This is a genomic window from Photorhabdus akhurstii (assembly GCF_018448925.1).
GTDB classification, from domain to species: Bacteria; Pseudomonadota; Gammaproteobacteria; order Enterobacterales; family Enterobacteriaceae; genus Photorhabdus; species Photorhabdus akhurstii.
Window position 1 is genome coordinate 1 of the sequence record NZ_RCWE01000020.1, and the last position, 57,671, is coordinate 57,671.

The 57,671-nt window shown below is 43.5% G+C and carries 49 protein-coding genes, 4 tRNA genes and 2 pseudogenes (1 of these 55 running past the window's edge); 23 read left to right on the forward strand and 32 right to left on the reverse strand.

Annotated elements, in window-relative coordinates; translation table 11 throughout:
• The 3 genes and pseudogenes from EAE93_RS17630 to EAE93_RS17640 form a co-directional block, all read left to right on the forward strand.
• Positions 1–548, forward strand: a pseudogene (locus tag EAE93_RS17630) (hypothetical protein); the annotation flags it as partial.
• Positions 520–1,488 (forward strand): hypothetical protein, encoded by a 969-nt coding sequence (locus EAE93_RS17635; RefSeq protein WP_214040230.1) that lies wholly within the window; start codon positions 520–522, stop codon positions 1,486–1,488. The pseudogene EAE93_RS17630 and the gene EAE93_RS17635, both read left to right, overlap by 29 nt.
• Complete coding sequence (locus tag EAE93_RS17640; protein WP_214040231.1) at positions 1,485–2,450, forward strand: hypothetical protein; 966 nt, start codon at positions 1,485–1,487, stop codon at positions 2,448–2,450. Before EAE93_RS17635 ends, EAE93_RS17640 begins: the two co-directional genes overlap by 4 nt.
• Before the next feature lie 44 nt (positions 2,451–2,494).
• On the opposite strand, the gene yigL is transcribed toward EAE93_RS17640, so the two are convergent.
• From yigL to recQ, 3 genes are read right to left on the reverse strand one after another with little or no spacing between them, the layout of a single operon-like run.
• Complete coding sequence (gene yigL / locus EAE93_RS17645) at positions 2,495–3,295, reverse strand: sugar/pyridoxal phosphate phosphatase YigL (RefSeq protein ID WP_036809986.1); 801 nt, start codon at positions 3,293–3,295, stop codon at positions 2,495–2,497.
• A 22-nt stretch (positions 3,296–3,317) separates the two neighbouring features.
• A complete protein-coding gene (gene pldB, locus EAE93_RS17650; RefSeq protein ID WP_036809984.1) occupies positions 3,318–4,316 on the reverse strand; it encodes a lysophospholipase L2 in 999 nt (332 codons plus the stop codon).
• Positions 4,317–4,330: 14 nt separating this feature from the next.
• Positions 4,331–6,157, reverse strand: a complete 1,827-nt coding sequence (gene recQ / locus EAE93_RS17655; RefSeq protein WP_036809981.1) for an ATP-dependent DNA helicase RecQ — start codon at positions 6,155–6,157, stop codon at positions 4,331–4,333.
• 449 nt (positions 6,158–6,606) lie between these two features.
• Between recQ and EAE93_RS17660 the strand changes: the two genes are divergently transcribed.
• The 10 genes from EAE93_RS17660 to EAE93_RS17705 all read left to right on the forward strand — a co-directional run bounded on the left by EAE93_RS17660 (position 6,607) and on the right by EAE93_RS17705 (position 21,079).
• On the forward strand, positions 6,607–8,430 hold the full coding sequence (locus EAE93_RS17660; RefSeq protein WP_036809978.1) for an IucA/IucC family protein: 1,824 nt from the start codon (positions 6,607–6,609) through the stop codon (positions 8,428–8,430).
• A gap of 50 nt (positions 8,431–8,480) precedes the next feature.
• Entirely contained in the window at positions 8,481–10,718 is a 2,238-nt protein-coding gene (locus tag EAE93_RS17665) for a TonB-dependent siderophore receptor (RefSeq protein ID WP_110086240.1), read from the forward strand.
• A 68-nt stretch (positions 10,719–10,786) separates the two neighbouring features.
• A complete protein-coding gene (locus EAE93_RS17670; RefSeq protein WP_036809976.1) occupies positions 10,787–11,803 on the forward strand; it encodes an iron-siderophore ABC transporter substrate-binding protein in 1,017 nt (338 codons plus the stop codon).
• Positions 11,800–12,813, forward strand: a complete 1,014-nt coding sequence (locus tag EAE93_RS17675) for a FecCD family ABC transporter permease (RefSeq protein WP_036809973.1) — start codon at positions 11,800–11,802, stop codon at positions 12,811–12,813. The genes EAE93_RS17670 and EAE93_RS17675 overlap by 4 nt, the downstream gene beginning before the upstream one ends.
• Entirely contained in the window at positions 12,800–13,843 is a 1,044-nt protein-coding gene (locus EAE93_RS17680; protein ID WP_214040232.1) for a FecCD family ABC transporter permease, read from the forward strand. The genes EAE93_RS17675 and EAE93_RS17680 overlap by 14 nt, the downstream gene beginning before the upstream one ends.
• Positions 13,843–14,655, forward strand: a complete 813-nt coding sequence (locus tag EAE93_RS17685) for an ABC transporter ATP-binding protein (RefSeq protein ID WP_214040233.1) — start codon at positions 13,843–13,845, stop codon at positions 14,653–14,655. The genes EAE93_RS17680 and EAE93_RS17685 overlap by 1 nt, the downstream gene beginning before the upstream one ends.
• A gap of 176 nt (positions 14,656–14,831) precedes the next feature.
• On the forward strand, positions 14,832–15,608 hold the full coding sequence (gene fhuF, locus EAE93_RS17690; RefSeq protein WP_040150946.1) for a siderophore-iron reductase FhuF: 777 nt from the start codon (positions 14,832–14,834) through the stop codon (positions 15,606–15,608).
• 175 nt (positions 15,609–15,783) lie between these two features.
• Complete coding sequence (locus EAE93_RS17695; RefSeq protein WP_036809961.1) at positions 15,784–17,328, forward strand: pyridoxal phosphate-dependent decarboxylase family protein; 1,545 nt, start codon at positions 15,784–15,786, stop codon at positions 17,326–17,328.
• Between the two features lie 32 nt (positions 17,329–17,360).
• Positions 17,361–18,662, forward strand: coding sequence for a lysine N(6)-hydroxylase/L-ornithine N(5)-oxygenase family protein (locus EAE93_RS17700; protein ID WP_036809958.1), 1,302 nt, complete (start codon positions 17,361–17,363; stop codon positions 18,660–18,662).
• Positions 18,662–21,079: a GNAT family N-acetyltransferase gene (locus tag EAE93_RS17705; RefSeq protein WP_036809956.1), complete on the forward strand. Its 2,418-nt coding sequence runs from the start codon at positions 18,662–18,664 to the stop codon at positions 21,077–21,079. The genes EAE93_RS17700 and EAE93_RS17705 overlap by 1 nt, the downstream gene beginning before the upstream one ends.
• Positions 21,080–21,272: 193 nt before the next feature.
• Here EAE93_RS17705 and EAE93_RS17710 read toward each other — a convergent pair.
• A pseudogene (locus EAE93_RS17710) lies at positions 21,273–21,455 on the reverse strand (transposase); the annotation flags it as partial.
• A 43-nt stretch (positions 21,456–21,498) separates the two neighbouring features.
• Positions 21,499–21,633: a hypothetical protein gene (locus tag EAE93_RS25140; protein WP_258151998.1), complete on the reverse strand. Its 135-nt coding sequence runs from the start codon at positions 21,631–21,633 to the stop codon at positions 21,499–21,501.
• A 154-nt stretch (positions 21,634–21,787) separates the two neighbouring features.
• On the opposite strand from EAE93_RS25140, the gene EAE93_RS17715 reads away from it, so the two are divergent.
• From EAE93_RS17715 to EAE93_RS17735, 5 genes are all read left to right on the forward strand, one after another.
• Positions 21,788–22,183 (forward strand): DUF6088 family protein, encoded by a 396-nt coding sequence (locus EAE93_RS17715; RefSeq protein ID WP_036809950.1) that lies wholly within the window; start codon positions 21,788–21,790, stop codon positions 22,181–22,183.
• Positions 22,176–23,126, forward strand: a complete 951-nt coding sequence (locus EAE93_RS17720; protein ID WP_036809949.1) for a nucleotidyl transferase AbiEii/AbiGii toxin family protein — start codon at positions 22,176–22,178, stop codon at positions 23,124–23,126. Before EAE93_RS17715 ends, EAE93_RS17720 begins: the two co-directional genes overlap by 8 nt.
• Positions 23,127–23,383: 257 nt before the next feature.
• Positions 23,384–23,854, forward strand: coding sequence for a thioesterase family protein (locus EAE93_RS17725; RefSeq protein WP_036782681.1), 471 nt, complete (start codon positions 23,384–23,386; stop codon positions 23,852–23,854).
• 111 nt (positions 23,855–23,965) lie between these two features.
• Positions 23,966–24,856: an EamA family transporter RarD gene (rarD, locus tag EAE93_RS17730; protein WP_110086236.1), complete on the forward strand. Its 891-nt coding sequence runs from the start codon at positions 23,966–23,968 to the stop codon at positions 24,854–24,856.
• Between the two features lie 7 nt (positions 24,857–24,863).
• The gene (locus tag EAE93_RS17735; protein ID WP_214040234.1) at positions 24,864–25,316 is read left to right on the forward strand and encodes a GNAT family N-acetyltransferase; all 453 of its coding nucleotides are present in this window, start codon (positions 24,864–24,866) and stop codon (positions 25,314–25,316) included.
• Between the two features lie 578 nt (positions 25,317–25,894).
• On the opposite strand, the gene corA is transcribed toward EAE93_RS17735, so the two are convergent.
• The 7 genes from corA to lptM all read right to left on the reverse strand — a co-directional run bounded on the left by corA (position 25,895) and on the right by lptM (position 32,583).
• Complete coding sequence (gene corA, locus EAE93_RS17740) at positions 25,895–26,845, reverse strand: magnesium/cobalt transporter CorA (protein WP_036783019.1); 951 nt, start codon at positions 26,843–26,845, stop codon at positions 25,895–25,897.
• Positions 26,846–26,940: 95 nt separating this feature from the next.
• Positions 26,941–29,103: a DNA helicase II gene (gene uvrD, locus EAE93_RS17745; protein WP_455430688.1), complete on the reverse strand. Its 2,163-nt coding sequence runs from the start codon at positions 29,101–29,103 to the stop codon at positions 26,941–26,943.
• 66 nt (positions 29,104–29,169) lie between these two features.
• Positions 29,170–29,886, reverse strand: a complete 717-nt coding sequence (gene yigB / locus EAE93_RS17750) for a 5-amino-6-(5-phospho-D-ribitylamino)uracil phosphatase YigB (protein ID WP_214040235.1) — start codon at positions 29,884–29,886, stop codon at positions 29,170–29,172.
• Complete coding sequence (gene xerC, locus EAE93_RS17755; protein ID WP_046395913.1) at positions 29,886–30,797, reverse strand: tyrosine recombinase XerC; 912 nt, start codon at positions 30,795–30,797, stop codon at positions 29,886–29,888. The genes yigB and xerC overlap by 1 nt, the downstream gene beginning before the upstream one ends.
• Entirely contained in the window at positions 30,794–31,498 is a 705-nt protein-coding gene (locus EAE93_RS17760; RefSeq protein WP_046395912.1) for a DUF484 domain-containing protein, read from the reverse strand. The genes xerC and EAE93_RS17760 overlap by 4 nt, the downstream gene beginning before the upstream one ends.
• A gap of 27 nt (positions 31,499–31,525) precedes the next feature.
• Complete coding sequence (gene dapF, locus EAE93_RS17765; RefSeq protein WP_110086232.1) at positions 31,526–32,350, reverse strand: diaminopimelate epimerase; 825 nt, start codon at positions 32,348–32,350, stop codon at positions 31,526–31,528.
• A gap of 47 nt (positions 32,351–32,397) precedes the next feature.
• Positions 32,398–32,583 carry an LPS translocon maturation chaperone LptM gene (gene lptM, locus EAE93_RS17770; protein ID WP_110086231.1) on the reverse strand — a complete coding sequence of 62 codons (186 nt, stop codon included), beginning with the start codon at positions 32,581–32,583 and terminating at the stop codon, positions 32,398–32,400.
• Between the two features lie 78 nt (positions 32,584–32,661).
• On the opposite strand from lptM, the gene cyaY reads away from it, so the two are divergent.
• Positions 32,662–32,979, forward strand: coding sequence for an iron donor protein CyaY (gene cyaY, locus EAE93_RS17775; RefSeq protein WP_110086230.1), 318 nt, complete (start codon positions 32,662–32,664; stop codon positions 32,977–32,979).
• Positions 32,980–33,010: 31 nt separating this feature from the next.
• On the opposite strand, the gene EAE93_RS17780 is transcribed toward cyaY, so the two are convergent.
• Positions 33,011–35,587 (reverse strand): class I adenylate cyclase, encoded by a 2,577-nt coding sequence (locus EAE93_RS17780; RefSeq protein ID WP_214040236.1) that lies wholly within the window; start codon positions 35,585–35,587, stop codon positions 33,011–33,013.
• Positions 35,588–36,185: 598 nt separating this feature from the next.
• On the opposite strand from EAE93_RS17780, the gene hemC reads away from it, so the two are divergent.
• From hemC to hemY, 4 genes are read left to right on the forward strand one after another with little or no spacing between them, the layout of a single operon-like run.
• Positions 36,186–37,127: a hydroxymethylbilane synthase gene (hemC, locus tag EAE93_RS17785; RefSeq protein ID WP_036809918.1), complete on the forward strand. Its 942-nt coding sequence runs from the start codon at positions 36,186–36,188 to the stop codon at positions 37,125–37,127.
• Positions 37,124–37,864 (forward strand): uroporphyrinogen-III synthase, encoded by a 741-nt coding sequence (hemD, locus tag EAE93_RS17790; RefSeq protein ID WP_110091082.1) that lies wholly within the window; start codon positions 37,124–37,126, stop codon positions 37,862–37,864. The genes hemC and hemD overlap by 4 nt, the downstream gene beginning before the upstream one ends.
• 20 nt (positions 37,865–37,884) lie before the next feature.
• Positions 37,885–39,009: a uroporphyrinogen-III C-methyltransferase gene (gene hemX, locus EAE93_RS17795; RefSeq protein ID WP_214040237.1), complete on the forward strand. Its 1,125-nt coding sequence runs from the start codon at positions 37,885–37,887 to the stop codon at positions 39,007–39,009.
• 3 nt (positions 39,010–39,012) lie between these two features.
• The gene (hemY, locus tag EAE93_RS17800) at positions 39,013–40,245 is read left to right on the forward strand and encodes a protoheme IX biogenesis protein HemY (RefSeq protein ID WP_214040238.1); all 1,233 of its coding nucleotides are present in this window, start codon (positions 39,013–39,015) and stop codon (positions 40,243–40,245) included.
• Positions 40,246–40,335: 90 nt separating this feature from the next.
• On the opposite strand, the gene EAE93_RS17805 is transcribed toward hemY, so the two are convergent.
• The 19 genes from EAE93_RS17805 to rho form a co-directional block, all read right to left on the reverse strand.
• Positions 40,336–40,638: an NINE protein gene (locus EAE93_RS17805; protein ID WP_036809912.1), complete on the reverse strand. Its 303-nt coding sequence runs from the start codon at positions 40,636–40,638 to the stop codon at positions 40,336–40,338.
• Between the two features lie 769 nt (positions 40,639–41,407).
• Positions 41,408–41,484: transfer RNA gene (locus EAE93_RS17810), tRNA-Pro, on the reverse strand.
• 31 nt (positions 41,485–41,515) lie between these two features.
• Positions 41,516–41,602 (reverse strand) — tRNA-Leu (locus tag EAE93_RS17815).
• A 15-nt stretch (positions 41,603–41,617) separates the two neighbouring features.
• Positions 41,618–41,693 (reverse strand) — tRNA-His (locus tag EAE93_RS17820).
• Positions 41,694–41,768: 75 nt separating this feature from the next.
• Positions 41,769–41,845, reverse strand: a tRNA-Arg gene (locus EAE93_RS17825).
• 157 nt (positions 41,846–42,002) lie between these two features.
• The gene (gene thrP, locus EAE93_RS17830; protein WP_214040239.1) at positions 42,003–43,379 is read right to left on the reverse strand and encodes a bifunctional threonine/serine APC transporter ThrP; all 1,377 of its coding nucleotides are present in this window, start codon (positions 43,377–43,379) and stop codon (positions 42,003–42,005) included.
• A 256-nt stretch (positions 43,380–43,635) separates the two neighbouring features.
• Positions 43,636–44,373 (reverse strand): lipopolysaccharide N-acetylmannosaminouronosyltransferase, encoded by a 738-nt coding sequence (gene wecG / locus EAE93_RS17835; protein ID WP_214040240.1) that lies wholly within the window; start codon positions 44,371–44,373, stop codon positions 43,636–43,638.
• Complete coding sequence (gene wzyE, locus EAE93_RS17840; RefSeq protein WP_036809904.1) at positions 44,364–45,743, reverse strand: ECA oligosaccharide polymerase; 1,380 nt, start codon at positions 45,741–45,743, stop codon at positions 44,364–44,366. Before wzyE ends, wecG begins: the two co-directional genes overlap by 10 nt.
• Complete coding sequence (locus EAE93_RS17845; RefSeq protein ID WP_214040241.1) at positions 45,740–46,825, reverse strand: TDP-N-acetylfucosamine:lipid II N-acetylfucosaminyltransferase; 1,086 nt, start codon at positions 46,823–46,825, stop codon at positions 45,740–45,742. The genes wzyE and EAE93_RS17845 overlap by 4 nt, the downstream gene beginning before the upstream one ends.
• Positions 46,822–48,072 carry a lipid III flippase WzxE gene (gene wzxE, locus EAE93_RS17850; RefSeq protein WP_214040242.1) on the reverse strand — a complete coding sequence of 417 codons (1,251 nt, stop codon included), beginning with the start codon at positions 48,070–48,072 and terminating at the stop codon, positions 46,822–46,824. Before wzxE ends, EAE93_RS17845 begins: the two co-directional genes overlap by 4 nt.
• A gap of 1 nt (position 48,073) precedes the next feature.
• Positions 48,074–49,204 carry a dTDP-4-amino-4,6-dideoxygalactose transaminase gene (rffA, locus tag EAE93_RS17855; protein ID WP_040150210.1) on the reverse strand — a complete coding sequence of 377 codons (1,131 nt, stop codon included), beginning with the start codon at positions 49,202–49,204 and terminating at the stop codon, positions 48,074–48,076.
• 1 nt (position 49,205) lies between these two features.
• Positions 49,206–49,916 (reverse strand): dTDP-4-amino-4,6-dideoxy-D-galactose acyltransferase, encoded by a 711-nt coding sequence (rffC, locus tag EAE93_RS17860; RefSeq protein WP_036809895.1) that lies wholly within the window; start codon positions 49,914–49,916, stop codon positions 49,206–49,208.
• Positions 49,894–50,775, reverse strand: coding sequence for a glucose-1-phosphate thymidylyltransferase RfbA (gene rfbA, locus EAE93_RS17865; RefSeq protein WP_036810343.1), 882 nt, complete (start codon positions 50,773–50,775; stop codon positions 49,894–49,896). The genes rffC and rfbA overlap by 23 nt, the downstream gene beginning before the upstream one ends.
• 21 nt (positions 50,776–50,796) lie before the next feature.
• Positions 50,797–51,867, reverse strand: coding sequence for a dTDP-glucose 4,6-dehydratase (gene rffG / locus EAE93_RS17870; RefSeq protein WP_214040243.1), 1,071 nt, complete (start codon positions 51,865–51,867; stop codon positions 50,797–50,799).
• The gene (wecC, locus tag EAE93_RS17875) at positions 51,864–53,126 is read right to left on the reverse strand and encodes a UDP-N-acetyl-D-mannosamine dehydrogenase (protein WP_214040244.1); all 1,263 of its coding nucleotides are present in this window, start codon (positions 53,124–53,126) and stop codon (positions 51,864–51,866) included. Before wecC ends, rffG begins: the two co-directional genes overlap by 4 nt.
• Positions 53,127–53,130: 4 nt before the next feature.
• Positions 53,131–54,252, reverse strand: a complete 1,122-nt coding sequence (gene wecB, locus EAE93_RS17880) for a non-hydrolyzing UDP-N-acetylglucosamine 2-epimerase (RefSeq protein WP_036779676.1) — start codon at positions 54,250–54,252, stop codon at positions 53,131–53,133.
• 127 nt (positions 54,253–54,379) lie between these two features.
• Positions 54,380–55,432: an ECA polysaccharide chain length modulation protein gene (wzzE, locus tag EAE93_RS17885; protein ID WP_214040245.1), complete on the reverse strand. Its 1,053-nt coding sequence runs from the start codon at positions 55,430–55,432 to the stop codon at positions 54,380–54,382.
• 29 nt (positions 55,433–55,461) lie between these two features.
• Positions 55,462–56,547 (reverse strand): UDP-N-acetylglucosamine--undecaprenyl-phosphate N-acetylglucosaminephosphotransferase, encoded by a 1,086-nt coding sequence (gene wecA, locus EAE93_RS17890; RefSeq protein WP_040150219.1) that lies wholly within the window; start codon positions 56,545–56,547, stop codon positions 55,462–55,464.
• 298 nt (positions 56,548–56,845) lie between these two features.
• Positions 56,846–57,671, reverse strand: partial view of a transcription termination factor Rho gene (gene rho / locus EAE93_RS17895; RefSeq protein WP_011148733.1) — the 3' portion only. It continues 434 nt past the right edge of the window; the window shows 826 of its 1,260 coding nt (coding positions 435–1,260); its start codon lies beyond the right edge, outside the window; its stop codon occupies positions 56,846–56,848.

Here is a 57,671-nt window from a genome sequence, read left to right on the forward strand (position 1 = left end):
ATTATTATGAATATAGTGACTATTATTTTAAAATTGATATAGGTTTCCTGCTACTCTACCTACTGATTATTCCACCTTTTGTATGGGCTATGTTTTTTTTACGTCGACAAGCCCCATTAATTATCGATCGTGAACGGCAAATTTTTTACACTTGGTATAAAGGTAAAGTCTATGCCGCTCGTTATCCACAAGTAGGCATGGCAGAAAAAACTAACATTCTTTTCCTCAAAGTCTACGGCCTGGATGAGAACAATCAACTTATCGGGCGTGGCTTTATCCCTAACGTCAGCAGTTATTCTTTTGCCTTCTTAAGTAGTGGCAATGATAAAGCGCTGGCAGTCGCCTTTATGGTGAAATTCTTATTAAACGGCAAAGAGGCGGTCAGTAAGGTGGACTATAAACGCCGTGAGCCGCTTATCTGGTGGAGTAAAGATAAAAGACCCGCTGATTTAGAGGCACAAATTCCGTTGATTCTGGCAGAATTGGATCGCCTGGGCCCCCCTGATGAGATCTTTCCGAATGAAGCAACGATTAAAAAACTTACTTAAAAAATGGTTTCCCACTATTCATCCACTGCCGTCTAAACGGCTGGCACATTGGGAAAAAGAAATTCTGGCAGTCCCTCCAGATATTAAGGATAAGGAAACTATTAAGAATATGGAAATACTGGATTACCTGAATGATAAAGAATGCCATATCCGTAATCCTCAACGCCGTTTTAGGAGTATTAATCTAATCCCTGTAACATTAGGGATTATCAGTAGTCTTATTCTAAATATTAGCGGGTTTATCGAAGACCGTAAAAATGATGAAAAAGCTATCCATCGATGGGTTAATTTAGTAAAAGAGGAATATGGTGATGAGTTTTATCTACGCAATGATTTACCGGATTATATGGAGAATGCCCGTTATATTGGTAATGATAAAGAAATCTCTCTGAAAAAATATTTACACTATCGCTATGCCTATTACCCTAGTAGTAACTATATCTTTAAAGTCGATATAGGTTTCCTGTTACTTTATCTGCTGATTATTCCATCCTTTGTCTATTGTGTATTTTTCTGGCAGAGACAAGCGCCGTTAATTATTGATCGTGAGCGGCAAATTTTTTACACTTGGTACAAAGGTAAAGCCTATGCCGCCCGTTACCCACAATTAGGTATGATGGAAAAAACCAATATTCTGTATCTCAAAGTCTACGGACTGGATGAAAATAACAACCTTATCGAACGTGTCTTTATCCCTAATGTCAGCAGCTATACTTTTGCTTTCTTAAGTAGTGGCAATGATAAAGCGCTGGCAGTCGCCTTTATGGTGAAATTCTTATTAAACGGCAAAGAAGCGGTCAGTAAGGTGGATTATAAACGCCGTGAGCCGCTTATCTGGTGGAGTAAAGATAAAAGACCCGCCGATTTAGACGCTCAAATTCCGTTGATTTTGGCTGAATTGGATCGCTTAGGTCCCCCTGATGGAGATCTTTCCGAATGAAAGCAGCATTAAAAAGTTTACTTAAAAAGTGGTTTCCCACTATCCATCCACTGCCATCCCAACGGCTAGCTCGCTGGGAAAAAGAACTTCTGGCAGCACCACCAGATATTAAGGATGAGGAAACAATTAAACATGTAGAAATATTGGACTACCTTGATGATAAGGAGTGTCATATCCGCAATCCTCAACGCCGTTTTAGGAGTATTAACTTGATCCCAGTAACCCTAGGGATTATTAGTAGTCTGGTGTTAAACGTTAACGATTTTATAGAATCAAGAGAAAAAAATGAGCAAGCTATTCATCGATGGGTTGGTTACGCAAAAAAAGATTATGGTGAAGAGTTTTATTTACGTAATGATTTACCTGCGGATATGGAAGATATACGTTATATTGGCAATGATAAAGAGATCTCTTTGAGGAAATATCTATATTACCGTTATAACTACTTTGAAAACAGTGGCTATTTGTTTAAGGTTGATATTGCATTTCTGCTACTCTATTTATTGATTACCCCTGTATTTATCTGGGGAGTATTCTTTTCCCAGAGACAAGCACCATTAATTATCGATCGCGAACGGCAGATCTTTTATACTTGGTATAAAGGCAAAGCTTATGCCGCTCGTTATCCCCAAGTCGGTATGGCAGAAAAAACTAATATTCTGTTCCTCAAAGTTTATGGCCTGGATGAGAACAATCAACTTATCGGACGTGGTTTTATCCCTAACGTCAGCAGTTATTCTTTTGCTTTTTTAAGCAGTGGCAATGATAAAGGTTTGGCGCTGGCTTTTATGGTGAAATTTTTATTAAACGGCAAAGAGGCAGTCAGTAAGGTGGATTATAAACGTCGTGAGCCGCTTATCTGGTGGAGTAAAGATAAAAGACCCGCCGATTTAGAAGCTCAAATTCCGTTGATTCTGGCAGAATTGGATCGCTTAGGTCCCCCTGATGAGGAAGAAAATTAATAAAAAACAGCGCCAACAGCGCTGTGATTACAGTGGATAATAAATTAAACCTGATACATTTTGCACAAATAATGGGAAACCGCATCATCAGCGTTTGAGCCAATCACTTCCATATCTGGCAAGATATCTTTCAAACGCTGGTGAGCATCCTGCATAATGCAGCCCTTACCTGCTACCGTCAGCATTTCAAAGTCATTCATGCCATCACCAAAAGCAATACAATCACTCAATTTATAGCCCATAGATTGGGCTACCCGCTCAAGTGCATGACCTTTCGACACCCCACCCGCCATCACTTCCAGGCAATTGCGCAACGAGAAACTCACATTGACTCTATCGCCCCAACGCGCTTTGATTTTCTCTTCCAACGTCACTAATAGATCATGATCGCCGCAGGTGAAATAAACTTTGCATACATCATCGGTTTTGAAGTTGTCACGCTCAAAAAGTTGATAATGAAACACGGATTCCTGAAAAAACTCTTTCTGCTCAGGGCATTCACGATTCATATACCAGTGATCATGGCAGTAATAATTCGTCAGAATATCAGCGTTATCAAATTCCATTAGACACAATTCATGCACAATCTCAGGATCAACATTGTGACTGAAAACCAGTTCACCCACAGCGTTGTGTACCCGAGCGCCATTGGAAGTGATCATATAAGCATCAATACCAAGAACATCTCGGATTTGCGCAACGTCCACATGATGACGACCAGTGGCAAAAATAAAATGAATGCCTTTATTGGTCAGTAAATTAAGGGTTTCCTTGGTGTAAGAAGTTAATTTGTGATCAGGGGATAGCAAAGTGCCATCTAAATCTGAAGCAACAATATGATACATAGTTATAGTTCCTATAATTGAATCAATTCCGGTCAAAAAAATCACAAATGGCATTAAGTGCCTGGCTACGTAATTTATCTTTTTCAAACAGGATCTCATGACGCGACCCTCGAATAATCAAAGGTGATTGTCCTTCGATGAAATCCTTCACTTTGTTACGTGATTCACAAAAAGCCCGTAATTTCCAATTGTTAACGACCTTATCTTCACTGGCTTTTAAAATTATCAATGGTGTCTCAATTTCTCCGGCTTTTTCTATCAGCATGTCGCCAATCCAAATACTTTCCCGTATCCAGTGATATGTCGGACCACCTATACGTAATTCCGGATAATCCGCGTAATAACGGAGGTAACGGCTATAACGTTCGTAACTGTGTGTCAGAAGGTTTATCGAATAAGGCAACGGACGCCATTTCCCAGTTAGCACCGCATAATGGTTACGCATATCCGGCCGCTTTTCAGCCCGGTTAACCAGGAAAGTCGCCAACCAACGTGGCATGGGAAAGTTAATACCAAACATAGGAGCACAAAGGGCTGCTGCATCAAATATCTGGCTGTGACGTAATAAAAATCCCCCTAATATTGCCGCCCCCATTGAATGGGCTAACGCATAACAGTGAGAATAATGACGAGGAAGAATTTCTTTTTCGATAAATATTTCAACGTCATTAATATAGTCATCAAATTTTTCTACATGCCCTTTTTGTGGATCTGCAAGCATCCTGCTGGATCGCCCCTGCCCACGATGATCAATAATAAATACGTCATAGCCAAGGTGATAAAAATCAAATGCCACTTCCGAGTATTTGATATAACTTTCACTACGACCTGGAAAGATAACAACCGATCTATAATTTTTTATTGTTGCACAAAAACGGACATAACGTATCAGTATATTATCTATACCGATAAACTCACACTCTTCCCTGACCTGCCAAAAGTCTAATAACGGCCCGTTGGCAAAAGCAGAGAACTGTGCCTCACGATTGAGCCAGCTTTCTTTTAACATTTCTGGCGTCATCAATTATCCTCAGACTATTCAAGCTCCTCTAGATGTTCACAAATTAAGGCCATAAAGACGTTACCAAAACGCTCCAGTTTACGTTGCCCCACGCCGTTGATTAATAACATTTCATCAGCCGTAACCGGGCATTGTTCTGCCATTTCAATCAACGTGACATCATTAAACACAACAAAAGGCGGGATATTTTCTTCGTCAGCAATAGATTTCCGTAATCTACGTAACTTGGCAAATAGTTTGCGATCATAATTACCACTATATGATTTACTTTGCTGATTACGCCCTTTCAGATTCTGTATTCGTGGAACAGCCAGTTTTAGTGAAACTTCACCACGCAATATCGGACGCGCAGCTTCCGTTAATTGTAATGCAGAATAGTTGGCGATGTTTTGACTGATAAAGCCTAAATGAATAAGCTGCCGCAATACACTAATCCAGTGTTCCTGACTCTGCTCTTTACCGATACCATAAACCGGTAAATTATCATGTCGCATATCACGGATACGCTGATTATTCGCGCCTCTAAGTACTTCAACAATATAGACGATACCAAAGCGCTGTCCAACCCGGTAAATACAAGAAAGCGCTTTTTGGGCATCCACTAAACCATCATAATTTTTCGGCGGATCAAGGCAGATGTCACAGTTACCACAAGGGGTTTGCTTACTTTCACCAAAGTAGTTCAATAACACTAGACGGCGGCAAGTTTGTGCTTCGGCAAAAGCCCCCATCGCATTGAGCTTATGCCGCTCAATATCCTGCTGTGTACCCGCCTCTTTCTCTTCCAGACAACGGCGAAGCCATACCATATCCGCGGGATCATAAAACAGCACCGCTTCCGCCGGCAGACCATCACGTCCAGCACGTCCCGTTTCCTGATAATAGGATTCGATATTACGTGGAATATTGAAATGCACCACAAACCGAACATTAGGTTTATTAATTCCCATACCAAATGCCACGGTTGCCACCACTACCTGCAAATCATCACGTTGAAATGCATCCTGCACCCGCGCACGCTGGCTGTTGTCCAACCCGGCATGGTATGGCGCAACACTCAAGCCACGTTTTTGTAAACGCTCTGATATCTCTTCAACTTTGTTACGGCTGTTGCAGTAAACAATGCCGCTTTTACCTTTTTGACCGCGAATAAATAGCCACAGTTGATCTAATGGTTTGTATTTTTCTATCAAGGTATAACGGATATTGGGACGGTCAAAACTGCTGATATGGATAAGTGGATTATTAAGATTCAGTAGTCGGACAATATCATTGCGGGTAGTTTCATCTGCGGTCGCCGTCAACGCAATGACAGGTAATGTCGGAAAGCGTTGCCTTAGCTGTCCCAACGCCCGATATTCCGGCCGGAAATCATGGCCCCACTGTGAAATACAATGAGCTTCATCCACAGCCAGCATTGCGGGTTGCCATTCCAGAAGTTGCTCAAGGAAGTTATCCATCATCAAGCGCTCAGGGGCGATATACAGCAATTTAACCATTCCCTGACGGCAACGCCGGATTACATCAATTTGCTGTTCACGGGCCTGAGTTGAATTCAAGCAATCCGCCGCAACGCCATTTGCCCGCAGTTGATCCACCTGATCTTTCATTAAAGAGATCAACGGCGAAACAACCAAAGTTACCCCTTCCTGTACCAGCGCCGGAATTTGGTAACACAATGATTTACCGCCACCAGTCGGCATAATGACCAAACAGTCACGCCCTTCAAGAATGGTATTGATAACTTGTTGCTGGCCAGGCCGGAATTGCAAATAACCAAAGGTTTTCCGCAATACCTGCTCTGTCAGTGATATCGTATTAATGACCTCTGCGGTAGACACGCTTTTCCTCAACCATATTAAAAAATCACAGACGCTTTTCAAAACGTCTGGGCATTATGCTATCTCACTCTCGAAATAATTACAGCATGTCATTGAACATCATCTCGGTATAAAAGCAGGTTTAATTAAAGGTTACAGCCGATCAAAAATTCTCCCCCAATTCATCTTACTCATCCCAACGCAGCGCCATAACGCCGCATTTTTGACTGCTATTTAGGCAAAAATAGAGTAAATCCTTACACTTACACAGTTGTTAATGATAATAATTTGTATTAATGTTATCAAAATTGAATACCCCAAAAGTCACCTGTCTAAGAGAATCGGAATGAATACCAGGAAAAAGAATGCTTATATTCGAAAGTTTCAGAATTAAGCGTACCGATTTGTTTCCAGTGTATAGCGACTATGTTGGATAGGATTTTTGATTATGAATAGGGATTGTTATCACCATGAGTTCACTACATATTAACTCTGATAATCACACTCTGCACCTCAACGCAGAGAACTGGCTCCATGCCAATCGCCACCTGGTGACAAAAATATTACGTGAGCTGTATCACGAAAAATTGATTAATCCTACCTATCATGGACAGCAACAGTATTCTCTGGCAATAGGTGACTACCAATACCATTTTCAAGCGGAGGCTTATCAGCTCGATCATATTGATATTGATGCCGCATCCGTAACCAAATTCAAGGAGAAGCAATCTCAGCCGCTTGATGCCATTCAACTGATTATTGAGTTGTATTCGCTACTGGAAATCCCGGAAAAAATGCTGCCGATTTATCTCGATGAGATATCTAGCACCCTCTACGGTCACGCTTTTAAATATCAGTACAACCGACTGACAGCCCAAGATTTAGCTCATGCTGATTATCAAGTTGTTGAAACGGCAATGAGTGAAGGCCATCCGGTCTTTATTGCGAATAATGGCCGCATTGGTTTCGATGCCGATGATTATCAGCGCTATGCGCCTGAAAGCGCCAGCCCGGTGACTTTAATCTGGATTGCGGTACACAGGAATAAAGCTATTTTCTCCGCGCTATCCGATCTCTCATACCAACAATTAATAGAAGAAGAGCTAGGGAAATACCTGCCGGCGCAATTTGAACGTCATCTTAATACGCTGGGATTATGTCCATCAGATTATTATCTGATGCCTCTCCATCCCTGGCAGTGGCAGCACCGTATTGCCATCAGCTTTGCGGCAGATATTGCCAATAATAATATTGTTTATCTTGGCGAAGGTCATGATCGCTACCTCGCACAGCAATCTATCCGTACTTTCTTCAATATTACTCAACCGAAGAAGAACTACGTTAAGACCGCCCTCTCGGTATTGAACATGGGCTTCATGCGCGGGCTCGACCCACACAGCATGGTCACAACCCCATCAGTCAACGAATGGCTCAGTAACTTAGTCCATAATGACAGTTTCTTCCAACAGAAAGGTTTTACCGTACTACGGGAACGTGCTGCTCTCGGTTATTTCAATAACTACTTTGAATCAGCTATTAAAAAAGACAGTCCACATAAGAAAATGTTGTCAGCGCTGTGGCGCGAAAGCCCAATGACGCTGTTGAAAGATAACCAACGCTTGATGACAATGGCTTCGTTGCTGCATGTTGATCATCAAGGTAATTCCGTCATTGCCGCTTTAGTAAAGGATTCAGGTTTAAAATCAGAAGAGTGGGTGTCACGTTATCTCGATGCTTACCTTTCTCCATTATTGCGCTCTTTCTTCACCTATGATCTGGTGTTTATGCCACATGGCGAAAACCTAATGTTGGTATTGGATAATAACAGCCCGACAAAAATGTTGATGAAAGATATTGGTGAAGAAATTGCTATTTTGAATGGCGATCTTCAACTGCCTAAAGAGATTAATTTCCTACATGTCACTATCGAAGACGACATGAAGATTAACTATATCTTCCTTGATATTTTCGATTGTTTCTTCCGCTATCTGATTCCACTGTTGCAAAAAGATCTCAATCTACCAGAAGAGCATTTCTGGTCACTGGTTGCACGCTGTGTCCATAATTATCAATCACAACATCTACATCAGATTGAGAAATTCCGTAAGTTCGATCTGTTTAAGCGGGAATTTGTTCGTACCTGTCTGAATCGTCTGCAAATGGCGAATAATCAACAGATGATCGATCTCGACGATCGTGAAAAGAATCTCAAATTTGCCGGAACTTTAGTTAACCCGCTATACGCTTTGCGCCATGAATACTCGGTTACTCTTCATCAGGCCGAACAGCAATAAATAAAAATATCAACATAGATAAATACCAAAAGACTTAATTTGGGGATGGAATGAATAGTAAGAAAGTGATGTATCCGTTTTTGCAAAAGGGTTATATGATTAAAAAAACAACTCTTGCAATGACTATACAGTTAGTACTGATGGGCAATAGTTATGCAATTACGGAAAGTGCGCAAAATACAAGCGATAAAACCGCTGCCCAAAATGACAAGATACTCGTTACCGCTTCACGAGCAGAACATGAAGGCGTGACCGAAGACACCGGGATGTACAATACCACGTCGATGGTCACCGCCACCGGACTGAATCTTTCAGCGCGTGAAACACCACAGACCGTCAGTGTCGTGACTAAACAACGTATGCTTGACGAAAATCTGGACAGTGTTAATCGCGTCATCGATAGCACAACCGGTATGAGCGTACGCCAGTTTGATAGCGATCGTTTCGGGTTTACTTCTCGTGGCATGAGCATCAATAACATCCTGCGTGATGGGGTTGCGACCTACTACGATACCCGCTTTAACTACGGTGACAATCTTTTGGATGCTGACCTGTTTGATCGTATCGAAGTGGTACGTGGAGCGGCCGGTTTGATGGTCGGCCCCGGCAATCCTTCGGCAGCCGTTAACCTAATTCGTAAACGTCCGACCCGCGATTTCCGTGGCGAATTCTCTGCCGGAGCCGGTTCTTGGGATAAATGGCGCACTGGCCTTGATCTCTCTGGTCCGTTAAATGACAGTGGCAACCTACGCGGACGTTTTATCACAGCTTATCAAGCAGCCAACTCCTTTATAGATCGCAATAACCACGAAAGATACCCGTTCTATGGCGTTCTTGAAGCGGATTTGACAGAAAATACCTTGCTGACTATAGGCGTTGATTATCAACGTAATCACACCCGTGGCGGTATGTTTGGTGGTTTGCCGATCTACTTTGCAGACGGCAGCAAAACAGACTATAAACGCAGAGACAGCTACGCACCAGATTGGGCTTTCTCAAAGATTCGGTCTTTCTCTACCTTTACCAGCCTGCAACATAACTTTGACAATGGCTGGAGTATAAAGGGCACCTTTACTTACGATAATAATACACTCGACGAGAAGGTTCTGTGGGCAAATCAAACTGATTTTCCTAACCGCATCACCAATATGGGTATGAAACCAGGTAGTATGACACTTATTGATGGTAATCGACGTCAGAAGAACTACGATCTACAAGTGAACGGTGACTATCGATTATTTAGCCGTACTCATCATGTCAGCTTCGGTTTAAATCATCAGCAACAGGATTTCCAAAACGATTACTTCAGCGCAACCTGTATGCTCAAGGGCAGTTGCACCGGACTGGGTGACTTCACCTCTCCTGGCTGGCAATATCCTGAACCAGAGTGGAGTAATACGCGAACTTCTGGTTCAAAAGGGCGTAATGAACAGACCGCAGGTTATGCCGTCACTCAAATTTCTCTGGCAGATCCGCTGACCTTGATCCTCGGCGGCCGGGTAACCAGTTGGCAAACACGCGGTAATAACTTTGGTACAGCACAGAATGCCAGCTACAGTGACGAATTTGTTCCTTATGGCGGGCTAATCTACAACATCACTCAAGATTTATCGGTTTACACCAGTTATACCGAAATATTCAACCCAGAAAACCGCCGCGACCGCAATAATAAGTTACTTGCCCCAGTATCAGGACAAAACTATGAAGCGGGTCTAAAAGGTGTCGCTTTCGATAATAGTCTCGATTACTCGCTAGCACTGTTTGAAATCCGTCAGGATAATCTGCCAGAGGCAGATACCGTGAAGTTGCCGGATAATTCCATCGCTTACTATGCGATAGACGGCACCAAAACCCGCGGGTTCGAAGCAGAAATCAGTGGTCAACTGACAGATAACTGGCGTCTTTATACTGGTTATACGCAATTCCGGGCAACAGATCCTAATGGTGTGCGAATCAATACCAATACGCCAAACAGGCTGTTTAAACTGTTTACCACCTACACCCTGCCAGGTGCGATGAGCAATCTGACCATTGGTGGTGGTGTTACTTGGCAGGATGAAACCTGGTCAACAGTAAAAGGGCCTGAAAAGACCTCAATGCAAGCGAAACAAGACAGTTTCGCGGTGGTTAACCTCATGAGCCGTTATCAATTCACGCCGGATCTCTCTTTGACGGTTAACCTGAATAACGTCTTTGATAAGACCTACTATACTCAGTTCGGCCAATATTCTCAGTATTACTATGGCGCACCTCGCAACATTGAAGCGATCTTGCGTTATAAGTTCTGAGTTTAAAGTCATAATGACACTGCGGACGGCGAACCTTATGTTTCTATTTATTTGAAGGAAGGCAAACAATGAAATTGAAGCGTTGCAAAGGGTTTGCCGTACCGCTGATGCTATTGATCAGTCTATTGGCTGGCTGTGATAAGTCAGCCAGCACAAACAACGCATCGTCAGATAAGCCCGGCTATCCCAAACAAATTACTACCGCATTGGGTACGGCGGTGATTACACATCAACCTCAGCGGGTTGTCGCCCTCGGTGCGGGAGCGGAAGATATCGTACTGGATCTCGGTATCGTGCCGATCGGTATTGAATCCCATCGTTGGGGTGGAGATGAACAAGGCTATCTGCCGTGGTTTAAACAAGCGGTGCAACAGCGTGGCGGCACTTTACCCACCGTAATAGACATGTATCCTGAGTTGGACATTGAGAAGGTCATTAACCTTAAGCCTGATCTGATCGTGGCAACCCAATCAGGCATCACCCAAGAGGTTTATGACCATTTATCACATTTCGCCCCAGTGATCGCTTATCCTTCTCATCCTTGGCTTACGACACCACAACAACAAATTGAATTAATTGCTCGTGCGCTAGATAAGCAGTCGCAGGGAGAAAAACTCACCACCGAGCTGAATGCTACATTACGTGAGGCAAGCAATACCATCCCACATATCAATCGCTATACTTTCGCCTATATCAAGGCGGGTATCAGCAGTAATATGCTATCGATATACGTCAAAGGCGATCCTCGCGTCGATACCTTAGTCCATCTTGGTTTAACTCTACTGCCATCGGTCAGCACACTGGCCGATCCCTTCGGCAGTTTCGCCGCCAATATAGGACTGGAAAATGCGGATTATCTTAATGGCGCTGATATCTTAGTAACTTGGTTCAATAATGAACAAGAACGTAAAGCAGTGGAAGCACAGCCGTTATTTCAATCCATCCGAGCTGTACATCAGGGAGGTTATATTCCGCTAACCGACCAATCACTGGTTGTTGCTATGTCTTACGGTACACCGCTTAGTTTGCGCTGGGGTTTATCACAATTTATGCCGATTCTGGCAGAGGCAATTAAATCATCATGACAAATCCTAAACGCCGATTCCTACTGCTGCTTGGCTTAGGTTTCATGATACTGCTGACCTTGATTTGTATTATTGCCAGTCTGAGTTTGGGCGCAAAAACGTTGCCACTCTCAACCATATGGCATCACTATTGGTTAGGCGACAGCGGCAGCTATAGCGATCTGGTCATCAATGCCCGCAAGCCACGCACGTTAATCGGCATTATGGCCGGTGCCGCACTGGCGCTTTCCGGGGCCGTAACGCAAGGATTGCTGCGTAATCCGTTAGCCGAACCGGGCTTACTGGGTGTCAATGCCGGAGCGGCTACTGTGGTTGTCAGTTTCTCTTTCATCCCCATGCTGGATGAACTTCCGCGCTTCTGGACAGCATTTATTGGCGCAAGTCTAGCTACATTGTTGTTCTACCTGCTCAGTGGCGGACAACGTAATAGCAATCCGGTGCGCATGGTATTAACCGGTGCCGCCATTAACGCCTGCTTATTTGCTTTTGTGCAAGGCGTTGTATTAATGAATGCCCATGTATTGGATAACTACCGCTTCTGGACCATTGGATCGCTCAGTGCAATGTCTCTGGCAGAAGCGAGTTCGCTGATACCTTATCTGTTATTTGCCTTGATATTGACCCTTTCACTCAGCTCTTCCCTGAATGTGATGGTGTTTGGTGAAAGTATCGCCAACTCGCTTGGCGCTAATGTTGCCCGCACCCGCGTATTGTCACTTATTTCTGCCACCATGCTGGCGGCGGTGGCTACCGCGATGGCGGGACCTATTGCCTTTATCGGCTTGGCTGCACCTCACTTGATGCGGGCTTTAGTTGGCAGCGATTTTCGCTGGTTACTGCCCTATTGCTTGTTCGCCGGGCCTTGCCTCTTGCTCACTTCCGATATATTGGCACGGTTGGTAATAGCCCCCGGGGAGATCATGGTGGGAATTATCACCGCGGGAATCGGTGGGCCGTTGCTCTATCTGGTGATTAAAACCCATCGTGGAGTTAATTATGTCGCAGATTAACCTATCTAGACCGGCAAAAACTCGCACCTTTATGTTGGGAACCGCTGTTTTTCTTGTGCCTCCACAACGGACTCAAAGAGCCATCTTGTTGATATTGTTACTACTTGCAGCGCTATTTTATCTTTCTCTGGCACTGGGTAAACAAGGTCTTGATAACCTTTGGCTAGCAACCTCAACCCCTTATCAGGAATTTATTCTCACACAGCTACGCTTACCCCGCGCATTAGTGGCTATCGGCGCAGGTGCAACTCTGGCACTCTCAGGTTCACTTTTTCAACTGACGACCCGCAACGCACTCGGCAGCCCAGATATTATCGGCGTTAATGCCGGCGCTGCTGCTGGCATAGTCGCCACATTGATCATCTGGCCGGGAGTATTGCCGATTCCTTTAGGTGCGCTGCTGGGGGCCAGCTTTGCAGTACTATTGGTATACACCGGAAACATTAGTCGCTCTGGACAGATGCAGACAACCAAAATTGTCATTTCCGGGATTGCTATCGCCGCCCTCTGTATGGCATTTGTTAATTTCGCTATTTCGAATGTACGTCTTGAGCAAGCACAGCAACTCGCTTCACTGCTGCACGGCAGCCTCGCCAACAGAGGTTGGCAAGATGTTGGGTTAATTTATGGAACGATACTGTTTGCCCCTTTTCTCTTTTGGTTAGGACGGCAATTAAACTACGTCAATCTCGGCTATGAAGTTGCTAATACGCTCGGAGTACCAGTCCGTACAATTCAGCTTATGAGTCTATTACTGGCGGTACTACTGGCCTCTATGGCGGTACTGGTTGTCGGGCCAGTGGCGTTTATCGCACTTTCCGCGCCGCAAATTGCCCGCCGCCTGGTACGGGCAAAAGGCGCTGCTCTGTTCTGCTCCGCACTGGTGGGAGCATTACTACTACTCGCTTCCGATTTAATTACTTTGCTACTTCCTACTTCGGCACGTCTGCCAGTAGGCGTTATCACCGCAGGGGTAGGCGGTGTCTATTTGATGTATTTGCTGTACGCTGAATTAAGGAGGACAAAGTAATGTCACTTGAGATGAATTCCCCAACTCGCGCTTCACGATTGACTGCCCAAGATCTTTCGCTGGCATACGGAAAAAAGACGATTGTTGAGTGCTTGAATATTGCTATTCGTGATGGTGAATTCAGCGTCATCATTGGCCCGAATGGTTGTGGAAAATCGACCCTGCTACGCGCCATTAGCCGAGGTATCACCCCACAGCACGGTGAAATTCTGCTCGATGAGCGCAATATTCGACATTACAAACCCAAAGCGGTAGCACGTGAGCTATCTCTGCTAACACAAGGGGCAGTCATCACCGAAGCGTTGACCGTATACGATTTGGTTTCACGTGGGCGTTACGCTCATCAATCCTTTTTACGACAGTGGTCAGCAGAAGATGAACAAGTCGTTAATGAAGCTTTACATGCCGTCGAACTCCAGGACATGTCACATCGGTTAGTGAGTGAACTTTCCGGCGGCCAGCGTCAACGCGCCTGGTTTGCGATGACCTTGGCACAGCAAACACCGATCGTACTGTTAGATGAACCAACCACTTATCTGGATATCACTCATCAGATTGAAATGCTCGATCTCTGTCAGCGTTTACATTTACAGGGAAAAACGTTGGTGCTGGTACTGCACGATATCAACCTGGCACTACGTTACGCTTCACATTTAATTATGATGAAGGATGGTAAAATTTATGCCGAAGGGGTACCAGAAGAGATTATCAACAAACAGAGTATCGCCGATGTGTTTGGTCTCCCTTGCCGTATTATTTGTGATCCAGAATCAGGTAAGCCATTGATTATTCCCAAATATAACCCCGTCTGAGCCGGGAATGAGCTGCCTATATTGCTGTATTAACAAGCAATATAGGCGCCAAAAAGATTTACTACTTGATAATGACAATGATAATAATAATAATTATCATAATTATATTTACAATGATTAGTCATATGTAAGATACTACAATCAGGCAGTATGAACATGTAAACAGGGAGTTGGTGGTGTCAAATACAAACAATTCAATTACCCCTTTAACCACAGTGGTAATTGAAGATATTATCCAGTTATTTGAACAAACGTTTAGCCATTTTACTGCCACCATGAGAGTAAATGCAGATAATATCCCTGCTGCCAGCATGAGTTTCCCCCAATGGTCAGATACAAGAGAATTTCCGGTATTAATTCAGCGCTATCAAGATGAATACTACGGTGACAACAATATAAAACCTAACCAAAAAGCGCTGTATTCTTTATGGGCGCAATGGTATTTTGGTTTGGTTATTCCCCCAATGATGTTAATGTTGCTGGAATATCCACAAGCAGTGGATACTCATTACAATCTTTTTCGGGTTGAATTCCATGACAGTGGCAGGCCAGATATTGTTTATTATCATTTAACTTGGTTGAATGAAACACCTTCATCGTTACTCCATCGTCATTATTCTCTGTTGGATCGCCATATTATTCCTGTATGTGAAAAGATCGAATCATATCAAGGGATAAATGGACGGCTTCTATGGAATAATATCGGTTATATTATGCATTGGTATCTTGCTGAATTCAGCACAAGAATAAATAGCAAGTTATATCAAGAGATTATAAATGGTCTTTTCATGGAACCACAACTACCCGATGGTAGAGATAATCCACTTTACCGTACTGTTATCTTACGGCACAACAATATGCAGCGTCGCACTTGTTGCCAAAGAAATAAACTGCCTGGCGTCGGTAATTGCCATGATTGCCCTTTGGAATCCAAGGTAGAAAGTAGACACTAACATTCTATTCTATAATTTTTAATTCTTATCTGTTCCGGCAGAAAGAGATTATTATGATTTAATCGCGCTACTATTCAACAGTTATTTAATCTAACCAAATACTACACATAATAAAATCAACTATGTTGGGCAATAACCAAATAATAACCTATATATGAAATAATAAGGACATATAATGTACGGAGACGCTCTGCTATTAGACCATTCACCCACAAAAGATAGTCATATAACGGACGAAGATTTTTCCAGATATTTCTTAAATATGCATAGTGCTGGAGACTATCTTGATGACGCTTATAATGTCATTACCAGAATAAAGAGAATATTACAGCAGGTGGATAAGCCTTTCAGTGGGATATTACCCAATGAGTTATCTCCACTATTTTCTAAAGTGAATTTAGATCTCCCCCTTACCTCTTTAAACCAGGCTTTAGATGAGTTGCAACAACTTTATATTAAAGATGCTGTTTATTTTCATCATCCAAAGTATGTCGCCCATCTTAATTGTCCATTGGTATTACCCGCCGTTCTGGCTGAAACCATTATTGGCGCGATTAATTCCTCATTGGATACCTGGGATCAAAGCGCTGGCGGGACACTAATAGAGCAAAAAGTTCTCGACTGGACACGAGATAAAATGGCATTAGGTACAAATGCCGATGGTATCTTTACTAGTGGCGGCACCCAATCAAATCTGATGGCAATGCTACTAGCACGGGACCATTTTTGTCATCAACGCGATCCTGAACATAAAAATCAGCTACATGGTCTGCCGGCGGATTTCCATAAACTGCGTATTTTTACCTCGACAGTCAGCCATTTCAGTACACAAAAGGCCGCTGCTATCCTTGGTTTGGGATACAACGCCGTGGTTTCTGTTCCTCATGACAGTGAGTTCCGTATGGACCCTCAAGCATTGGAACAAAACATTAACCAATGTATCGCACAAGGCAACATTCCTCTCGCCATTGTCGCGACAACCGGCACCACGGATTTCGGCAGTATTGATCCACTTCACCCTATCGCAGCTATCGCCAAGCAGTATGGTATCTGGCTACATGTGGATGCGGCATACGGATGCGGTTTACTGGTTTCGCCTCGTCGCGCTCATCTACTGGAAGGCATCAATTTAGCGGATTCTGTCACGGTGGATTACCACAAGTCATTCTTCCAGCCAGTCAGTTGCAGTGCTTTCTTCGTCAAAAATAAGAAACACTTATCCCATCTGACTTATCATGCCGAATATTTGAATCCGCTAAGTGCGTTACAAGAAGGCACACCCAATCTGGTCAATAAAAGTATCCAGACAACTCGTCGTTTTGATGCGTTGAAAATGTGGCTGACATTACGAATTATGGGCGCAAAACGACTTGGACAAGCTTTTGATAAAGTTGTCGATACGGCTCAGGATGCCTATCGATTAATGGCGCAGAATCCCTATTTTGAACTTATTCATTATCCAGAGCTAAGTACTTTGGTTTTCCGTTTTATTCCTAAACAAAAATTACCCGCTACAGATATTGATGCCGTCAATGCGGCCATTCGTAAGACGCTATTCCGTGAAGGCAATACCGTCATTGCGGGAACCAAAGTCAATGGCAGACAATATCTGAAATTTACTTTCCTTAACCCGGCAACAAACCAGCAACATTTACAAGAAATTGTGCACAACATTGTAATGCACGGAAATGATTTTCTGGCAATCCATAATAACAACTAAACGAAGATTAATACTGTTCACCAGGAGAAATTATGACAACTCGCCTTTATGATTTTATCGCCATTGGCATAGGCCCTTTTAATCTCGGACTGGCTTGTTTAACTCAGCCGCTAAAAGATGTTCATAGCCTGTTCATCGATCAAAAACCGGGCTTTGACTGGCATCCGGGAATGATGATGGAAAACTCCACCATGCAAACCCCATTTATGTCAGATCTAGTGACCTTGGCATCACCCACGCACCCACTTAGCTTCCTTAATTACATTAAACAAAAAGGAAGAATATACTCTTTTTATATTCGGGAAAGTTTTTTCCTGATGCGTAAGGAATATAACCAATATTGCCAGTGGGCGGCAGAACAGTTATCCAATTTACGCTTTAACACTCGCGTTGATAGCATCAGCTATGATGAAGACGCTTCGCTATATACACTACATTGTTCAGATACGTTAACTGGGCAGCAACACCAATTTATTTGTAAAAAATTGGTATTAGGTACCGGGCCTTCACCTTATATTCCAAAGTGCTGCCAACCCTTCTCTGATCAGATGGTGACATCGGGTAATTACTTGAATAGCAAAGAAGCCTTACAACAAAAACAATCTATTACCGTTCTGGGGAGTGGACAAAGCGCAGCGGAAATCTTTTACGATTTACTCAGCGATATTGATAAATTCAATTATCAGCTTAATTGGCTTACCCGCTCACCACGTTTTTTCCCACTGGAATATACCAAACTGACTCTGGAAATGACCTCGCCAGAATATGTAGATTATTTCTATAGTCTCCCGGGCGAAAAGCGTGATGCATTAAATCTGTCCCACAAGCAGCTTTATAAAGGTATCAACAGTTCATTAATCAATGATATTTTCGATTTAATGTACACCAAACGATTAAACGGTGAATTAAACGTTAATTTATATACTAATAGTGAATTACAACAAGTTAGCCATGCTAACAATGGCCGTGACCTAACATTGGCATTATTCCAACATGAGCAGGAGAAAGCATTTTCTCTCGATACAGAAGGGGTCGTTCTGGCAACCGGCTATCAATACCAAATTCCAACTTTTATTGAAGGTATACGTCACCTTATCCATTGGGATGAAAAAGGACGTTATGCTGTACAACGTAATTATAGCATTGATCAGAGCAACACCATTTTCATACAGAATGTGGAGTTACATACCCACGGTTTCGTCACGCCGGATCTGGGAATGGCCTGTTATCGCAACTCCTGCCTGATTTATGAAATTACCGGTATTGAACATTACCCGATTGAGAAAAGTATTGCTTTCCAGCAGTTCAGCGTCGACACCGAAGGAGCATGCTAATGTCCGTCTTTAATCCTACGCTATTTAAAAAATCCTTGCCTGAAATAGGCAGTTTTGCATTACGTCCACTGGATCTGGAACGGGATATTCCCATATTAACTGATTGGGTTAACCGGGATTACGCTCATTATTGGGGAATGCAAGATAATACCGAACAACAAGTACGGGAATTTTATCAGGATTTAGAATCCCGCCATCCTGGCAGTGTATTTATTGGCATCTATCAGGAACAACCTGCTTTTCTATTAGAGTGTTATCGCGCACAAGATGATCTGATTGGAAAATATTATCCGTCACATCCAGATGATATGGGAATGCACATTCTGGTTGCCCCGCCGCAAGAAAAAATCAGGCATTTCACTTGGGGAATTTTCCAAACCATCATGGCCTTTATTTTCAGCGATCCTGCCGTGGCTCGAATTGTGGTTGAACCTGATATACGCAATGAGAAAATTCACAAGCTTAATCTGCGGGCGGGTTTTGTTTATCAGAAGGCATTGGTATTACCTCATAAAACAGCCAAATTAGCCTTTTGTACCAGAGAACAGCACCAGATTGCGTTACAGCGGGAACACCAAGCGACAATATCAACTTCCCCGGGATCACTGGTGACAAATGCCACACATTTGCAACCTGCCGTCTGGCAAAAAGTTAATCGTCTGCACTTGTGTAAAGCTATTTCCGAATTTTCACATGAATGTTTACTCACGCCTCAACAGTTAACTGAAAAAACAGACAGTGACGGATATCACCATTACCGTTTGGATAGTTACCGTTTGAATAGTACTGACCTTTTGGTCAGCTATACTTTCCGGGCGCGGCGTATGGCACTGGATCACTGGCTGATTGATGCCGATTCGTTACAGAAACATGCCAACGGGGAAGCTGTAGAACTCGATTCCTTGCTATTCATTATTGAGTTTAAACAACAGCTTGGCATCAGCGATGTCGTCATGCCCACCTATCTGGAAGAAATTACCAGTACTCTCTATAGCAGCGCTTTTAAGCATAACAGAGTCGGTATCAGTGCAATGGATCTCGTGAACACTGATTTTCAGGCGTTGGAAGGAGAGATGATGGAAGGGCACCCCTCTTTCGTCGCCAATAATGGCCGGATTGGTTTTGATATCGGTGATTTTCAGAACTTTAGTCCCGAAGCCGCCTCTGCTATGCATTTAGTATGGCTGGCCGCACATAAGAGCAAAGCGCATTTTGCTTGTATAGAGCAACTCAATTATCAACAGTTGCTGGAACAAGAGCTAGGCACAACCACAGTAGCTGAATTTGACCGGCAGTTGATCGCGCTTAACCTTAATCCCGAAGACTATTTCCTGATGCCAGTTCATCCTTGGCAATGGCAGAACAAGTTGGCATCAGTGTTTGCGCCCGATATCGCTAATCAGAAATTGGTCTACCTTGGTATTGGTGCGGATACCTATCAGGCGCAACAATCGATCCGTACCTTATTCAATCGCACTCATCCTCAGCGATATTACGTGAAAATGGCGTTATCCATCCTGAACATGGGATTTATGCGCGGTTTATCACCTTATTATATGGCGACGACGCCAGGCATTAACGACTGGCTATTCGATTTGGTAACACAAGATCCCATCTTGCAACGTTATCGTTTTAAAATTTTACGGGAAGTCGCCAGTGTTGGATTCAAAAACAGCTATTACGAACAAGCGATCAGTAGTGATACGCCTTACAAGAAAATGATGGCGGCACTGTGGCGAGAAAACCCATTGCAACTCATTGAACCTGGGCAGCAAGTGATGACGATGGCTGCGTTATTGCACAGTGATCAGCAAGGGAATGCCCTGTTGCCTGCGTTAATTTCAGCATCCGGCCTGTCTACTCAGGAATGGTTACGCCGCTATTTAGAGAGTTATCTTGCGCCGCTGTTACACTGTTTGTACGCTTATGATCTGATGTTTATGCCACACGGCGAAAACATCATCATGGTATTGGAAAACCATATTCCACAGCACATCTTCATGAAAGATTTAGCGGAAGAGATTCTGGTCATGAATCCCGACGCCGATTTACCGGAAAAAGCGAGCCGAGTCAAAGTAGACATGCCAGAAGAGATGAAAACACTGACCATCTTATCTGATGTGTTTGACGGTATATTCCGCTATCTGGCTGCCATACTGGATGAACAGGGTAGCTATTCACAGGATCTTTTCTGGCAGTCCGTAGCAGATTGTATTTTAAGCTATCAGCACAACCATCCTGAATTACGTGAACAATTTGTGCGTTACGATCTATTTACACCGGAGATTAAACGCTGCTGTCTAAACCGCCTGCAAATAGCGAATAACCGCCAGATGCTTGATTTAGCTGATCCGGCTCAAAGTTTACAGTTTGCTGATAATCTGATTAACCCAATTGCCAAATTTGGTCATTCGTAAAATAGAGCAATCAATGAGCATGGAGAATGGTGAGTAACATGCTCACTATTCTATTAAGGCAGTACCTACAGTACTGCCTCAGACCGCTGACAAACCCCATTGAAAATAATGGGATTTGTTCCTTTCATTACGAATCATAATACAATTCATTTTCCTCATTGACCCGATTCAATCGTCCGTCAGGATGTTATTTTTACTTCGCTTGTATTGACAGGTTCGCTCTCCAGAGATAAAAACAACAAAGCATCGCGATCAGCAATGCTATCATATTGATATTTTGAACAATTTCCGCCAAAAGACATTGTATTTGCACTTTCTGCAACCCGCGAAAACGGGCATAACGATGTCCGTGATGTTGCTTCGCATCCGCAATGTAGTGGTCCACTAATTTAGGACCTTTTTCCAAAATTCCTCTTTCTCTACCAGGTAGCGCCATCATTAAAACGGCGCTGACGATACCCGTTATCGAGACAAAACTGTTCCCAAGTTGTGGATAATACGGACACGAACATAAACAGTGTTTGCCACCAACGTATAGGAGTGATTTCGTACATAGTCTGGTAGCAAAGCCCCCCATACTTTATTCACTTTCCTTATCGCGAAACACTATCCGGAAATGTTGGCTACAAAATAGGCTAAGTATCGTATGTTTGCTGTTAAAAATGTCGTATGCTTGCTATGATGAAAAAATAGCCAAAGGAGGACGGCATGACTACAAAAACTCGTATTCAGTCACGACTGAAACGCTCAAAGCGTTATGTTTTCACTCGTGACGATTTCAAAGATCTCTCAGGCTACGATCAGGTTGGTAGAGCACTTCGCGAACTGGTGAAAGAAGGGCAATTACTGAAAGTGGGTTATGGGATCTATACCAAAGCGCGGCAAAACGCGATTACCGGGAAGTTAATGCCTGCGGCACCCGGTGGTTCCGCTGCGGTGGTGATTGAAGCACTGGAACTTCTGAAAGTGGATTATCGCCTGGTAGGGGCCAGCAGTGCCTACAATAACGGTAAATCCACTCAGATCCCCGCTTCGCTGGAAATCAAAACTTCACCGCGTTTTAAGAGAATCTTGTCAGTAGGGAACAGCAAATTAAATGGATGATTTAACAAAATTATTCCCTGATGTTGCGGATGCGTTGGGGATTGAATCTGTCGCAATTGTAGAGAAAGATCATTACATCGTTGAGTTGTTGCGTCTACTCGGGCCTTTGACCTTTTATACCCATCAACTGGTTTTTTCCGGAGGAACTGCGCTGTCGAAAGCGGGAATATCCTTGAACAGGATGTCAGAAGATGTGGATATCAAGTTGGTTCCTGTCGCTGATTTCTCACAACAATACTCCAGGAATCAGCGTAAAAATATCCGTAAAGATATTATTCAGGTAATTACTGAAACGATTATGGCTTCGGGTACTTTTCGTTTTGATGAAGAGCATCCTAAAGTCACTCGGGATGAATATCGTTACAATGAGATTCCAGTGCGTTACCCGCAAGTATACGCACAAGCTCCCTGCTTACGACCATTTATCAAACTGGAATTGATGGAAACGGAGTTGCTTGAAGCACCGGAAGCTCGTGATATTCGTTCACTGATAACAGATTTGACGAACAAGGGCGAAGTGGTGGACGCTTTTCCATGTGCCACCATCGCCAGTACACAGGCTGAAAAGCTGATTTCTATGATACGCAGAACAGCTGCAAGTATGCGGCATCTGGAGCGTGGGGTGGATGAGTCACTGGTACGCCATATCTACGACAATTTTTGTATTGTCAGAGAAAAAGGATCTGATATCCCTGTATTAAAGCGCTTTGTACAGGAATGCATTAAGCAGGATATTGAACGTTACGGTAACCAGTACCCACAGTTCTGCGAATCTCCCATTGAAGAACTAAAAATGGGGCTGGAAGAGTTAGTGAATAATCCTGTTTATAAAGAGCGCTATCAACAATTCGTCGTGCCAATGGTGTTTGATGAACGTCTGGTCTCATGGGAAGAAGCCTGTACCTGTTTCCGCCGAACGGCATTAGATGTGCTTGATGCATAGAGCCAGGGATATGCTCGGATGTTGGTATCTTATCCGACAGTGTTTGTCCTGATTCGAGTCCCAAAACCAAGCGTGACGAAAAAAAGCACAGATCCGTTTCAGCTTACCTATAGTTGTATTCAATTATGTCTATTCAGATTATTACCAGATATTCCTTATGAGCTGGCAAGGTTAGCAATAAAAGCATAATATTAACAAGCCATTAACCATATAAAGTCACATTAGTAACATATATCTTTATTTAGGAATAAAATTAAATGTCTACAACACTACTAACCCTGGAAGAAGCCCGGCAAGTGATTGGTCATGCTTTTGTTCACGATATGCCTTTTAACCAATTATTAGGACTTGAACTAATCCGATTTGAACAAGATTACGTAGAAATACAATTCCGTAACCAAAGTAAACTAGTAGGTAATATCGCACAGAAAATTTTACATGGTGGTGTCATTGCCTCAGTGCTGGACGTATGTGGTGGATTGGTCTGTATCGGTAACGCCTTGACCCGTCTGGTACCCGCATCACTAGAAGAATTAGAAAAACGATTATCAATAATGGGAACGATTGATTTGCGGGTGGATTACCTACGCCCCGGCCGCGGTGAATTATTTACCGCCACCAGTAGCATTATCCGTAATGGCAACAAAGTTTCTGTCGCCAGAGCAGAACTACATAATGAGCAAAGAGCCCATATCGCCAGTGTAACGGCGACCTATCTGGTAGGATAACAATATAATTTTAATCGCTTGCGTAATATTCAGCCCGGTGACATATTATTTCCATGTTAACGGGCTAAAAACCCATTACTTTTCTTCTAATTTTATTAGCATCAGGACGATATGAATAAGCCACAAACTACCAAAGGAGTACTGTACGCCTTCAGTGCCTGTTTTATCTGGGGAATCGCGCCAGTTTATTTTAAACATATCCAGCAAGTACCAGCTGACGAAATCCTGACCCATCGTATTATTTGGTCATTTTTCTTTATGTTGCTATTGCTAACATTAACTCGTCACTGGTCACAGGTAGCCAAAGTTTTCCGTCAACCTAAAAAAGTATTATTTCTGGCCGTAACGGCCACTGTCGTTGCCTGTAACTGGCTGATTTACATCTGGGCGGTGAACCACGGTCATATGCTGGAAGCCAGCCTGGGTTATTTTATTAGCCCATTGGTTAACGTTTTATTCGGCATGCTGTTTCTCAGTGAGCGTTTCCGCCGCACACAATGGGCTGCGGTTATTCTGGCCTTCACCGGCGTGTTAGTCCAGCTATGGCAATTTGGTTCTATACCGGTCATTGGATTAAGTTTGGCTGTCACTTTCGCCCTATATGCCCTGCTGCGTAAGAAGATGAATGTTGACGCTCAAACGGGCATGACGATTGAAACACTGTGGTTACTGCCGATTGCCGCCATTTACCTATTTGGTTTTGCCAACACCCCAACCAGTGATCTAAGTAATAACTCAGCAACTCTCAATTTATTTCTGATTGCCGCGGGCATTATTACTACTGTGCCATTACTGTTATACACGGAAGCCGCTGCCCACCTGCGTCTATCTACACTCGGATTCTTTCAGTATGTCGGCCCAACGCTGATGTTCTTGCTAGCAACCTTGGTTTATGGTGAACAAATAGGCACTGACCGTCTGATTACTTTCGGCTTTATCTGGGCTGCATTAGTGCTGTTTACACTGGATGCCGTGTATACACAGCGTAGATCGCAGAGATAGCAAAATAATGAAAATAACCATCAGATTAGCCAATACAACTGAACAGATCGCACTTGAAGCTCTGCAATTACGGGCGTCTCTTATGTGGGAAGAAGATAGAGAATTATTACTAGCAAATCCCCACATGATAGAACTGCCTATAGAGCATATTGAAGCAGGGTATGTTTATGTTGCAGAACAAGCTAGCGTAATTCTAGGGTTCAGTGTTGTATTGCCTCAATCTGATGGAAATGCTGAACTTGATGGATTATTTGTTGAACCAACCTTTTGGCATCAAGGCATTGGCAAGCGATTGGTGCAAATCGCATTGAATGATCTTCATATAAAAGGCAAAGCATCATTACAGGTGATGGCTAATCCGCAAGCAGAAGGGTTTTATATTGCCCTTGGCTTTAAATATTTGGGAAAAGAATATACTCAATTAGGAACAGCAATTCATGTGATTAAATACATACGATGAAATAAGCTAATTCTATTCTATAAATCAATGCCTTTTATTCGTTACATCCATTTTATCTTTAATAATTAAACACTATTTTTTCAATAAAAACCTTTTAATTTAATTCATTATATTTTTATATCTGATATAAACACTGTAGAATTAATGTTAATAATATTTGAATTAAAGAAATTAAAACTTCAACCATATTAAATGTAGAAAATGATAGTAAAAGCTTCTTTTAACAAAGAAAGCATTCCAATTTAAGCATTTAAGCATTTAAGCATTTAAGCATTTAAGCATTTAAGCATTTAAGCATTTAAGCATTTAAGCATTTAAGCATTTAAGCATTTAAGCATTTAAGCATTTAAGCATTTAAGCATTTAAGCATTTTATAATAATGTCAAGATTGTTTCCACTCAATAATCAATGTTTTAAAATAATAATAAAACCCAATGCCGCACAAAAAGATGATTAAACTATTAACGTATTAACGTATTAACGTATTAACGTATTAACGTATTAACGTATTAACGTATTGTTTTTATATCTCTATTCTATTATGACCGCCATAATAAAACGATTACGGCGGTCATATATTAAAGCCAGTTCTTCCGCTTAAAATAGAGATACGGTGCAAGACCGGCAGCAATCATTAAACCAATTGCGCCCGGATAACCCAATGTCCAGTGCAACTCCGGCATAAATTCAAAGTTCATACCATAACTGGAAGCCACCAGCGTTGGCGGTAGGAATACTACAGAGACAACCGAGAAGATTTTGATAATCCGGCTCTGTTCAATATTGATAAAACCCATTGCCGCCTGCATCAGGAAATTAACTTTCTGAAACAGGGATTCATTATGTGGCAATAGCGATTCAATATCCCGCAGGATTTCACGAGCCTGCTCCAGTTGATCACCCGGCAAACGCGCTCGTCGCACCAAGAAGTTAAGCGCACGCTGAGTATCCATAAGACACAAACGAACCTTCCAGCCGATATCTTCCTGTTCAGCAAGACTGGACAAGGCAATATCAAACTCATCACCTTGTTTCCCTTCCATAATGACCCGGCTCAGGGATTCCAGCACGCTGTAAATATTTTCGATAACATCAGCCAACTGTTCGATCTTGGTTTCAAACAGATCCATCAGCACTTCATAAGCATTGCCATCAACCAATGTCTGATTACGAGCACGCATACGATACAATCGGAACGCAGGGAGCTCCCGCTCTCGCAATGTATAGAGACGACCATCACGAATAGTAAATGCAACTGTTGCGTTGCCAGCATGGTCTTCCGCGTCTTCAAAGTAGAAAAACGAGTGAACGTGTATCCCGTCTTCATCTTCAAAAAAACGCGCCGACGCCTCAATGTCATCCAGTTCCGGTCGGGTTGCCAGAATTTGGCCTAATTCGTTTTGAACTTGCAGCCTGTCTTGTTCTGCCGGTTCAACCAAATCTACCCATAAGGAATCAGATAACTTTTCTCCCTCTTCAAACTCAAGACGGAGCAGGCGATTATTCTCTAATTTAAATGCGCTCAGCATGTATCATAAGTCTCCTTTACTCCCTACGTGATCGTAAGGCGCGAATGTTACGCTTAGAAGAAAAAGCCTGTCAACATTCAACCTGGATATTATTTTCAGACCATTTCAAGTCTGGCATAAGCAGCAACCAGCCACTTAATCCCTTCCCCTTGAAACGCGATTTGTAATCGGCTATGTTCACCACTCCCCTCCATATTGACAATGGTTCCTTCACCAAATTTAGGGTGACGAACACGTTGTCCAAGGGCATAACCGCTATCATTGGCACTGATAGGCGTGCCCAACCGACTATGGCTAACTGGACGAGATACTGTCGCTCGTAACCGAACTTCTTCAATACATTCTGACGGCAGTTCCCCAATAAAACGAGATGGCCGATGATAAACCTCTTTACCATATAAACGGCGGCTTTCTGCATAAGTGATGGTTAGCTTTTCCATTGCACGTGTCAGACCCACATAAGCCAAACGACGTTCCTCTTCCAGACGTCCACCCTCTTCAATCGACATCTGGCTTGGGAACATGCCTTCTTCCATGCCAACAATAAATACTTGTGGGAACTCCAGTCCCTTAGCCGAATGCAATGTCATTAGTTGCACTGAATCCTGATAGGCATCAGCCTGACCTTCTCCCGATTCCAGCGCGGCATGGGAAAGAAACGCCTGCAATGGCGTCAAATCTTCATCCTCTTCCTGATAGCTAAACTGGCGAGTCGCGGTAACAAGTTCTTCAAGGTTTTCAATACGTGCCTGCGCTTTTTCACCTTTCTCCTGTTGATACATCGCTCGCAGGCCAGAATCACGGATAATCCTGTCAGTCTGAACATGCAATGGCATCTCTTCAGTTTCTGTCGATAACGCGTCAATCAGTTCAATAAAACGTTGTAAGGAAGCAGCGGCACGCCCGGCCAGCACTTTCTCTTGCAGCAATATCTGGCAACAGTCCCACAAGGTTTGCTGCCGCTCCCGCGCCGCCTGGCGCACAATATCTAACGTTCTGTCACCAATACCACGAGTGGGCGTATTCACTACACGTTCAAACGCCGCGTCGTCATGACGATTGGCGATCAGACGCAAATAAGCCAGTGCATCTTTAATTTCCTGACGTTCAAAGAATCGTTGACCACCATAAATACGGTACGGCATTGATGCCTGTAACAGCGCCTCTTCCAATACACGAGATTGAGCGTTGCTGCGGTAAAGTATGGCGCAATTTTTCAGAGCGCCCCCATTTTCAAGCCAGTTTTTAATCCGGCTAACCACATAGCGGGATTCATCCAGTTCATTGAATGCACAATAAAGGGAGATTGGTTCACCCTCTACGCCATCAGTCCACAGATTTTTACCCAAGCGATCACTGTTATTGGCAATCAATGTATTGGCAACTTTCAAAATATTACTAGTGGAACGGTAATTTTGCTCCAAACGGATAGTTTCCGCACCAGAAAAATCTTTCAGGAAACGCTGAATATTCTCAACTTGCGCCCCACGCCAACCATAAATAGATTGATCATCATCCCCGACAATCATCACTTTGCCTGTTTCCCCTGCCAACAGATGAATCCAGGCATATTGAATACTGTTAGTGTCCTGAAATTCATCCACCAGAATATTAGTAAAACGGCCACGGTAATGTTGCAGGATCTGAGGTTTATTCAGCCACAACTCATGCGCTCGCAGTAAAAGCTCGGCAAAATCCACTAACCCGGCCCGATCACAAGCCTCCTGGTAAGCTTGATAAATTTTCTGCCATGTCGCCTCAACAGGATTGCCATAACTTTCAATATGTTGTGGCCGCAATCCTTCATCTTTTTTGCCATTGATATACCACATGCCTTGACGAGCCGGCCATTGTTTATCATCCAAATTCATCGCTTTGATAATGCGTTTAAGCAAACGATGCTGATCTTCGCTGTCAAGAATCTGAAAATCCTGTGGCAAATTGGCATCCAAATGATGCGCTCGTAACAAACGATGGGCCAAACCGTGGAACGTACCAATCCACATGCCGCCTTGACTGGTGCCGATCAAGTTTTCAATCCGATGGCGCATCTCCGCAGCCGCTTTATTGGTGAAGGTCACGGCCATAATGGAAAATGGCGAAGCCTTCTCCACCGACAACAACCAAGCAATTCGGTGTACCAACACCCGGGTTTTTCCACTCCCCGCGCCAGCTAATACCAACATATTGGTCCGCGGAGCAGCTACAGCTTCCCGTTGTTTGTCATTCAGACTTTCGAGCAGATAGGAGACGTCCATAGTTACCATCAATTGATTAGACAGCGACCCAAGGTTGCTGTGTTTTTATACAGAATAATTTCTTGATTATATCAATGCTGTCAAAGAAGCCAAATTGTAAATCTCAATGTGAGGCAGCAGGCGGCTTTCCGTTGTCTGCAATAGCTTTTTGTTCTTAGTATTTATCCAACAAGCCTGCATACCACTACGCAGCGCCCCTGCCACATCAGTATTCAAATCATCACCGACATGTAAGATTTGACCAAGCGGTAAATCCAGGCGATCCGCAGCCAAACGGTACATATCGCTGCAAGGTTTTGAGCGCCCGTCAGGGCCAGCTTTCAGCACAAATTTAAAATAAGGAGCCAAACCACAGGCGGCAGGTTCCGCATTACCATTAGTAATGGCGACTAGCGGCATCTGTTCAGCAAGTGCCGCCAGAGTTTTATGTGTTGATTCAGGAATATCAATCCGATTACGCCAGAGTGTGAAATGCGCCATGACATCATCGGCCCCTCGATCAGCGTCTTCACCACTAAAACCGTAATGACAAAACATCAACCTTGAACAGTGCCAACGCCATAAAGTCATGTCATGATAAATTTCAGGATACTGCTCCAATGTCAATTCACGGAAAGCATATAGATCCTGATAATTAAGGTGACTGAACCTAGGATCATACTGCCGTACAAAATTCAGTACTTCCTCTTCTGTCTTATCCATGACTGGGTGATTATCATACAGAGTATCATCTAAATCAAATGTCATCGCTAACACTGGCGCAAGAGGCCGGTAAAAACGCATTACGATTTCCCCCGTTTGGCTCTGGGATGGGCTACATCATACACTTTTGTCAAATGCTGGAAATCCAAATGAGTATAGATTTGTGTGGAGGATAAGCTTGCATGGCCCAGCAATTCCTGAACTGCGCGTAAATCACCGCTGGATTCCAGAATATGAGTGGCAAAAGAGTGGCGCAATTTATGAGGATGAATATGGCTGCTCATTCCCTGGCGTATTCCCCACTGCGCAAATCGTTTTTGTACATTACGGGCTGATATCCGCCGCCCACTCTTTGAGACAAAAACAGCATTATCTTCCGGCTCGAAGAGTTCCCGCATCGCCAACCAACGATTAAGCCATTCAACCGCGGTACGTCCCAAAGGGACTTTCCGCTCTTTACTGCCTTTACCTGAAACCCATACTTCTCCACTTTCAAGATCCAGATGCTGGCAATCAAGGCCCACCAACTCCGACAAACGTAATCCAGCACCATACATCACTTCCAACATCGTCCGGTCACGCACCGATAATGGATCATTAAAATCGATATTCAGCAGTTGGTTCACTTCATCCACATCGATATTTTTCGGCAAATGACGCTTAGTTCCCGGCGTGCTGACGGTTTTACTCGGGTTAACGGAAATTTCGCCTTGAATCACCTGCCAATCAAGGAAGCTACGCAAGGAAGATAAACGCAACGCCAAGCTCGCTGACTGTAAACCAGCCCGACGACTACGCGTTACCAACATTCTCACTTTCGCGGGATCAAGATCTTTCCATTGGCTGACGCCCATTTCTAAAACCATCTCAGCCAATGTGACAAGATGGCGACGGTAATTGATGATAGTCACTGGACTTAACCGACGCTCTACCCTGAGGTAGCGCAAAAATGCCTCAATCGGCTCCAGTAACCGGTCAATTTCCTGCATCATATGCGTTTAATCCAACGAGATAATATATCCGGCAATAACTTAGCCAGATGCTCAAGCATGTCAGTTCCCATGCCTTCTTGATAATGTTGATGGTTCCGGCTGTTAAATATCACCATACCCAGTTCGCCCCTCGTTCCCAGTAGAGAGACGGCAACCGAACCTACCTGCCGAACTTGCGGCAACAATAATAAAATTTCCGACCCATTTAGCATACCGAGATAGTGGCTTTTATTACCAAAACGCTGAATACGGATTGGTTCAAAAGCATTGCGAGAAAGCGCTAAATTAGGTGCGTCAAGTGGTGCGCCAATATGCCATTTATCATTGAAAAGACGGATGCTGGCACTATTTAACCCCATATTCTTAGCCCATGCACTTAACCGACTAAGCATATCTTGCAAACTCTCTGCCGCAACCAAATCAATCAGTAATTTAAGCAACTGCTCAAACAGTTGTTCATTCACTCTAGCCTGTTCCATGAGCCGAGTTATATCTTCTTCCAGATAAGCAATCCGCGCTCTCTGGCGGTTCATATACCATTCAACCAAAGAAACCGTTTCTCGTACCGGGTGAGGAACCCGCATCTGTTCAACGACACATGCATTACGGATAAAGAAATTGGGGTTTTCCAGCAAATAATCCACGACAGTCTGATCATCAAGTATCTCATTGATGTTAAACTGCTCTTCTTTTTTCTCCATCTCCGATGCTCCGCAGCTCAGAATCAATTACAGATGAATTGTGCCATCATAAACATGCGTCGCCGGCCCCGTCATATAGAGCGGTTTTCCCGGCCCGTCCCAACAGATCAACAGTGAGCCTCCCGGCAAATCTACCCGAACATGGTTGTCGAGCAATTGCTGCTGAATGCCCACTGCTACCGCTGCGCAAGCACCACTGCCACAAGCTTGGGTTTCCCCAACGCCACGTTCATAAACCCGCAAGCGGATATGACCACGGTTTAAAATTTGCATGAAACCAATATTCGCCCGTTCAGGAAATCTTTCGTGGCTTTCCAACGCTGGCCCCAAAATTTCTACTTCGGCCGTTTCCACGTCCGGCACTTGAATAATACAATGAGGATTCCCCATAGAGACAACACCACAAAGAACCGTTCTCTCTACTACCCGTAAAATATAGGTTTTTTCTGACTTTAGCGCACGAAATGGCACATGATGCGGCTCAAATTCAGGTTCCCCCATATTAACGCAAACCTGATCATCATTGGTGATGCTCAACATCATCCGCCCCGATTGCGTGCTGACTTTAATATCACGCTTATTAATTAAGCCTTTAAGACGGACAAAACGGGCAAAACAACGCGCTCCATTGCCACACTGTGCAACTTCACTACCATCAGCATTAAAAATACGATAGTGAAAATCCATATCTGGATCATAAGGCGCTTCAACAATTAACAACTGATCGAAGCCCACACCAGTATGTCTATCTGCCAAACGGCAGATTAGCTCTGGTGAGAAATAAACATTTTGGGTCACAGCATCAACGACCATAAAGTCATTACCCAGACCATGCATTTTGGAGAACTGCATATAATGCTCCACGTAAGCCGTAGTCATTGACTATCGGCTTATCTCGCTTATTTCTGAGAGGTGCTATCCACTTTCTGCCCTTGTTGCTCAGTATTCGCGGGAATCTGAGACGCAGCTGTCGCCTTCTCGGTTGATGGTTGTTCTGGAGGAAAATAGAGAGGACCTTTTAGTCCACAGCCGGAAAGTATAAATAAGGTTACGATAGCCAGAAATCCGCGTAATTTTTTCTTCATTGCATTAATGCCTGTAATTCATACGTCAATATTCTCTATAATCGCAGTTAGACCTCGAAAAGCAAATAGGAAATGAAGATGAACGACAGTGAATTTCACCAGTTAGCTGACCAACTAATGTTTTATATCGAAGGGCAGTTGGATAATTACGATGGCGATGCTGATATCGACTGTGAAACCAATGGCGGTGTCATGACCCTGAGCTTTGATAATGACAGCAAAATTATTATCAATCGTCAGGAACCTTTCCATCAAATCTGGCTGGCAACCAAAGGCGGCGGCTATCATTTTGACTACAAAGAAAGTCAGTGGATTTGTGACCGCAGCGGTGACAATTTTTTAACCATGCTAGCACACGCCATCACCGAGCAAAGTGGCGAACAGTTCAGCTTTTAATGCTTGAACCTACCCCGCGCCGCGGGGTAAATCAGTAATGAGACACAGAACGATAAAATTCTGACCGCTCTTCTCTATCATTCTCACCATCATGAGTCACACACAAATGTGAAAAAGATGATCCACTAAATGGAATAACCTGAATCTGCCCTTCCATTTGGACGATCTGATAAAACTGCGGCAAGTTAAAGTTGATAAAACTTGATCCGTAGGTAAACCGATCATGAGATGAAGAATAAAACCGACTGACGTCGCGTACCAATTCTTCCTTACTGCCCTCACAATGAGAATAGATTTCTACCCGGTTGGTTTCATCCAGAATATAGATATTAAAACTTTTACTATCTTGTGTATTTTCGAAGAAAAATTGAATAATGCCCTCGCTGGCAAAACCATCAACCACCGCGGGCAAATGTGTCTCTTTGGTATTAATTTTCACCGGCAACCCATGCAATTTGTTATTAGAAATTGCCCCATAGAATTCCACGGCATTTTCCAATTTCTGCACAGATACATTAAGACGTTCAAAGAACAGCCCCCAAGTCTGGCCGGCAATGCGTAATGCTTTAAAACGACCTGGGTCCTGACGATTGCTGGATAAACGTAATTCAATACATTCAGATACCAGTTGCTGGATTCGAGTTCGGATAAGTCCTCGTAAATGCTCGCTGTAACAGAATACCTCAACTGCCGCTGGCGGTGCGGCATCTTGATGCATCTTGCCCAGAATGGTCTTCAACGCTTCCAGCACAGCTTGTTCACCACTAAAGTGCAAGGTCCGCACTTCATTCCATGAATTACGGTAAAGCAAGTCAATACTTTCCACCAAACACTGTTGTGATTCACCAAAACTGAATACATCAAGCTTACGGAAATCAAAATGTACAACCTGATTAGAGAACTCAGCCGTCGGATCTTTCTCCAAATTGACAATAATTGCCAAATGGCGAATTTCACACGGACTATAAAGTGCTTTCGGTGTCGGCGCTGGCAAACGGATGGGGAAATGAGCGGAAATATCATTAATCAATTCATGCAGTTTCAACTCATCACATTGGGTGTCGCCATGATGAATATGGACACACGATTTTTCCGTTAACAAGCCATTAAAGTAGGTCCACGACACCAGTTTATTGAGATAACGATTATATTCCAGAGGTTGATGACCAATAATCGATCCAATATTCGGCGCCTGATTGTAAAGATACCAACCGCTGCGGTTCGCACGTCCTTGAGGAACATAGATAAATGTTAAATTTGTCTCTGACAGGTCTGGCGAAATTTGCGGATTAACCAGCGTTACTTTTCCTGGCAATGCTTCAAATGCAGCATAAAGTTTACGCGTCAGCACACCAATATCCTGTGGACTGGCACTGACACTCAGATTATTACGGCGGGCAAAACGGATAAGATTACGATAGCTCTGCATCATGGTATCAAGCAGTTCATTATGCGCATCACGAACCTGTTCAATTTTCCATGAGTTGCGGTTATCCAAAATTTTCAACCGATCTGGTTCCCACTTCCACTCATAGACCAGTTGGGTTAGAACCTGGCGTCGCCAGCCAATGCAACCTTTATCATCCTGATTAAGAGAGAGCTTTTCACAAACTTTTAAATAAAAACATCGACGTATTAGATCTAAACGGGTCGTATCGTTAATTTCCGTCAGATAACGGGTAACACGCTCAAGCATCATACTGTATGCATCAAGGCCAAAGGAGACTATTTCACCAGCATGCAAGCGCTGTTTCATATCCATTGCCAGTAACTTACCATTGGGATATTCCCAAGAATAGGCTTCCAGTAATAAGCTTTTTAATACGGCTTTATAAGGGGAATCGATACTTTTGTAGAGTTGCCATAAGCTAGCGCCAAAATACTCTTCAGCGGATAGTTCACCCAATCCACCGAGATCAAGCCACTCATTTGGCGTCAAAACACCTTGCGCATAAAGGGATAAAACATATTCATCATAATGACGTTCTTCTTCTACGGGCACCATTTCCCATAACAAACGCTTACCCGCCATACGTACCGCGGTACGGTAAAATTCATCAAGTAATAGAATATGCTGAGTAGAACCGCAGTCCTCACCGCCGAGACTACCACTCGCGTTATGGCGAAAGCGGTTTTCATCAATAAGAAAAAAATTAACTTCAATACCAAGCGCTGCCGCCCACTGTTCAATAAGAGTACACTTACGTTGCAGTAAAAGGCGCTCATCATTATCCAGCCATGACTGATGACATACCCAGATATCTAAATCAGAACAACCACTCTGCCCGATTGATGAGGTACTGCCCATTGAGTAAATACCGGTAATAGGCAGTTCACCATTGGCAGGCTGTTCTATGAAGTGATCTAATTTACTTTCTAAATCATTAAGATAAGATTTTTGTGCTTCATCATGCACGAAAAAACATACGCCATAGGGAACATTACCGTTAATGTAGCCTGGCATCATCGGATGATGATAATGCAGTAATACTGGCAGTAAACTGTATACCTGCTTAAATTCCGCACTCATGGCGGTAGAGGCGCGTTCTAACCTGAGTTGGTTTATCGCATCCAGTCTCTGCTTCAGTGTTTCGATATAAAGGTACAAGACGTCTCGCCCAATTGAGTTCCAGTGCCCAGATAAATCCCCCGTTTCCGGTTGTTATAGCTTGATGGAATTATTTAGAATGATTTTTACCAATTTATTACCGGAAACGTGATCAATTTAACACCTTGTCGATAAACCGTAAAGTCAGTAAAGCAATTGAATTGCGATGTGCTATCGTACGAAAAATCAAATAATACATTGTTATATATGGAAATAATCAAAAAACCCATACCGTTTATACTTTCTTATACGAAAGAAATTTTCTCCGCCCATTTTTCCAAGCTAATACGCATAATACCTTGTTATCATCAATCCGATGAAAATGACTCCGTTGGCTATATTTTAATTAATGATTCTTTTCATTCGCGATTCCTTAATTACAGAAATAGTTTACTGAAAAAGTTAATTCATAATTAAATCAATCTATTTTCATTGCTATAAAAATAATTTAAAAATTAAAATTTATTTTACAATTTAACATAACCGGCATATCTTCTTCTTAGCCCCTCGCTGGAAAAAAAACGGCTGAAGTGTTAAAACGAGTGCTATGTTTTTCATTTATATGATGGCTGAAAGGGCCTGAGAAATACAAACATCTATGTCAACTAAAACCATCCGTATCGCAACCCGGCAAAGCCCTCTGGCTATGTGGCAGGCGCTGTATGTTCAGCAAAAACTACAACAATGTCACCCAGATCTGAAAGTTCAACTGGTCCCGATGGTAACCAAGGGCGATGTTATTCTGGACACGCCTCTGGCAAAAATCGGAGGAAAAGGGCTGTTTGTCAAAGAGCTAGAATTAGCTCTGCTTGAGGGCCGAGCCGATATCGCTGTCCATTCAATGAAAGATGTCCCGGTCTCTTTTCCAGAAGGGTTAGGTCTGGTCACTATTTGTGAACGTGATGATCCTCATGATGCTTTCGTCTCTGCCAAATATCCTTCTCTTGATGAATTGCCAACAGGCAGCATTGTCGGCACATCAAGTTTACGCCGTCAGTGTCAACTCCGTGAATTACGTCCTGACCTGATTATCCGTGACCTTCGGGGCAATGTTGGAACCCGCCTGAGCAAGTTGGATAATGGTCACTATGATGCAATCATCCTCGCCGTCGCAGGATTGAAAAGGTTAAAACTGCATGAGCGTATCCGTACGTCATTGACGGCAGAACAATCATTACCTGCCGTTGGTCAAGGAGCGGTAGGAATTGAATGCCGCCTTGACGACCAACAAACACAAACTCTGTTAGCGCCATTAAACCACTATGATACAGAAATCTGTGTTCTTGCCGAACGTGCGATGAATACCCGGCTAGAAGGAGGCTGCCAAGTACCAATAGGTAGCTATGCCGTTTGGCAGGATGGGAAAATCTGGTTACGGGCATTGGTTGGCGCACCTGATGGCAGCGTTATGATTCGCGGTGAGAGAACGGCTTTACCAAAAGATGCTTGCCAGGCAGGAATTGAATTGGCAGAAGAGTTGTTAGAGCGGGGCGCGCGGGAAATTCTAACCGAAATTTATCGAGGAAATCCCCCCACATGAACATTCTGGTGACTCGCCCTGCTCCTGCCGGAGAGGAACTAGTCAGAAAGTTACAGGCTGCGGGAAAAACAGCTTTCAGCGCACCTTTAATCAATATTCACCCCGGTTCAGAGCTGCCACAGCTCGCTGAGAAGCTTAACCATCTAAATACCTGTGATATGGTATTTCTGTTGTCAAAAAATGCAGTTTATTATGCAAACTCACAGTTAAATAAAATTAATCTGTCATGGCCCGGCAAGCTGATTTATTATGCTATTGGCAGATCAACCGCTCTGGCTTTTCATCAACTAACGGGTATAAATGCTATCTGGTCATCAGAGGGTGAGACCAGCGAAATCCTGCTAAAACTACCATCACTACATCAGGTTGAAAATAAACAAGCTTTGCTGCTCAGAGGAAATGGCGGACGTGAACTTATTGCCCGGACGCTGACAGAAAGAGGCGCCACAGTTAATTATTGTGAATGTTATTTCCGCCAGCCAGTAGACTACCCGGCAGCAGAATTCAGTGCCCACTGGCAAAAGTATGGAGTACAAACTTTAGTTGTAACCAGTGGCGAAATACTGCAACTGTTATATAACTTAATACCCGAAAGTGATCGAAACAGGTGGTTATTGCATTGCCGCCTGATTGTGGTAAGCGAGCGTCTTGCACATACCGCCCGGAACTTGGGCTGGCAGGATGTTAAAGTTGCAAAAAGTGCAGATAACGACGCCTTAATTCAGGCACTAGAATAAACTGACATGGGATGCCCACTATGACGGAGCAAAAACAGTCCGCCGAGACAGTTGAACAAACAAAAACTACGGTTGAAAACTCGCAACAGCCCGAAACCGAGCCTCAAAAGCAAAAACGTTCTGGCACGCTAAAAAACATGATTGCTATTGCAATCATGCTGGCAATCGGCGGCGGTCTTTATTATTACGGACAGCAACAAAGCCATTTACTGAGTGCGGAGAACCATGAGCTACGCCAACAACTGGAATCACTGAAACAACAGCAGTCACAGGATAAACAGCATATTGAAGCGCTGTTTAAAGAACAATCACAGGCTTTAAGCCATTTCTCCGCACAAAATGAGCAACTGGGTAATAGCCTACAAGAGTTACAGGCCAAAATCTCTGCGTTATCCAGTTCTGATGTAAAAAGCTGGCTACTAGCACAAGCTGATTTTTTGGTCAAAATGGCAGGCCGGAAATTATGGAATGATCAAGATATAGTCACTGCCGCGGCTCTGTTGAAAAATGCCGATGCCAGTCTCGCTGAAATGAATGATCCAAGCTTGATTGAAATCCGTCGAGCAATTACACAAGACATCAGTACATTATCCGCCATTAGTCAGATTGATTTTGACGGCATTATCCTGCGAGTTAATCAGCTTTCTAACCAGGTAGATAACCTGCGTCTGGCTGACAATACAACCGATGGCTCGCCAATGGACGAAGATAATGATGAATTAACCGGTACGTTATCTGAATGGCGCCAGAATCTGAGCAAAAGCTGGAAGAGTTTCATGGATAATTTCATTACCATCCGTCGCCGGGATACCGCAGCAGAGCCATTACTGGCGCCAAATCAAGATATCTATCTACGCGAGAATATCCGAGCCCGCCTGTTGATTGCCGCCCAAGCAATACCACGTCATCAAGGTGAAGTTTTTAAACAGTCATTAGAAACGGTTTCAACTTGGGTTAGAGCTTACTTTGATATCAACGATCCCAATACCAAAGCATTCCTGGAAGAAATCGATTCATTAAGCCAACAGCCTGTTTCCATCACTGCGCCAGACCAACTTTCAAGCCAGCCTTTACTGGAAAAATTGATGCAAACCCGGGTTCGCAGCTTACTTTCCCAATCCTCTGACACCAATCAGGAGGGTTAAGTTATGCTGAAAGTTCTATTACTGTTTGTGGTACTCATTGTTGGTATTGTGCTTGGCCCAATCGTTGCCGGCCATCAGGGATATGTTCTGATTCAAACCGACAATTACAACATTGAAACCAGTGTTACCGGCCTGTTCATTATATTTGTTCTTTTACAACTGGCACTCTGCCTCATTGGCTGGTGCTACCGTAGAGTTATACGCACAAGCTCACGTACCCGTGGCTGGTTCCTTGGACGCAAACGCAGCCGTGCCCGTGCTCAAACAAAAGCAGCGCTGATCAAACTGGCAGAAGGTGATTTCAAACAAGTTGAGCAATTACTGACCCGTAACGCTGATCATGCAGAACAACCTGTGGTCAACTATTTACTGGCGGCTGAAGCAGCTCAACAACGCGGGGATGAATTCCGTACCAATCAATATCTGCAACGTGCGGCAGAAGTCGCAGACAATAATCAGTTACCGGTGGACATTACTCGTGTACGCATTCAACTTGCGCAAGGTGAAATTCATGCAGCCCGTCATGGTGTAGACAAGCTATTAAATCAGGCTTCGCGCCATCCAGAAGTCTTACGCCTGGCTGAACAAGCTTATATGAAATCAGGAGCTTACCAGTCACTGATTGATATACTACCGGTAATGGAAAAAATCCATCTACATGATGAGTTACAAATTCACAAATTGCGCCAGCAAGCCTATATCGGTCTGATGAATCAGTACATGGCAGAACAAGGCAGCGAAGGCTTAAAACGTTGGTGGCATGATCAAAGCCGAAAAATTCGCCATGATGTGGCTTTACAAGTTGCAATATCTGAACATTTAATTGAATGTGATGACCATGAGACGGCACAAAAGATCATTTTGGAAAGTTTAAAACGCCAATACGACGAACGTTTACTCTTATTGATCCCACGCTTAAAAAGCGAAGATCCAAAGCCGATACAAAACGCGCTAGATCATCAGTTAAAACAACATGGTTCAACTCCCCTGCTAAACAGTACGCTTGGACAAGTTGCTTTGCGTCACGGAGAATGGGAAAAAGCAGTAAAAGACTTTAAAACCGCATTAGCCCAACGTCCTGATGCACATGATTATGCCTGGTTAGCAGATGCATTGGATAAACTGCGTAAACCTGAAGAGGCCGCACAAGTTCGGCGCGAGGGATTAATGCTCACTTTGAAGCGCGAGAGTAATGTAGTGAAGAGTGATCTCGTTAATAGCAATAGTATCAGCTAGCACTGTAACGTTGTGATCTCTCATCCATTGCCATTTTTATTAGCAAACCTTCATGCCGCTGATTAAAAATGCCCCACACGGGGCATTTTTCTAACCATATTTTCTGGCAAAATCTTCATCGGAAGTGCAAAGATAAATAATAAATTCAATAAATGCGATAAGTACAGGGATAAATGTCCAGCAAAATAGCAGATATAAAACCCCCATACCGATTTTGCCCAGATAAAATTTATGAGCGCCAATGTAACCAAGAAAAAACGCCAACAGTGCAGCAACAATTCGGTTTTTACTACCAGAAGAATAAGCCTTTATCATTGCGCCACAATGTGGGCATGATTGTGCAGACTCATGCAACATTCGACCACAACCAAAGCATCCAATCATTTTTGACATTAATATTTCCCTTAAGATAAGTTTAGGAACGAAGTAACCGAATTAATTTTATAGCAAAAAACTAACCATCATATTTTCAGTTGTGTTTATATTAGATAGTAATACCTAAACAGTATATAAACCTACCAAATATATCTTTTAGAAATAAAAAAAACACCTACCTTAAAAACAAAGATAGGTGTACAAATACAATCAGGTCTACAGACGGATAGTGCCTCACTCAACGTTGAGTCCGGCCGGCGATGAAAAGAAAGTTATATCTTACTCATCTGTGACATGGACAATAGGCACCGATAATCGGCTCTGCATCATCCCTGGGTTTATGAAGCATATGCAATCATAAGAAATAGGATGAGCATCTACTCCTATAATAATGCATTTAGCGTGCCAACTTTTATTCAAATGAAAGCTGCCTCGCTTCATCAGCTATTTCTCTATTTATTACAACAAGAAATCGAATCACCACAAAATCCATTTTATGCACTGTCTCTTATTTGAGACAAAACATAAGGCATTTATTATTTTCATTATAATTCAATTCGTTATAAGTCTCTTATTTGAGACAGCCAATATATCAATTGTCGTCAAAATACAAAAAATAAGAAATTCCCATATAAAACAAATAGTTATTTTCAAAAAATAATCCACTAAATTTTCATCAGCAGAGAACAACTTGAAGGTACATGGATAGGATAAGGAAACAAAAAGTCGGGGGGGACAAAAGGGATAAAACGCAAAAAACCCTGCAATGCAGGGTTCTTTTAGAATTTGGTCGGCGAGAGAGGATTCGAACCTCCGACCCACTGGTCCCAAACCAGTTGCGCTACCAAGCTGCGCTACTCGCCGAAATTTTCTGTATCTTCTTTTCTCTTTTTTATGGTGCGAAAGGGGGGACTTGAACCCCCACGTCCGTAAGGACACTAACACCTGAAGCTAGCGCGTCTACCAATTCCGCCACCCTCGCGTGTCATAAAAAAGATGGGGTGGCTAATGGGACTCGAACCCACGACAACTGGAATCACAATCCAGGGCTCTACCAACTGAGCTATAGCCACCATAACAGCTATTTACTGCTAAATACTTAACTACCAACAGCGTAATACACCACCGCAGCTCTTGCACGCAAATAATGGCGCGCCCGACAGGATTCGAACCTGAGACCTCTGCCTCCGGAGGGCAGCGCTCTATCCAGCTGAGCTACGGGCGCTTAACGCCGTTGCGGATGGGGATAGTACGGATTTAATGATCTACTGTCCAGCGCTTTTTTAAAGAAATGATGCGTTTGATTACACCTTGTTCATTTCGTAGATAAAGCCAGCCCTTAATTTCCCTACTCACTACCACTGTGACAGTAAATCAGTCGATCAGACCTTGAGTTTTTTACCGTTAAAAAACGTCACCAACCAATAAATCAGTGACACTATCAACAAAAATCCCCCACCTACCAGCAATGAGAAACGGGTATCCGGGTTAATTGCCATACCAATCAACACACAACATAAAAATGCCAATGTCAGATAATTGACATAGGGGAACAGGATAGATTTAAAACCATGTTGTTTCAGTGCTTGTTGATGGTGCTGACGAAAACGCAATTGGCTCATCAGAATAACAAACCACGGCACCATTCCCGGTAACACGCTGGCACTGTATACATAAACAAAAACCGCCTGCGGATTTGGGATCAAGTAATTCAAACTAGAGCCTACTATCAAGCACAGGATTGTAATAGCAATACAGATTACCGGCACCCCATTCTTTGACAATTTCGTCAGTGATGAAGGTAGCTGACGGTTTTGTGCCAGCGCATAGAGCATCCTTCCACCACTGTACATGCCGCTGTTACAGCCGGAAAGCGCAGCCGTCAATACAACAAAGTTAATCACGGCTGCCGCTGAGGTGATCCCGACTTTGGTAAATGTCATTACAAACGGGCTGCCCTGTGAACCCACTTCTGTCCACGGAAATAATGTAACGACAATAAAGATCGCGCCCACGTAGAAAATCAGGATACGCCAGAGAATATTGTTAATCGCTTTCTTCAATGTCACCTGAGGGTTCTTCGCTTCCCCCGCAGTGATACCAACCAACTCCACCCCCTGATAAGAGGCAACCACAATACAGAGCGCAAACAAAAACCCTTGCCAATCACCCGCAAAGAAACCGCCATGCGCAGTCAGATTATCTAACCCAATAGGCTGCCATTGATTACCAATACCGAAAAATATCAATCCCAAACCAATCAGGATCATGACGATAATTGTGGTCACCTTAATCATCGCAAACCAAAATTCCAGCTCACCATAAAGACGTACCGCCGCAAGGTTAGCCAAAGCAACCAATGCCACCGCAATCAATGCAGATACCCACTGGGGCAGTTCAGGGAACCAGAACTCAGCATAAACCCCGATAGCCGTTATTTCTGATATTCCTACCGCTACCCACATAAACCAATAGCCCCAAGCGGTGAGGCATCCCCAATATGGGCTGAGATATTTATGCCCAAAAGAGGCGAAAGAACCTGTGACAGGTTCAAGAAACAGCATTTCTCCCATCGATCGCATAATGAAAAAAACAAAAATTCCGGCAATAATATAAGCCAGCAAAACGGAAGGGCCAGCCCATTTCAGTGTACTAGCCGAGCCCATAAACAGACCGACACCAATTGTGCCGCCTAATGCGATCAGCTCTATATGACGGGCTTCTAAGCCCCGTTGCAAGCTATGTTGTTGATCTGCCATAAATTCCCTGTCCATTGTTATATGTTGTAATGTGTAAATAAAAACGCACAAGACTGATGTTAATCAGCCATAAAAAGGTCAGGGATCAAAACATGTTTTTCCACTGAGTGGAATAAAAAATTATCCAATAATTAACTACAAATAGTGAAAACCCGGCAGGATCAAACTGTTAGATAAATATTGTGGAATAAATTCATTGTATCGACTGACGAAAGCATCACCTGTCGAAAATTCACACAACAGGCAAGAAGCGGATTTACAGACGACCACTGTAATAATATCCAAGAAATTTCAGTAATTTAAACTGGCGACGAATACGGCTCGGTTGTGATAACAAGCGATAAAGCCATTCAAGCCCCAAATTCTGCCATGCTTTTGGCGCACGTTTTACATGGCCGGTAAATACGTCATAAGTACCGCCAACTCCCATATACAACGCATCCGAATGAATTTTTCGACAGTCACGCATAAAAACTTCCTGTTTAGGCGATCCCATTGCAACTGTCACAATCGCCGCACCGCTGGCATGAATCCGTTCAAAAACAGCATTACGTTCTTCTGGCGTGAAATAACCGTTCTGGCTGCCAACAATATTGACGTTCCACTGAGCTAGCAGTTTACTTTCCGTCTGTTCCAATATCTCTGGTTTACCTCCAACCAGAAAAATAGGCGTGCCTTCTTTGCCGGCACGCTCCATGATGGCTTCCCATAAATCAGCACCCGCTACACGAGAAATTTCAGCACCCGGGTATTTACGGCGAATAGCACGTACAATACTGATACCATCAGCATACAGATATTCTGCGTCACTCAGCAGTGTACTTAAAGCTTGATCTTCCTCTGCCGTCAGAACTTTTTCCGCATTAATCGCAACTAAAGTACCCGTTTTTACCTGTCCGCGTTGAAAAATATGGTCAAGAAAGTGCGCCATATCGCGGAAGCCCCAAATATTCAAACCACGAATACTGTATTTAGGAATATTGTTTAGCTCCATTTTCTTTCCTCACATTGCAGCGGACGTTTTTGTGATACAACCAAGTTGCTAGTCAGATACTTTTTAATCAGCCCCGCACTCTCAAATAACCAGTACAACAACTTAGCAATTACCAGACATAAGCCAAAAATAATACAGAAAAACACCACACGGGAAACAAATGAATCCACTCCTTCGCGAGCTAACACAATCATGTTGAAGATCGCGCCAAAGCAAAATGCCTGCAAGATAGCGGCCTTATAACGATTAGTCTCCTGTTTTCCTAATTCATAAATCCAGTCAAACCACTTAATTATCAATCCAACAACAATCGCACCAACCGGAATAAACAACACGCCCCCCATCACAACCAGAGAGCCTATCAGAGTCGGGGAGATTGCCAGACCAGAGTGGTTATCCAGTACTTCCCAAGTAAAATAATTCGCAGAATTCAACACAGCATCAGGTCGTCCTGGCCAAAGCCAACTTGGAATAAAGACATAGAAATCACGGATAATAGGCGCTAACCCCTGAAAATCAATTTTGTCGTAGTTATTCAGCAGTAACGCAAAATTTTCCCACGGTGAGAAAGTATCCCTTGTCAGGTAGAGGAAAGTATAAAACGCTTCTGCACCACTGACATCCAAACTATAACGTTTGAGCGCCAACCAAAACATGCCAACAATCCCTATTGCACCCGCCGTTACCAACATCCACAAGGTTATCCAACCACGCACAATGCCAATAAACAGAAACAACGCGAACGCAATGATAATATTAGCCCGTGTTCCGCCAACAATGACATAAGTCAGTATCCCAAAAGCAACTGTGCTCATCAGAAAAAACAGCCAACGTAACTGTGTCGGCTTCAAGAAATAGACCACCAACATGGCAGGAATAAAGAAGTAAAAGAACCGTTTTAGGGCAACACCGGAAACCTGACTGGAAAAAATTTGACTGTACGACTGTAACTTAAACAGTAGAAAACCATTTTGCATAAAGAACAGCCCCACTGTCACCACCGCAACTGATGCCAGTAGTAACCATGTAAAGTTAGTTTCTACCCGGTTCATGGTAAATACCGGTGCTTTAGGCTGTATAGACGGCTTTCTTAGCCGTGTTTTATAACTGACGTAATAAATACCATAAAAACAGGTCGAAGCCAGTAGAGCATGTAGTAAGGCATCAACAGGCACCACTTCAACATCAAATTGGAAAACTAATAGACACGTCAGCGGGAAGCCAAAATAGAATGTCAGCAAATAAAGCAATGAGAAGAATATATTAAAATTAAAACGTACACGCCGGAATTCCTGATAAGTCAACGTCAGGATGAAAACCAGTGATATCAAGTAAACAACAAATAATCCGCCAAACTGCGTTAAAGTCATTGCTGCTCTCCCACCGCTTTCGCTAGCGCCTGCCGCCAGCCATCAATAAAGTTCGGGCTAAAGAAAGCTATCGAGTTTCTGTCTAAAGAGAGCATCTGCCGTTGCGCTTCCGCAATCAGCTGGTTATCTAAAGGATCACCAGCGAAAAACACCGGCACTTGCTGTTCTGTCAAATCTTGCCAAAAAAGATTCTGACGACTGAGTACAAATGGCACGCCAAATTGTATCAACAGACAAATTGTTCCAATCCCTTGCTGGCGATTAAACATGAAATACCCTAAATCACAACGGCTCAGTAATGCCAGATAATCATCAAACGCCATATTTTGCTTAATAATGTTCAAATTTTCTGGCCGGAACAGTGATAAAGCAGCTTGTTCGACCTGATTAATATAAACCTGATTGTTTTCGGGATAACCCATTGGGATAATGATTCGCACCTTATCGCCAAACTGTTTATGAATAGTTTTCAATGCCGTAATATGGCGGTTCGATCGATCACCGGAATTCCCCAACAAAATGGTCATTTTGCCATCTTCAACAGGTGTTCTTTCTGCAATTGCCAAAGCAGGTTCCATTCTGGTTGGAAAATAGAGCAATGATGTTGGTACGTTCGGATGATGTTGAGAATAAAAATAGAGATCTCCACGAACCGCAAACACATGCCCTACCCGACGCTGTGCCAGACGACGCAAGAAATAGAATAGACGGAATTTTAACTGATTGGAGTCTTCATACAGATCAGCACCCCAGGCATGCCACCAAAACTGATTACGTTTGATTTTTCCTGACAACAGCGCCAACCACAAACTTACATTAAATTGGCCGTGAAAAAAAAACCGACAATCTCTATCTGAACGGGCTTGAACAATAACAGCCTGCGCCAGAGATTTTTTACTGTCGAAGAATTCCATCTCCAATGCCGGGCAATCATCCAATAAAGCTCGATTCCTGGTCACCACCATAAACTTCGGTTTGGCTAAAAAACCAATTTCTTGTGCTAAGACGTCATTAAAAAAGCGCAATACTGTTCGATTGTGATGTGGAATATCAGATCCCAAAACATGAATTAGGGTTGTCATGCTCGCCTACGATAAATAAGAAATGCACCACAACAAAGGGTGAAATAAATAATGTAAGTTGCCATATAGGCTTGCGCTGCACCTAATGCTCCGTTTACAGGAATGAGCCAGTGGGCAAAACCAGTAAGCAATAAAAACTGGCTAACTTCTGTCAACACATAAAAACGCAACGCAGCCTTAGCAATCACCAGATAGCCAAAAACATAAGCGCCCACTTTCAGAACATCACCCACCAACTGCCAGGCAAAGAGATCACGCATAGCAGTAAATTTGTCAGAAAACAGTAACCAAATGGCAAAATCACGCAACAGCCATACAGTAAAACTTGCAACCGCCACAGCAGGCAAAACAAATTTCAGCGCCTTAACTATCTCGTTTGATATTTCGCTCTTACCCTGCAACCGTGAAAGCGTTGGCAACAGATAAACAGTAAAAGATGCTGTGATAAATTGCAGGTAAGCATCGGAAATACTGCTTACACCTTGCCAGATACCCACATCGTGCCAACTATAATGCGCTGCCAGCAGATTTCGCATCATAATGTAGGCAACCGGTAAAGTAATAGAAGTCAGCAGAGCCATAAGGGTAAATTTGCCAAGCTGACCAGCCAGTACCTTATCCCACATGGGCTTAAAACTTGAAATAGATACCGCTTTGAGACGCCAAACCATCAATCCCGCGGGAAATATAATTAATGCAGGCACTAAAGCCAAACCCGCCAAGGCACCTTCATACCCACCAAGGAAAAAACAGAGATAATAGGCCATCACGCCAATCACGCTACCTAAAATAATCGCCAACGCATTCCTCTGGGCATCTCGGTATCCTTTCAAAATAGCCAAGAAATAGTTGGCAAAAGCAATCCCCATTTGAATAAAGGCGAGTGCTTGCACAACGGGCTCATAATCTTGATGACCAAATAACCCAATACTGATAGCACCGCTAAACAGCAAAAAAATTACCGCCAACAGCGTGGAAAACCCAAGGATAATGGCAGAAGATGTTCCCAGTACCGCACGCAATCTTTCCGGCTGCTGTTGATATTCAGCTACATATTTAGTCACGCCATTAAAAATACCAGCGCCAGCCAACACCCCAAGCACAGTGATAAGTTGACGGAAATTACCCGCCTGCCCAACCCCACTGGGGCCAAAAGCAACCGCCAGTAATTTAACGATCAAAAGCCCCACACCGATTTTTATCAGCGTGGAGCCCGCAGTCCATATTGATGCTTTAGCTAACGACATATCAGGCGAAGTATTCCCGAATATGTTTGATGACAATCTGCTGTTCAGCGTCTGTTATGTTGTAAAACATCGGTAAACGCACCAGACGATCACTTTCGCAGGTAGTAAAATGATCTTCCCCTTGGAAGCGGCCAAATTTTTCACCACCGGGGCTGGTGTGCAGAGAAACATAATGGAATACCGTTAGCACACCAGCGTCTTTCATATAACTATTGAATGCTGAACGTTCTTCAACATCTTTCAGCTTGATATAGAACATATGAGCATTATGCTCCAACCCTTCCGGTATGACAGGCAATGTCAAGAGATCAGCATCAGCCAGCGGTTTTAATGCTTGATAATAGGTATTCCACAAGGCAAGGCGACGCTCATTGATTTTCTCAGCCTCTTCTAATTGTGCCCATAAATAAGCAGCCTGAAGCTCCGACATCAGATAACTCGAACCGATATCGCGCCAAGTATATTTATCAACTTGGCCACGGAAAAACTGGCTACGATTAGTCCCTTTTTCGCGAACAATTTCCGCACGGGAAATCAGTGATTGATCATTGATAAGCGCAGCACCACCTTCACCACCAGAAGAGTAGTTTTTTGTTTCGTGGAAACTATAGCAACCAATGTGTCCGATAGTTCCCAGCGCACGCCCTTTATAAGTAGACATTACCCCCTGCGCAGCATCTTCCACGACAAACAGGTTATATTTATCTGCCAGAGCCATAATGGTATCCATTTCACAGGCCACGCCGGCGTAATGCACCGGAACAATCACGCGTGTTTTAGCTGTAATTGCTGCTTCGATTTTGGTTTCATCAATATTCATGGTATCCGGGCGAATATCCACGAATACAATGGTTGCTCCACGCAGCACAAACGCGTTAGAACTGGAAACGAAAGTGAAGCTCGACATAATAACTTCATCACCGGGTTGGATATTCAGCAAAATAGCCGCCATTTCCAATGCAGCGGTACAGGATGGTGTTAATAGAACTTTCGGACAATTGAAATGTTGTTCCATCCACTCTTCACAACGTTTGGTGAAACCACCATCCCCGCAAAGCTTACCGCTCTCCATTGCTTGCTTCATGTAATCTAATTCAGTGCCAACTACTGGTGGTTTGTTAAATGGAATCATTTCATCCCCTATATAACCAATACGCGGTGCTTTCAACAAACGCACCACTGCGTGTATAAAGGCGCAAAGCAGCGATGTTGCTGGTTTGTGTCGCAATCCTTAACTGCCGTATTTGGTGGCGTTGACACCACTGCTGCGCCGCCAACATCAATTTTGAGCCAATACCACAACCAATATTTTCTGGGAATACGGCCAACAAACCCATACGAGCCTCTCCAGCCCCAATATCTCGTAAAGTAACAAATCCTGCGGGTTGCCCACTATCTCCGTTTACCAGTAAACATTGATGATCAAATGTCCCCAATACCGCTTTTTCAACCCAAGTCGCGTAAAAACGACCACTATCCTGTGGTTGATACCACGGGGTTCGAAAACGACTTAAAGGAAATACGTTGGAAGCCACCTCTTTCAACATCGGGATATCCCGCCGCTCAGCCGAAAGTAGATTACTTTCAGAGTTGTCTTTAGCATTTTCTATGCCAATCATTAAGGAAAAGTCGACTTCCCCTTCCACTAGCGAAAAGCCCAACGCGGATAAGCCATCAATAAGATCCAATCGCTGCGCAGGTACTTTAGCTTGCACTAAAGCATACTGATCTAACTGAGATGAGGTTAGCAGACCGGCATCAGGTGTGAAATCAAGGCGAGCGGTAGACAACCCAAAATAGTGGCTATCCCACTCTAATGGTTCAATATTGGCGCGCACGGACATGGAGCAGATCCAGCAGATATTGACCATAGCCAGTTTTTGACAAGGATTTTACTGTTTCTCTTAACTGTACATCATCCAGCCAACCATTACGCCAAGCAATCTCTTCAAGACAGGCGATCTTAAAGCCCTGACGTTTCTCAACGGTCTGTACAAAAGTGCTGGCCTCAATCAAGCTGTCATGAGTGCCAGTATCCAACCAGGCAAAACCACGCCCTAACAACTCAATGTTTAGTTCGCCACGTTCCAAATACATCTGGTTAATACTGGTAATCTCTAGTTCACCTCTGGCAGAAGGCTTGACCTGCTTAGCAAAATCTACTACTTGATTATCGTAGAAATAGAGCCCCGTTACCGCCCAGTTGGATTTTGGCTTTTCTGGTTTTTCCTCAATAGAAAGAACACGGAACGCGTCATCAAATTCCACCACCCCAAATCGCTCAGGATCCATCACTTGATAACCAAAAACAGTCGCCCCTTTTCCACGAGACACAACATTTCTCAGTTTTGGGCTAAACCCTTGTCCAAAGTAGATATTGTCTCCCAATACCAAGCAGCAAGGCCCGCCGTTGATGAACTCCTCACCAATCAAAAATGCCTGAGCCAAACCATCCGGTGATGGCTGTTCTTTATAGCTTAAGTGAATACCAAATCTGTCACCATCACCTAATAGTCGGCGGAAAGAAGGTAAATCTTCTGGTGTAGAGATAATCAGAATATCACGTATCCCTGCTAGCATGAGTACTGACAAAGGATAGTAAATCATCGGCTTATCATAAATTGGCAGTAATTGTTTGGAAACACCCTGTGTTATCGGATGCAACCGGGTTCCTGATCCACCTGCCAGAATGATCCCTTTCATATTTACTGCCCCCATCGTCATTCAGTTTTTACCTAATCCAAGGCGTTCACCGGCATAAGAGCCGTCTTGAACTTTACGCCACCAGTTTTCATTTTCTAAATACCATTGAACTGTTTTGCGAATACCTGATTCAAATGTCTCTTGTGGCCTCCAGCCTAGCTCACGCTCAACTTTTGCCGCATCAATGGCATAACGCATATCATGGCCTGGGCGATCCGCAACATAAGTAATCAAGTCTCGATAATAAGCAATACCCGCGGGTTTCTCAGGACAAAATTCTTCCAACAGCTCACAAATCGCACAAACCACATCAATATTTTTGCGCTCATTATGACCACCAATATTGTAGGTTGTGCCCGGTTCAGCTTCTGTCACAACCAAATAGAGCGCTCTGGCATGGTCTTCCACATACAACCAATCGCGAATTTGTTTCCCTTCACCATATACCGGTAAAGATTTTCCTGCTAATGCATTTAAGATCATCAGTGGGATCAGTTTTTCCGGGAAATGGTAAGGGCCATAGTTATTAGAACAATTGGTGATAATGACCGGTAAACCATAAGTCCGGTGCCATGCTCTTACCAGATGATCGCTGGACGCTTTGGACGCCGAATATGGACTGCTTGGCGCATAAGGTGTTGTTTCGGTAAAAAAGCCCTCTTCATCATGTAAATCACCATACACTTCATCTGTTGAAATGTGGTGAAAACGGAAAACAGCCTGTTTCTCTTCGCTGAGTTTCTGCCAGAAAGCACGCGCAGCTTCCAACAAAGTATAAGTACCCACAATGTTGGTTTCGATAAATGCCGCAGGGCCATCAATAGAGCGATCCACATGGCTTTCTGCCGCCAGATGCATCACACAGTCCGGCTGATATTGTTCAAAGACCCGATCCAGCGCTCCACGTTGACAGATATCAACCTGTTCAAACGCATAACGAGGGCTATCCGCAACCGGGGCAAGAGACGCCAGATTACCGGCGTAAGTCAGGCTATCGACCACAACCACGCTGTCTTCTGTATTATCAATGATATGTCGCACAACCGCGGAGCCAATAAAACCCGCACCACCTGTGATTAGAATACGTCTCAACGCCAGACTCCTTTTGTATCCACAATCCACTTCTGTTTAATTTCATGACTATTTACAGCTTTAAACTGATTATGATCCACCAGCATCAACAGGATATCTGCTTCTTTCAGCGCCTTTTCCAGATTAACTAATCGAGTTATTTCCTTCAAGGAAGCAGGTAATTCATGAACATGAGGTTCTACAGCCAGCGTTTCACCTGCATGCCATTGCGCAATCATACCGGTGATATGTGCCGCCGGGCTCTCACGCAAATCGTCAATATTTGGTTTAAACGCCAAACCAAAACAGGCAATTTTCACTTCGCTTGCACGTTTTCCACTTTCAGCTAAACAATCCGCAACAGCCGCTTTTACTTGATCCACAACCCACAATGGTTTGTCATCATTAACCATACGTGCTGTATGAATAAGACGTGATTGTTTCGGGTTTTGAGAAACAATGAACCACGGATCAACTGCAATACAATGACCACCCACGCCAGGACCTGGTTGGAGAATATTTACACGCGGGTGGCGATTTGCCAAACTGATCAGTTCCCACACGTTGATACCTTGATCAGCACAAATCAGGGAAAGTTCGTTGGCGAATGCAATGTTTACATCTCGGAAACTGTTTTCTGTCAGCTTACACATTTCTGCCGTTCTTGAATTAGTGACAACACATTCACCTTCAAGGAAAATTTTATACAGCTCACTAGCTCTGGTCGAAGATTTTGACGTCATACCGCCAACAACGCGGTCATTCTTAATTAATTCAACCATAACTTGTCCTGGCAACACACGTTCAGGACAGTAAGCGATATCAATATCAGATTCCTCTCCAACCTGTTGTGGGAAAGTTAAATCAGGACGCGCTGCGGCCAGCCATTCCGCCATCTGCTCCGTCGCGCCTACTGGTGAGGTAGATTCCAGAATAACCAGATCACCTTTTTTCAGCACCGGAGCTACAGATTCGGCTGCGGAACGGACATACGTCATATCCGGCTCGTGATCGCCTTTAAAAGGCGTCGGAACAGCTATCAGAAAAGCATCTGCTGGTAACGGAGCAATCACGGCTTTCAGGTAACCGCCTTCTACGGCAACTTTCACCACTTTGTCTAGATCCGGTTCTACAATATGAATTGCACCACGGTTGATGGTTTCTACTGCATGCTGATTCACATCCACGCCAATGACTTTCTTATTGCGGGATGCAAACGCTGCCGCCGTTGGCAAACCAATATAACCAAGACCAATAACAGAAATAGTTTCAAAGCTCATAGTGTCACCTGATTTTTTTCAAAGCGTCGAGAATACGTTGACAGGCATCGCCATCCCCGTAAGGATTATGAGCGCGGCTCATTTGCTGATAGGCAGCATCGTCTGTCAACAATCGAGTCACCTCTTCCACAATAGTTTTTGTTTCTGTTCCTACCAAACGTACCGTTCCAGCATCAACCGCCTCTGGCCGTTCAGTCGTGTTACGCATCACTAACACCGGTTTTCCTAAAGAAGGAGCTTCTTCCTGAATACCACCAGAATCTGTCAGGATCATATAGGCATGGTTCATTAGATAAACAAATGGCAAATAATCCTGGGGTTTGATGAGAATAATGTTATCAATATCATGCAAAATGCGCTTTACTGGCTCACTGACATTCGGGTTTAGATGAACCGGATAGACGACTTGCACATCTGGATGAGCGCGGGCTATCTGTGCCAAAGCTTCACAAATTCGCTCAAATCCGCCACCAAAACTCTCACGACGATGCCCCGTCACTAGGATCATTTTTTTATTAGTATCAATAAACGGGTAGTGCTTCGCTAGCTTACTTCGCATTGCCTCATCATTCATTATTCGATCACGTACCCACAGCAATGCATCAATCACTGTATTTCCGGTAACAAAAACTCGATTATCTGTAATTGATTCTTTCTGTAAATTCTTACGAGAGTTTTCCGTCGGAGCAAAATGATACATTGCCAGATGTCCAGCAATCTTACGGTTCGCCTCTTCCGGCCAAGGGGAATAAAGATCACCCGTTCTTAATCCAGCTTCAATGTGACCAACAGGGATACGTTGGTAGAACGCAGCCAAACTGGTTGCCATCGTTGTTGTCGTATCTCCGTGAACCAATACAACATCAGGCTTAAATTCTGCTAAAACAGGCTTTAATCCTGCCAAAATACGACAAGTAATATCCGTTAGATCTTGCCCTGATTTCATAATATTGAGATCAAAATCGGGAGTGATCTCAAAAAGGTGTAACACCTGATCCAACATTTCCCGATGTTGGGCGGTGACACATACTTTCGCTTCGAAGGCTTCATCCTTTGCCAATGCGTGTACTAGCGGAGCCATCTTAATGGCCTCCGGCCGAGTACCAAACACAGTCAACACTTTCACAGTGACTCTCTTATAGTCAGTAACTTGCAGATTTTCCTGCAAACAATACTCTTAATGCTATTTACTCCTGCTGCTGGAGTTGCAGAAGATATCCCTTCAGAAATAGTTATTTCTAATAATTATCTGATTATTTACGCGAACATTTAATCAACGCCACGCCGACACCCACTAAAGCACCAACTGCCCCCCACATGATCATCAAGAACATTCTACGAGGACTATCTCTGGTAATCGGCTCCTCTGGTGTTCTCAAATAGCGGTAAGCCTGGAATTGATCCTGCGTCGGGAGAACATCCAATGCTGCTAACATTGCAATATTCTGGTCATAGTCCACATTATACTTAGGCCCTATTGCTTCTAAAGTCTCAAGTTGAGCCTGTAACAACGGCGCCCCTAACATAAACATTTTTGAATCGGGCAACTGATCCACCGGCATATCCGTTTGATTGCGCCGAATCCCTTGTTTTTCCGCAATTTTCAAGGATTGCTGTAATACATTCATTTCGCGGTTATAAAGCGCTTTAGCGACCATTTTCTGGCGCTTAACCAGTGCATCCACAGATTGGGCACGGGTAACCCATGCACCTTTTACTTCATCATTTAAATGAGTACTGGCACGACTATTGGCAAAAGCAATGTACTGGCGCAGGAGTTGATTTGCTTGTCCAGAAGACTCAGCGGTCAATTTAATGCTGTCATTCAGCACTTTTTTATCATCATGGGGAATAAACTGAATATTATTGACTAATTCATCTAATAAAGCCGCATCAGCTCTGGCATCGCCCTCCTGCTGCTGCTTGTAATAATCAGATTTCAACCAGAATTCACGGCGAGTATCATATGCTGCAATCTGGGTGATGAACTCCTTATAGGCTTCTTCTGAAATAGACGGTAACTGAGTTTCCGGTGAAATGTTAATGTGAGTATCCAGATTGCGCAAAAATTGCTGCTGGGAGTAATAACTCCCCAACTGATTAGTCGTAGGCAGATCCGTGATTGCTGTGGCACTCCATTTTTGCTGCATCAAATAAGATGCTCCTAGCGCCGCGGTTGCGAAAATTATTGCCAGTACAACAATCCATATCTTTCCACGCCATAGCGCACTGCACAAGGCTCTAATATCCAGCTCATGCTCCAGAGCTTGTTCATCCTGAATAGATTTCGTTTCTGATTTTATCACTGCACAGAACCTCTGCTGATAATAGATGTTTAATGGTTAGCTGAACGGCGCATACGACGCTTTTGCCGTTTAATAAAACGAGCTACCTTCCATACACGCTTGAGGCAATAGCCATACAACACAAATGCAAGCAAGAACAGTGCCAACATTACCCACTCAGGCACAAATTCCAGCCATTCTCCGGTAATTCCGATAGCGGCTAATAAAGCGGCAGCAACAGTGATTAAAATAAAAGCCTGACGAGATGAGAATCCAGACCGCATAATTAGGTGGTGAATATGTTGCCTGTCAGGAGAAAATGGACTCATCCCTTTCCGTAACCGGCGATACATAATAGCAACCATATCCATTAATGGAATGGCAACAACCCACAACGCAGTAACTGGATTAACAGGATGTTCATTCCCCTGAGTAGATTCAATGAGCAGCCAGATAATGGTAAAACCAATCAGTGTACTGCCCGCATCTCCCATAAATACTTTGAAGCGTTGGCTTAATAAACCAAGATTAAGAACAATATAAGGGAGAATGGCAGCAATAAATGCAAAACACCATAATGCTAGTGCCGTATTACCACTTTGATACAGTAAGATCCCCAAAGCACCGAAGGAGACACAGGATAATCCACCTAATAATCCATCTATCCCATCAACCATATTGAATGCATTGATAGCAGCCCAGACAGCAAATAGTGTCACAACATAACTAAACGGTCCAAGTGTCATGTCCCAAGGGCCGAAAGCATAACCAAGACTATCTAATTTCAGGCCAGCAAAATACATCATCGCAATACCAACCAAAGCTTGGATGGTTGCCCGGACCTTAACGCTAATGTCAAAACGGTCATCCAATGCGCCGATAAATACCAACACACCAGCACAAACCAAATATAACCACTTGTGAGGAATAAATTCTTTTGTGATAACAAAAGCAAAACAAATCCCAACAAATATTGATATTCCCCCAACCAGAGGCACTAACCCTTGATGACACTTACGATAATTGGGTTTATCAACAAGGCCAACTCTCTTTGCTATTTTGCGTGCCATAAACAAAAACGCAAAAGAAAACAGAAAAACATAAAAAATTTCAATATTCATGCTGAGAATATTCACGATGATAACTCTCTGTAAAAAGTAAACACACCCTGGTCATTTATCAACCGAAAACATATAATTTTCTAGCCAAGATCTACCCTCACGAGCACCCGAGCTTATGAAGACATTGTTTATTATGAAAAAATTAATGGCCTTTATATTCTTACATCATTCTTTTAATGCTTATTTCAAATATATGGCAACATATATAGCTAGCAAAATACATGCCATATATAGTGCTATAACAGTATGGCGGATACAAAAAACGCCACGAAACTGTGGCGCTGATTAAAATGATCATGAACTGGGTTAAAAACTATGAACGTTTCATCATGTCAAAGAAATCGTCATTCGTTTTGCTCATAGCCAGTTTGTTGATAAGGAATTCCATCGCATCAATTTCTCCCATCGGATGAATAATTTTGCGCAGAATCCACATTTTCTGTAACTCTTCAGAGGTGGTGAGTAACTCTTCTTTACGTGTACCAGAACGGTTGTAATCGATAGCTGGGAAGACGCGTTTTTCAGCAATTTTACGGGAGAGATGCAGCTCCATGTTACCAGTACCTTTGAACTCTTCGTAAATCACTTCATCCATCTTGGAACCCGTATCCACCAACGCAGTCGCAATAATGGTCAGGCTTCCGCCCTCTTCCACATTACGCGCCGCACCGAAGAAACGTTTCGGACGATGTAACGCATTAGCATCCACACCACCAGTCAATACCTTACCGGATGCAGGGACAACAGTGTTATAAGCACGTGCTAAACGAGTAATAGAGTCAAGCAGGATAATCACGTCTTTTTTGTGTTCAACCAGACGTTTTGCTTTCTCAATAACCATCTCTGCCACCTGAACATGACGAGAAGCTGGCTCATCAAAAGTAGAAGCAATAACCTCACCTTTTACCAGACGTTGCATTTCAGTAACTTCTTCTGGACGTTCATCAATCAGAAGTACCATCAATACACAATCTGGATGATTGTGAGCAATATTAGCAGCAATATTTTGCAGCAACATCGTCTTACCCGCTTTTGGTGGCGCGACGATTAGACCACGTTGTCCACGGCCAATCGGCGCCGCCAGATCCAGAACACGAGCAGTCAAGTCCTCAGTGGAACCATTACCACGCTCCATACGC

What these genes read in the sequence shown, in the direction of transcription:
- EAE93_RS17635 (WP_214040230.1), top strand. Translation starts at nt 520, where the DNA reads ATGAAGCAACGATTAAAAAACTTACTTAAAAAATGGTTTCCCACTATT.
- EAE93_RS17640 (WP_214040231.1), top strand. Translation starts at nt 1,485, where the DNA reads ATGAAAGCAGCATTAAAAAGTTTACTTAAAAAGTGGTTTCCCACTATC.
- yigL (WP_036809986.1), bottom strand. Translation starts at nt 3,295, where the DNA reads ATGTATCATATTGTTGCTTCAGATTTAGATGGCACTTTGCTATCCCCT.
- pldB (WP_036809984.1), bottom strand. Translation starts at nt 4,316, where the DNA reads ATGACGCCAGAAATGTTAAAAGAAAGCTGGCTCAATCGTGAGGCACAG.
- EAE93_RS17660 (WP_036809978.1), top strand. Translation starts at nt 6,607, where the DNA reads ATGAGTTCACTACATATTAACTCTGATAATCACACTCTGCACCTCAAC.
- EAE93_RS17665 (WP_110086240.1), top strand. Translation starts at nt 8,481, where the DNA reads ATGAATAGTAAGAAAGTGATGTATCCGTTTTTGCAAAAGGGTTATATG.
- EAE93_RS17670 (WP_036809976.1), top strand. Translation starts at nt 10,787, where the DNA reads ATGAAATTGAAGCGTTGCAAAGGGTTTGCCGTACCGCTGATGCTATTG.
- EAE93_RS17675 (WP_036809973.1), top strand. Translation starts at nt 11,800, where the DNA reads ATGACAAATCCTAAACGCCGATTCCTACTGCTGCTTGGCTTAGGTTTC.
- EAE93_RS17680 (WP_214040232.1), top strand. Translation starts at nt 12,800, where the DNA reads ATGTCGCAGATTAACCTATCTAGACCGGCAAAAACTCGCACCTTTATG.
- EAE93_RS17685 (WP_214040233.1), top strand. Translation starts at nt 13,843, where the DNA reads ATGTCACTTGAGATGAATTCCCCAACTCGCGCTTCACGATTGACTGCC.
- EAE93_RS17695 (WP_036809961.1), top strand. Translation starts at nt 15,784, where the DNA reads ATGTACGGAGACGCTCTGCTATTAGACCATTCACCCACAAAAGATAGT.
- EAE93_RS17700 (WP_036809958.1), top strand. Translation starts at nt 17,361, where the DNA reads ATGACAACTCGCCTTTATGATTTTATCGCCATTGGCATAGGCCCTTTT.
- EAE93_RS17705 (WP_036809956.1), top strand. Translation starts at nt 18,662, where the DNA reads ATGTCCGTCTTTAATCCTACGCTATTTAAAAAATCCTTGCCTGAAATA.
- EAE93_RS25140 (WP_258151998.1), bottom strand. Translation starts at nt 21,633, where the DNA reads ATGTACGAAATCACTCCTATACGTTGGTGGCAAACACTGTTTATGTTC.
- EAE93_RS17715 (WP_036809950.1), top strand. Translation starts at nt 21,788, where the DNA reads ATGACTACAAAAACTCGTATTCAGTCACGACTGAAACGCTCAAAGCGT.
- EAE93_RS17720 (WP_036809949.1), top strand. Translation starts at nt 22,176, where the DNA reads ATGGATGATTTAACAAAATTATTCCCTGATGTTGCGGATGCGTTGGGG.
- EAE93_RS17725 (WP_036782681.1), top strand. Translation starts at nt 23,384, where the DNA reads ATGTCTACAACACTACTAACCCTGGAAGAAGCCCGGCAAGTGATTGGT.
- rarD (WP_110086236.1), top strand. Translation starts at nt 23,966, where the DNA reads ATGAATAAGCCACAAACTACCAAAGGAGTACTGTACGCCTTCAGTGCC.
- EAE93_RS17735 (WP_214040234.1), top strand. Translation starts at nt 24,864, where the DNA reads ATGAAAATAACCATCAGATTAGCCAATACAACTGAACAGATCGCACTT.
- corA (WP_036783019.1), bottom strand. Translation starts at nt 26,845, where the DNA reads ATGCTGAGCGCATTTAAATTAGAGAATAATCGCCTGCTCCGTCTTGAG.
- uvrD (WP_455430688.1), bottom strand. Translation starts at nt 29,103, where the DNA reads ATGGACGTCTCCTATCTGCTCGAAAGTCTGAATGACAAACAACGGGAA.
- yigB (WP_214040235.1), bottom strand. Translation starts at nt 29,886, where the DNA reads ATGCGTTTTTACCGGCCTCTTGCGCCAGTGTTAGCGATGACATTTGAT.
- xerC (WP_046395913.1), bottom strand. Translation starts at nt 30,797, where the DNA reads ATGATGCAGGAAATTGACCGGTTACTGGAGCCGATTGAGGCATTTTTG.
- EAE93_RS17760 (WP_046395912.1), bottom strand. Translation starts at nt 31,498, where the DNA reads ATGGAGAAAAAAGAAGAGCAGTTTAACATCAATGAGATACTTGATGAT.
- dapF (WP_110086232.1), bottom strand. Translation starts at nt 32,350, where the DNA reads ATGCAGTTCTCCAAAATGCATGGTCTGGGTAATGACTTTATGGTCGTT.
- lptM (WP_110086231.1), bottom strand. Translation starts at nt 32,583, where the DNA reads ATGAAGAAAAAATTACGCGGATTTCTGGCTATCGTAACCTTATTTATA.
- cyaY (WP_110086230.1), top strand. Translation starts at nt 32,662, where the DNA reads ATGAACGACAGTGAATTTCACCAGTTAGCTGACCAACTAATGTTTTAT.
- hemC (WP_036809918.1), top strand. Translation starts at nt 36,186, where the DNA reads ATGTCAACTAAAACCATCCGTATCGCAACCCGGCAAAGCCCTCTGGCT.
- hemD (WP_110091082.1), top strand. Translation starts at nt 37,124, where the DNA reads ATGAACATTCTGGTGACTCGCCCTGCTCCTGCCGGAGAGGAACTAGTC.
- hemX (WP_214040237.1), top strand. Translation starts at nt 37,885, where the DNA reads ATGACGGAGCAAAAACAGTCCGCCGAGACAGTTGAACAAACAAAAACT.
- hemY (WP_214040238.1), top strand. Translation starts at nt 39,013, where the DNA reads ATGCTGAAAGTTCTATTACTGTTTGTGGTACTCATTGTTGGTATTGTG.
- EAE93_RS17805 (WP_036809912.1), bottom strand. Translation starts at nt 40,638, where the DNA reads ATGTCAAAAATGATTGGATGCTTTGGTTGTGGTCGAATGTTGCATGAG.
- thrP (WP_214040239.1), bottom strand. Translation starts at nt 43,379, where the DNA reads ATGGCAGATCAACAACATAGCTTGCAACGGGGCTTAGAAGCCCGTCAT.
- wecG (WP_214040240.1), bottom strand. Translation starts at nt 44,373, where the DNA reads ATGGAGCTAAACAATATTCCTAAATACAGTATTCGTGGTTTGAATATT.
- wzyE (WP_036809904.1), bottom strand. Translation starts at nt 45,743, where the DNA reads ATGACTTTAACGCAGTTTGGCGGATTATTTGTTGTTTACTTGATATCA.
- EAE93_RS17845 (WP_214040241.1), bottom strand. Translation starts at nt 46,825, where the DNA reads ATGACAACCCTAATTCATGTTTTGGGATCTGATATTCCACATCACAAT.
- wzxE (WP_214040242.1), bottom strand. Translation starts at nt 48,072, where the DNA reads ATGTCGTTAGCTAAAGCATCAATATGGACTGCGGGCTCCACGCTGATA.
- rffA (WP_040150210.1), bottom strand. Translation starts at nt 49,204, where the DNA reads ATGATTCCATTTAACAAACCACCAGTAGTTGGCACTGAATTAGATTAC.
- rffC (WP_036809895.1), bottom strand. Translation starts at nt 49,916, where the DNA reads ATGTCCGTGCGCGCCAATATTGAACCATTAGAGTGGGATAGCCACTAT.
- rfbA (WP_036810343.1), bottom strand. Translation starts at nt 50,775, where the DNA reads ATGAAAGGGATCATTCTGGCAGGTGGATCAGGAACCCGGTTGCATCCG.
- wecC (WP_214040244.1), bottom strand. Translation starts at nt 53,126, where the DNA reads ATGAGCTTTGAAACTATTTCTGTTATTGGTCTTGGTTATATTGGTTTG.